Below are 57,671 nucleotides of genomic sequence, written 5' to 3' on the forward strand. Positions count from 1 at the left end.
AGGAGAACTTATTGAGTACAGGGATACCATCACCATGTTCACCAATCCCAGAGAAAAAACAACCGAAGAATATATAACCGGCAGATTCGGATAATTTCATCTTATCAGGAGACAGAATATGACACATTTGACACAGGAACTGGACAGGCTGAATATGAAGGTCATGCAGATGGTGGTCCAGACGGAGCAGGCACTGAGCAAGACCGTGAACGCTTTCTCCCGCATGGATGCGGATCTGGCCCAGGAAGTGGTGGATCATGACAAGCAGATCAATGAACTGGAAGTGCTCATTGACCAGCTTTGCCTGCGCCTCCTGGCCCTGGAGCAGCCCGTGGCCAGGGACCTGCGCTTTATCCTGGGGGCCATGCGCCTGAGCAAGGATCTGGAACGTATAGGGGACGAATCTGCCAACATATCCGATGCAACAATATTTTTAAGCCTGCATCCTCCCCTGGATTTTTACGACCAGATCCAGATCATGGGCCAGAAAGCCTATGACATGCTCCAGGAAGCCATAATCGCCTTTTCCTCTCCGGATACAGAAAGGGCCATAAATGTCTGCCGCATGGATTTCGAGGTGGATGAAATAAACTCAAAAGTCCTCAAGCTAAGCATCGAACATATGAGTCAAAACAGCCAGGCGGTTGAGCAGTGCGTACAGAGCATAAATATCGCCAGGCGCTTTGAACGGGTGGCGGACCTGGCCACCAACATAGCCGAAACCACCATGTTCATCGTTCAGGGCACCAGCATCAAGCATTCCTGCCTGTTTGACGACCGGGTTTAGTCAAAGCTACTAGTCCCCTGCTTTCCTTAAAAGCGCTGACAGATACGTTGGATGAAAGCTGACTATGTGAGCAGATCATTGGCTTGACAGGTATATTGTTAAAATATACAGATTAATTATGTATTACATGCTTGAAAAGGTAACAGGTTTTGACTGGGATGAAGGAAATTTTGACAAAAATCTCATCAAGCATGATGTTCAGAACTGGGAATGTGAGCAGGTTTTCTTTAATAAGCCTCTGATTATCCTTGATGACCACAGGCACTCACTGGTTGAAAAGCGACTGGCGGCTTTTGGAAAAACAGATGGCGGACGTCTCTTAACAATGATATTCACAATAAGGAAAAGCCTGATCAGGGTGATCTCAGCCAGGGACATGAATAAAAAGGAGAGGATATACTATCATGAAAAAGCACAATAGAATTCCACACTTTGAAAACGAAGACCAGGAAAGGGAATTCTGGGCTCATGAATCGCCTCTTGACTACTTTGATCCCAACGAGTTTAAAAAAATTTCCTTCCCTGACCTTAAGCCCTCCCTTAAGTCCATATCCTTAAGGCTTCCCGAGGCAATGATTGCTGAACTCAAGCTCCTGGCCAACAAAAAAGACATGCCCTACCAGAGCCTGGTGAAAATATTTCTGGCCAGGCAGATAAACGTGGAGCGCGGTTCACTCGCAAAAGATTTAGAGAATACCACAGATTATTTTGAAGGAGGCTGATGCCTTTCCTAAGAGCGATTCAATGAAAACCAGACAATGCATCCATTGTCACTGCCCGGTACCGGGCTTTCCACCCAGATGCGGCCTCCGAACGTCTTGATAATGTTTTTGCAGATGGCCAGCCCAAGTCCGGTACCTTTGACCTTACCCGGCTTCTTTTCAGGATAAAGAGGGGAGTCTGCACCGCGGTTCAGATTTACTGAAGGGGCGGACTTCTGGAATGTATATAAGGAAGGGATTTCATACAACCACCCCCGGCCCCTCCTTGGCTAAGGAGGGGAGCTACACCGTGGCCTGGATTTACTTGGGGGGTGAAAGCTTAATTAAGCTCCAGTCGGAGTATTTATACAGATGCATGCGACAGAGTGTTGCCACGCCTCGATCTGCTCCCCTCCTTGGCTAAGGAGGGGTTGGGGGTGGTTCGATATTTAACTCCCTTCCTTACCAGGCTTCTTTACAGGCTAAGGAGGGGAGCTACACCGTGGCCTGGATTTACTTGGGGGGTGGAAGCTTAGGCAACTCCCGGAAAATAGAATTATAAACCTCGGTGGGTGGCGACCTTTTAATTTTCTGCATGTTGCCCAGAACTCCCCACCCTAAAACTGTTACGTTATTTTCAGAAAGTTGCCTTAGTCAAATCCACCGTCTGTTGCCTGCCTGAAGCCGCTTGTTCACTATTCATGTCAGGCGGCATTGATTCTTTTTTCTATCGGGATTATAGTATTTTGTATGGATAACGAATGGATAAAACTGGATGTCCCAAAATTTATCACCTCTTATGAAAGAGGTTCCCAATGAATATTTGCCATTTTTGTGGAAACAGCAATTTTAAAGACACCGTCTGTGAGTATACCTACAAACGCGATGGCAGGATGTTGTTCGTGGAAAATGTGCCTTGCCGCAAATGCGGGTTTTGCGGTGAAACATATTTTCTGTCTGAAAATCTGAGAAAAATCGAAGCAGAGTTCGAAGCCATTCATTATCACGGCAAAAAGGCCACTGGTGAAATCGTAGTTCCGACTCAACATTTTGCAGATATCACCTCTGTTACTTAAAGATGGTAATCGTAACTTGCCAGGCGATTTGTTGCCTGATAACTTTATTGCAGTCATACCTAAGAGCGATTCAATGAAAACCAGACAATGCATCCACTGTCACTGCCCGGTACCGGGCTTTCCACCCAGATGCGGCCTCCGAACGCCTTGATAATGTTTTTGCAGATGGCCAGCCCAAGTCCGGTACCTTTGACCTTTTTCTTGTCCTTTTTGACCCTGTAAAATCTTTCGAATATCCTCTGCTGTTCTGCAGCCGGGATGCCGGGACCATTGTCCTGCACACCAACCCAGACCTGATTGCCCTCTTGCCTCACCAGCACCTGAATAAATCCCTCCCCGGGAACAAACTTAATGCTGTTTTCAAACAGATTCTGAAAGACCTGCCCCAGATATTCAGCTTCGCCACGAACCAGAAGCTGCCCTTCTTGCTCCAGTTCGCTTTCAAAAACTATGTTTTTGCCCTCGGTATAGTGACTGCAGTTATTCCAGGACTTGAATATGACCGCCGCCAGATCAACATCATCCAGTGCCACCTGGTCCTGAGTGGATTCAATGCGGGAAAGCTGCAAGATATCATCCAGAAGCCGAATCATGTTATCTGTATTCTTAATGACCACCTGGAGCAGTTCAGTACCTTTTTCCTGCATAATATCGGGATGTTGCAGCATAGTCTCGGTATAACCCTTGATGGAGGTCAAAGGAGTGCGCAGCTCGTGCGAGGCATTGGCCACAAAATCCTTGCGGATGCTTTCCAGATTCTTGAGGTCCGTGATGTCGTGCAGGAGTATAATTGCCCCGATATTCTGCTGGTCTGACGGAGATACCACATGCACATCATAAAATTTCTCTTTGATTTCCAGTTCCATGGTCCGGGTCTGCTTCATGGAATTTCCCAGAACCTCCTCACAGGCCGCCTGCAGGCTGTTGTTGAAGAAAATCTCCACCGGCTTTTTTCCGTTTATGGTGTCCAGATGCTGGAAAATTTTCTTGAATGACTGATTGCAGCTGATGATTCTGCCTTGATTGTCTAAGGCAGCCAGACCGTCCTTGATGCCGTTTACTATTGTCTCCAGATCGGATTTCTGTGAAGAAACCAGCTCCATGCTCTTTTCAACATCTTCAGCCATGCGGTTGATGGCCTCCACCAGAGGATCAAACTCCCTGCCGGGAGAGTCCTGTATGCGCTGCTGAAAGTTGCCCTGGCCGATGGACTGGGCCATTTTGATCATGGGTTTGAGCCGGAAAGTCAGGTAGGTGACCATGAGATAGACAACTATGCAGCTTAAGAAAAGTGAAAGCAGAACAAACTTCCACAGATTTGCGCTTACATGTTGAAAATAAGGATGCAGGCCGGAAAAAGGGGTAACCAGCCTCAGATATCCGGTATCCTCCTGTTCTGAAGAAAGATCTATCCTGGTGGCCATATAGAGCCTCCTGTCATCCTCCCAGGGATCGGAAGCCGTGTGATAGCCGGTTTCATGCCTGGCCTGCACAACCTCAGGATAATCAATATAGCTGGACATGCCCTCGAATTCCTCCCGGTGCTGGCGGGAATCGGCAATGATCATACCCTGGGCGTCCAGGACGGAAACCCGGGCATCATCAAGAAAATCCAGGGATTTTAGAATACTGTCCAGCTTTTCAGGCTTTTTTTCTTCCTCCTGTGCAATTATCCACTGAACGATCTCCATTCTTTCCTGGACATATTGCAGGTGCTGGCTGTCCACCTTTTGCTCCACAGACTGGATGAAGTAATTGGAAGGCACAGCCAGCGAGAATACAAGTACCAGCCAGAAGGATACAATGAGCTTGACTTTGAGGGAAAATTCTCTTTGCATGCTTTTTTCAGAGCCCGCAATGTTGTTTTATGCTTACTGCAGTTTTTCTGTACTGAATTTATATCCCAGCCCCCTGGCGGTCTGAATCAAATCTGAGTAGGGTTCAAGCTTGGCCCGCAGTCTGCGTACGTGGGTATCAACCGTACGGGCGTACCCCTCAAACTCGTAGCCCCAGACATTGTTTAAAAGACGTTCCCTGGTGAGCACCCTGCCCTCGTTTTGAACCATTTCCTGGAGCAGCTTCATCTCCGTAGCGGTGAGGCTTACATTAATACCGTCCACCTTGAACTCCATAGCCTCAAAGTCAAACTCCAGGCCTTTATGTTTCCAGATCCTTTCCACACCGGAATCAGACCTGTACTCCCGGCGCAGCACCGCCTTGATGCGCAGAAGAAGCTCACGGATGCTGAACGGCTTGACCACGTAATCGTCAGCGCCCAGCTCAAAACCCACCACCCGGTCCATCTCTTCGCTCTTGGCCGTGACCATGATGACTATGATGTCCTTGAGTTTGTCATCCTTTTTCAGGCGGCGACAGACCTCCAGGCCGTCCATGTGCGGCAGCATCAGGTCCAGGATGATCAGTTCAGGCTGCTCTTCTCTGGCGATTTTAAGCCCGTCATAGCCGTTGTCTGTGAGAAACACCCTGTACCCTGCTGCTTCCAGATTTATGTGCAGCAGGTTCTGGATATCCTCTTCATCCTCTATGACCAGGATCTTGCTTTTTTTCATGCTGCTTACCTTTTTTGCAATGGTTTTAAAGGCTGTTAATTCAACCTTGATGCCATAATATGAAGTCTGCGTTACAGTTTGATGACAACCGGCCAAAAATGTTGGTAAGCATTCTGGGGGTGCCGGAATCACGCCTCTAGCGTGACCAGGGGACAGTCCCGCACTTATTTTTTTCTGATAAACATTCAGATGTGAGCTTTATAAAAATAAGTGCGGGACTGTCCCCAGGCCTGGTGCCAGGGACTAAAACTGAGTACCCCCTGAATGCTTACAAATGTTGGAACCGGCAACTTCATAAAAACAGACTGGAGCATGATTATCAAGTCAGGAAAGCAGGAGCAGGCGCATGTGCAGAATATTCCTGCTGCTAAAAAAGATTCAGGCTGGACTTAATATAAGGTGGGCATTAATTAACAGGCATCAGTCCACCCTCGATAACATCCCAAAATAATGAACAGGGTGCAATCAGGAATTTTCATTTACATATTGTTGCAGCCTGTCCATGCCTTTCTCTATGTTTTCCAGGGAGTTGGCGTAGGAAAACCTGATATGGCCTTCAGCGCAGTCGCCGAAATCAATTCCCGGGGTAACGCCCACTCCGGCCTTTTCCAGGATATCAAAGGCCAGCCGGTAGGAATTCATAGACAAAAAACCGGCATCGGCAAGTATATAAAAGGCCCCGGTGGGTTCAGCTCCAATGCCGAAACCCATACCCTTCAGTCTTTCCAGCATGTACTTTCGTCTCTGATTGTAGACCTCTTTCATATGACTGACATCCGCCCGGGCCTTTTCCAGTGCTGCCACAGCTGCCCATTGGGCCACGGAATTGGCGGAGATAAAAAAGTTCTGATGCAGGGTCTGCAAAGTCCTGACAAAAGGCTCCGGGGCAATGAGATAGCCCAGACGCCACCCGGTCATGGCATAAAGCTTGGAAAAACCGTTCAGGACAAAGGCCCTGTCGGTAAATTCCAGGATGCTTCTCTCCCTGCCTTCGTAGACCAGGCCGTGATATATCTCGTCCGAGACCATCCAGGGACCAAGTTCTGCCAGTTCCTGCAGGACCTGATCCGTCAGGAGATTGCCCGTGGGGTTTGAGGGTGAATTTATAAATATGGCTTTGACATCCCGGCTCAGATGTTTTCTGACCTTATCCGGATGCAGTTGAAACCCGTCTTCCCGGCTGGTGGGAATTTTTATCTGCCTGCCCCCTGCAAAACAGATAAAGCTTGGATAGCAGGCATAGTGGGGATCCGGCAGGATGACTCCGTCCCCTGGATGCAGCAGGGTAGAAAAAAGCAGCAGCATGGCCGGGGATGTCCCTGAAGTAACCAGGATTCTGTCGGGATCCACCTGCACCGAGTAATTGTTCTGGTAATGCCTGCTGATGGCCTGCCTGAGTTCCGGGATGCCCAGGCTGTGGGTGTAATGAGTGCAGCCTTTGTGCATGGCCTCATGTGCTGCCTCTTTGACACATTCCGGGGTATCGAAGTCAGGCTCTCCAATCTCCAGGTGAATTATATCCCTGCCGCCCTTTTCCATCTCCTTGGCCCGCTCCAGGATTTCCATGACGTAAAACGGCTTTATCCCGGAACAGCGCTCTGCAATGCTTGCTTCAGACATGATGATTACAGGTTTACCTGCAGCCCCTTCTGCTGCAGATACTTTTTGACTTCGGTGATGCTCAGGGTGCGGTAATGAAATACTGAGGCCGCCAGCAGGATCTGCGCCCCGCCATCAACAACGCCCTGGTAAAAATGTTCCAGCTCCCCGGCTCCCCCGGAGGCCACCACAGGCAGATCAACAGCATCAGATATGGCCCGGGTAAACTCCAGGTCATAACCGTTTTTTGTGCCGTCTCCGTCCATACTGGTGGGCAGAAGGCATCCTGCACCGCGGTCCTGGCATTCCCGGGCCCAGGCCACTGCGTCCCTGCCTACGGGTCTGGTGCCTCCGGATACTACCAGTTCAAAACCGGAGGGCATCTGCGGGTTGCGCCGGCCATCCAGGGCCACGGTGACCCGGTGAGATCCGCATTCTCCGGCCGCCTGATCTATAAGTTCAGGGTTTTTGACCGCGGCGCTGCTCATGGAAACCTTGTCCGCCCCGGCATCCAGGACCATCTTGATATCGTCCAGGGAGGATATGCCTCCTCCCACGGTAAGGGGAATGCTTATCACCGAGGATACGCTGCGTACCCACTCCAGCCGGGTCTTTCTGTTTTCCTGGGTGGCGGAAATATCCAGGATGGCCAGTTCATCCGCCCCCTGACGCTGGTAAAAGGCCGCATGCTCCATGGGATCTCCGGCATCGGTTATGTTTACGAAGTTTACTCCCTTGACTACCCGGCCTTCCTTCATATCCAGGCAGGGCATAATCTTGACTGTTTTCATGTATTATTTCCTTATGGTGTTTGGATTGCCACTAAAGCGAAACTTATTATTGACCTTCGGGGACTGTCCTGCACTTAATTTACTGAACACAGTCGGAGCTGCGAATAACTGAAGGTAATTGAGCATTTAGAACGAACCACCCCCGACCCCTCCTTAACCAAGGAGGGGAGTAGACCGTGCTGAAAACTTAATTTTGATGCATAGAAACCACGAACCACGAACCAGGAACTGGGAACTGGGAACCAAAAAAAGGTCAATGAGCATTTAGAACGAACCACCCCCGACCCCTCCTTAACCAAGGAGGGGAGTAGACCGTGCTGAAAACTTAATTTTGATGCATAGAAACCACGAGCCACTAACCAGGAACTGGGAACCAGGACACACAAACCAGGAACCAGGAACTGGGAACTGGGAACCAGGACACACAAACCAGGAACCAGGAACTATGAACCAGGAACCAAAAAAGTAGTTACTTGTAAGTTTCGCTGCTGTGATATCGTGATGTTTCAAACATCGGTAATGGTAAACTGTCCGTCCCGGTAAATGGTCAGGACCTCTCCACTCTTGAGGTATGCATGCACCTCTTTGGGTTCGGTGCTGACAAGATCCCAGTGCAGGGCGGAGTCGTTGAAACCCATTTCCTCCTTGAGTTCAGGCGTCAGCTGTGATGAATCTTCGGCAAAGGTGTCTGCATAGGAGGCGCCCAGGGCAATATGGCAATTGCCGTTGTCTCCGCCGAAATTTTCATCAAAAAGGGTGTGGGCCATAAAACTGCTGATGCGGGAGAAACGCTTATCCGTCAATGAAAATTCCCCCACCATGGACGCTCCTTCATCCATTCTGACCTGCTTTTTTAGGAATTCTTCACCCTCTTCAGCGCTGATTTCCTGCAGTCTGCCGTCCTTGAACTCAAGCCTTACCCCGCGCACCAGGTTGCCGCTGCGGTAGGACGGCTGGTCTGAAAAGAATACGCCCTGGGTTTTCCTGTAGTCAGGAGAAAGAAAAAGCTCGAAGCTGGGGATATTATGCCCTGAAAGGCCAACCCACCTGCGTTTTTCCCCGGGGTACACCTTCAGGTCCGTATTTTTTGACAAAACATGAAAGTATTCCACATCCATACTGTCTAACCATTCTTTTATCCGCTTAGATTGCTCGAATATATCCTCCCAGATAAAAACCGGATCATCCTTGTCCAGGTAAACCGCCTGCACAATCTGATTTTTGTACTCCTCCAGGGTAAGTCCGGCTTTTGCAGCCAGCTCATCTGTGGGATAAAGACAAAGGCTCCAGCCGAAGCTGCCTTGGGATTCCCGCCGTTCCAGGATATCGCGCAGATATTTCTTGGCCACTGCAAACCTGCCGATCCTGGAAGGATCTATATCCCTTAGATGCGTAAGGGACTGCGGGCCAAGCAGGGATATCATCCCGTTGAGGCTGGAATAAAGTTCCCTGTCCCCGGGCAGCTGAAAATCGAGATGAGAGTCATGGGCCATGGTAAAGAATGTCTTTTCAATTTCCTCCGGAGGTATAAGACGCAGAACAGGATGATACTGTTGCTGCAGAAACATGCGGAAAAGTTCGTGAGCCAGTGGAATGCAGCTCAAATCCGAGCGGATAAGAACAATATCCCCGGGAGCAAAGGGATGCTTCCTGGCCTTGCGCATGCCCCAGAACATTACCTGTGCATATTTTTCAAGTTCTTGCTGGGTAAACAACTGGCTTCTCCTTAAAGTTTAACATTTAGTTTGCGGGCAAGATCTTTTTTTTGATTTTCTTCAAAAACAAAATCCAGGGCCGGTGACAGGCCCTGCTCCCGGCGATATTCCTGGTTCAGTTCATGATAGTTGAGGGCGGTTTTTTCATGAGAATCCAGGCCCAGTTCAATGGCTGTGCCGTGAAAACTTTCCTGTGGTCCTTCCAGCTCCACAAAGCTGCCGAAAGGAAGGATATCCAGGCAGATCATGGTCTCCCCAAGGCTGCAGATCCTGCGGAACTTTTCATATCTAAGACAGGGTCTGAAACCCAGGTGAGAGAGTATTATCCGGATCTCATCAGGATTATCCACTCCGCTCTCAAACTCCTGTCTCTGCTTGCAGCTGGAATCTGCTCCGTCAACAGGCAGTTTCAAAGTAATTTTGCCGCCCTGCCCTTTCCTGATTCGCAGCAGTTCATCCCTGCTGCGTAACCGGCCGTCACCGGTGTCCAGCACCAGGTTCTCTTCAAAATACCAGTGGGTGCAGGACAATCCAAGACGTTCCATGCGCTCCAGAATCGGTGCAAAGTCCGAAACAAAATATTTCAGTTCTGTTTCCAGAGTCATCTTATAAATACCCGGGGGCTCGAAACTCCAGGTCCATTTCCTTCATTTAAAAAAACAGCTTAACATCTTTACAGGGCCGGGGAGGCTTATGTTGACAGATCAACAAACACGCCCTTCAGTACCTTTATAATACCTAAAAATCAATATTTTACATGCTCCCCTTCCTGAAAGAGGCTCAAAAAATAAAAAATCCAGTTGTTTTCCACCAGGGAAAAATTTTCACCCGGATCATAAAACTGTCCTGGAAAATGTTTTCATCTTTACCTCTGGACAAAAGCTTTGGATTGTTGCACATTATCACATTATGAATCGCAGAGAAAAAACCATGCTACCTGTTAAGCGCTTTGAATGAGGCATGGAAACTGACTCTCCCCTGCTTTCCTTAAAGGCGCTGAACAGATACAACCATGCAGACAAGGACATGATCCGGGAATGTAGATGGTTTTCAGGGTGTTGAGATTGCATCTGCCAATTGTCAATTTTACTTTGTTAATGGCAAAATTTCAGCTTGGCAATGGACGGACTTAGTGCTAAAAAGCACAAGCAGTAAGCAAGAAACTAAACAAAAATCGTAGGAGGTAGTTTATGTCAGTACTTGTATTTGGACACAAGAACCCGGATACCGATTCCATATGCGCAGCCATTGCGGTGGCTGACTTGAAAAGCAAGCTGGGGCTGGACTGCAAGCCTGTCACCCAGGGAGAACTGACCCCTGAAAGCAAGTTTGTCTTAGACAAATTCGGACTGAGCGCTCCGGAAACAGTGACCTCTGTAGCCGGCCAGAAAGTCATTCTTGTTGACCATTCCGACCTGGCCCAGAGCCCGGACGACCTCAAGGAAGCCGAGATCCTGGGGATTATAGACCACCACAAGCTTGGTGACGTGACCACCCCCAATCCTCTGGAGTGCTGGATCTGGCCCGTGGGCTGCACATGCACCGTGATCAAAGCCATGTACGACTTCTACGGAGTGGAACTCCCCAAAAACATTGCCGGAGCAATGCTCTGCGCTATCCTCAGCGATACGGTAATTTTCAAGTCCGCCACCTGCACCGAAGACGACAAAAAGGCCTGCGAAGCCCTGGCCGGCATTGCCGGAGTAAGCGATATCACCTCCCTGGGCATGGAAATGTTCAAGGTCAAATCCGCAGTGGACAAAGATACTCCCAGGGACCTTATCTTCCGGGATTACAAGGACTTCAGCATGGGCGGCAGCAAAGTCGGCATCGGACAGCTGGAAGTGGTGGATCTTTCCATTGTCGAACCAGTTAAGGACGCCCTGTACGAAGAAATGAAAAAGGTCAAGGAAGAAGGAGGACGCAACGCTGTATACCTGATGCTCACTGACATCATGAAGGAAGGCACCGAACTTCTGGTTCTGGCCGATGACCCTGAACCGGTGAAAAAGGCCTTCGGAAAACCCGTAGAAGGCACATCTGTATGGCTGGACGGCGTAATGAGCCGTAAAAAACAGGTTGTTCCCAATTTTGAAAAAGCTTACGGTTAAGACAAACCTATAGATGACAGATCAGCAAAAACCCGGCTCCGGCCGGGTTTTTTTATTGACGATGGGACTGTTGACTTCTGGAAAAAAAATTAATATATGATTCTCTTATCATTCATTCGGGCCAATAGCTCAGTTGGCAGAGCCACCGGCTCATAACCGGAAGGTCCCAGGTTCAAATCCTGGTTGGCCCACCATTTTAAACAAAACAAGACTGGAGAAGCGGCTGGCGGAAAAAAAATTCTGCACATAGCCCTGTAAAAGCAGCTTCCCCCAGGTTCTTTTTTGTGGATTATAAAAGAAAGGATCAGCATTGTACAGCGGCAAACGCAAGCTTCCAATACTGCCCGGTACAGGGCCTGAAAGCGCATTCCAAAAGGTGCTTCCTGCGGATAAAAACAGGAAAGCACCTTTTTTTATTCCCAAATGATCTAAAGCAAGTGTTTTTTAATGAAATCATAAGGATAAGCCTGAATGCAGCTGGATGAATTTATCAGCACCATAGAAAAAGACGCTCCACCCGGCCAGGCACTGGAGTGGGACAACTCCGGGATGCAGGTGGCCACTTCCAGGTCTCATATCAAAACAGTGGGAATGTGCCTGGACCCCCTGCCGGAAAACATCAGCCAGGCCCTGGAAAAAAACTGCGATTTTATACTCTGTCATCACCCTCTGAGCATTAAACCCCGGCTGCCGGACAAAGTCGACACCTTCCACCACGTGCTAAGCCTTCTTTTCCAGGCAGATACAGCTCTTTACAGCGCCCATACCTCCCTGGATGTCAACTCCAGCGGTCCCGTCTCCTGGCTTTTGCGTGAAATGGACCTGGAAAATCCCCGCATAATCATGCCCACCGGCAGGGTGCACCATGAACAACTCCGATTCCATCCACCTGTTGAGCTTTCCGGAAGAAAAAAAGCCCTTCTCCATGACGTAGAGCAGATATATGAAGAAAATGGACACATCTCCCGGGTTCTGGTGCGAAGTGAGCTTGCAGACCGCTTCCTGCAACGCCTGGAGGCGGATGCCGGTCCGGTTGATTGCCAGCGCAGATACTCTCCCGGGGACGACATGATTTTCGGCCTGGGCCTTATGGGCTCATGGAAAGAAAAAGTATCCTTTTTCAGTTTCATGGACAGACTACAGAGTGTACTCGGTATGGAGAACTTTGTGTGCATGGGCCAAAGACCGGCATATGTCCAGAAGGTGGCATACTGCCCAGGTTCCGGGGGTGACCTGGCTTCCAGGGCCTTTGCCATGGGTGCTGACGTTTTTCTCACCGGAGACGTCAAGTATCATCAGGCTCTGGACATCCAGGGCACAGGATTCGTCCTGGATGTGGGGCATTTCATACTGGAGGAAAAGATGATGTACTCCTGGTATCAGAGCCTTGAGCGTACTGTGCCGGGTATAAATTTTCACTATATCAAAGGAAAAACACCCATGCACATATCGGGTGTTCATGCCTTGAAATCAGTTTAAGGGGAGGATCAAATTGAGCAAATACATAGAGCAGATTAAAAAGTTGGTCAGCCTGCAGGAGATCGACACCGAGCTCATCCAGTTGAAAAATAGAATGGAAGAAGCTCCCAGGCACCTGGAAAACCTGCAGAACGAACTGAAAAACCTGGAAGAACAGAAGTACCACATTGAAGAAAGGGTCAAACTCTTATCCGAGCAGAAAAAAAAGCTGCAAAGCGATATTGACCAGGATGGGGACAAGATAAAGAAAAGCAAAAACAAGCTCATGATGGTCAGCAACACCAAGGAATACCACGCCATGATGCGGGAAATGGACAACCTGGAAAAGCTGAACCGGTTCCGGGAAGAGGAACTGAACAACCTTCTTGAAGATCTACAGGCTCAGCAGGCCAAAAAAGAAGAACTAAACAATCAATTCCAATCACTGCAGGATGAACTGGCCACCACCCAGGCCACCCTCGACAGCGAGCTCCAGCAGATTCAGGAGCGTATCCAGGAACTGGAAAATGACCGGGAAAAAGCCTGCGCCGATGTTCCGGTGCCTATACTGTCCCGCTACAATTTCATTAAAGACAGGCTGCACAACCCGGTGATCGTCTCTGTCAGGCAGAGTGTCTGTACCGGCTGTTTCATCAGCATCCCCCCGCAGTCCTTCGTGGAAATCCAGAAAGGAGAACAGATACTCAGCTGTCCCAACTGTCAGAGGCTCATTTACTGGGAGGAACATTATTCCGGAAATCCGCAATAAATAAGTTTCTGGAATTGCTCTTCTTGCTTTAATTAAGTTAAGTAATTATATTTTTCGTGGGAGTTGGACAGGCCATCGCCCCCGCACTTACTTTTCTATGGGTAGATTTTTCCTGGATAAAAGTAAGTGCGGGGGAGGAAAGTCCGGGCTCCACAGGGCAGGACGCTGGGTAACGCCCAGCGGGGGCGACCCCGGGAAAGTGCCACAGAAAACAGACCGCCCCGCACTTACTTTTATTTACGCCCCGCACTTACTTTTTTAAGACTCTAAGGCTCATAGCTGATCTGCAGGGACATAATTCCTTAATAATCAGCCAGAAGCCCTTTGGAAAAGTAAGTGCTGGGCGTTGATAAAAGTAAGTGCGGGGTAAGGGTGAAACGGTGGGGTAAGAGCCCACCAGCTGTCGCGGCGACGCGGCAGGCTTGGCAAACCCCGTCCGGAGCAAGGCCAAATAGGAAGGCGCTTGAGGCCGGCCCGGCCGAAGCCTTCGGGTAGGCTGCTGGAGGCCTGGAGCAATCCCGGTCCCAGATGAATGATGGCCCGTTTTCCAGCGGAAAACCGACAGAACCCGGCTTATCGTCCAACTCCCCTTTTTTAAGGAAATTGAGCATGAATATATGGGCTGTACTACTCGCTGCCGGCAAAAGCTCCAGACTTCAGAATCAGGGACAGGTGCAAAAAAAGCAGTTTCTAAAGTACCATGGCCTGCCTCTTTTCTGGCACAGCGTTCAGACATTCGCCCGCAACCCGCAAATAAAAGGTCTTGTAGCAGCATTCCCCGCAAAAGACCTGCAACAAAGCCAGAGTGAAGTCCGGGACCTGCAGAAAAAAAGGGATCCGGGCATTGCCCTTGTCTGCGTCGGCGGCGGCGCTCTTCGCCAGAACTCTGTATTCAACGCCATGCAGGCTCTGCCTCCCGAGTGTACACATGTCCTGGTACACGACGCAGCCAGGCCCTTTTTTTCCCCCCGACTCATCACATCCCTGATCCGGGAATTTTCTCCAGGACTCGGCGGCGTCATCCCGGGCATCGAATGCAAAGACACCATCAAGGAGCTTGACGGCGACCAGGTCCTGAAAACCCTGCCCAGGGACAGACTTACAGCAGTACAGACCCCTCAGTTCTTCAGCATGCAGGCACTGCGGGATGCTCACCAGCAGGCCCTCAAACAGGACTTTACAGCAACTGACGACGCATCTATGCTGGAAGAATGCGGTTACCGGGTCAAAGTAATTCCCGGCGAAGAAAAAAACATCAAGATAACCACATCCGAGGATCTGCAAGTGCTGGCAAGCCAGGAAAAAAGCGCCCTGCCCTGCACCGGGCTGGGCTACGACGTACACCGCTACGGTGGAGACCGGCCCATGATCCTCGGCGGACAGCCCATTCCCGGAGCACCGGGTATTCATGCTCACTCAGACGGGGATGTACTGGTACACGCCTTAGTGGATGCCATACTGGGCTGTCTGGGCAAGGGAGACATCGGAGATTTATTTCCCGACACAGATCCGGCCAATGAAAATTTAAGCAGCATGGTCTTTCTAAGCGAAGTCCTGGCCATGGCCCAGGCTGAAAAACTGGAACTGGTGCATATTGATATAACCATCATCGCCCAGAAACCGAAGCTCGGGCCACATAAAAGCTCCATCAGGTCCAACCTGGCAGGAATCACCGGCATTGACCCCGGCCGGATAAATATCAAGGCCACCACCGAAGAGGGGCTGGGCTTCACCGGATCAGGACAGGGAATCAAGGCGATGGCCTTGGTCAGCGCCCTCAGGCATAAACAGGAATCCGCCCATTAAAATGCATGTCATGAACAGACCGCATCTGTTTACTCCAGCAGAAAACTACACCAAAAGCAAACACACAGAAATATCAGGAAAATAATAATGCTCATCTACAATACCCTGCACCGCGCAAAAGAAAAGTTTGTCCCCCTGGAGCCAGGCAAGGTAAGAATGTATGTCTGCGGCATCACCGCTTATGATTACTGCCATATCGGGCATGCCAGGTCCTGCGTGGTCTTTGATGTACTGGTGCGCTACCTGCGTTACCTGGGATACCATGTCAGCTTTGTCCGCAACTTTACCGATGTGGACGACAAAATCATAAAAAGGGCAGAAGAAGAAGGCCTGGATTCGGACCAGGTGGCCGAGAAATATATTGAAGCCTTTTATCTGGACATGGATGAACTAAACGTCCTCAAGGCGGATGTGGAGCCAAGAGCCACCCGGCACATAGAGGAAATGATCCAGGTTACAAAATCTCTTCTGGACAAGGGCTTCGCCTACATTACTTCCGGCAAAGACATCTACTTCCGTGTGCGCAGAATGCCCCGTTACGGACAACTTTCCGGCAGAAACATTGAAGAACTCCAATCCGGATCAAGGATAGCCCCGGATGAAGAAAAAGAGGACCCGCTGGACTTCGCCCTGTGGAAGACGGCCAAACCCGGTGAACCGTCCTGGGACAGCCCCTGGGGAGCCGGCCGGCCGGGGTGGCACCTGGAATGTACCGCCATGAGTGAGAAATATCTGGGCATACCCTTTGACATTCATGGCGGGGGCCAGGATCTGGCCTTTCCCCACCATGAAAATGAGAAAGCCCAGAGCGAGGCGGCTTTCGACAGGGAATTCGTAAAATACTGGGTACACAACGGGTTTGTCCGGGTTGATTCAGAAAAGATGTCCAAGTCCCTGGGCAATTTCATAACCATCAGGGACATAATGAAAGATTTCCACGGGGAAGTACTGCGCTTTTTCCTGCTGACAAAACACTACCGCAGTCCCCTGGACTATTCCGACGGTTCCCTGGAAGAGACGGAAAAGGCCTTAAAAAGGGTGTACTGGGCCAAGACAGGTTTACAGAAGGAACTGCAAAAGGAAAAATGGAGCAAAGGACAGGGCTTTCCGGAAGCTTCCCAGGAATTGCAGGATCTGGCCAGCAAATGGGACCAGGCCATGCAGGACGACCTGAATACAGCCGAGGCCGTGGGTTATGTATTCGGTCTGGTGCGCCTGGCCAACCGCATGCTGGAAGACAAGACTTTCCGCAAAAGCGAGGCTGGCAAGGAGATTATACAGCAAATGCTGGGCATGCTTGAAGGCTGGGGTGACGCCCTGGGAGTTTTCCAACGCTCCGGGGAAGAATTCCTGGAACAATTGAAGCTTATGCGCTGCAACCGGCTGGATATTGATCCCCAGACTGTACAGGAAATGGTTTTGAAACGACAGCAGGCCAGAAAAGACAAAGACTTTGAAACCGCCGACAATATCCGGGAAGAACTCACCGCCAAAGGCATCGAGGTCATGGATACCCCGGAAGGACCCAGGTGGGACTTTGCCTGATACTGTTTTGAAAAGGGCTTTATTTCCCCTGTCATTGCCCTGACAGCCGGAAAATCATTAAACTCCATCGCCGAACATGGAACCTTCTTCTACCCAGCCCCGGATTGCTCTTGGCTCCCAGCTCATCAGCTGTCCGGATGTTCTTACCCTGGGGGTGCTTCCCAACCTCGAGGATTATCCGGCATGGAAGCTGGACATGATTCTCCAGGCCGAAAAAATATATTTTCCCACTTCCCTTTATGCTGATCTGTTTCAGGTCATGGGTAAAAAAATGTTTCCCAGCGTGAATACCTACCGTTTCCTGGGGGACAAGATCAAACAGACCCTTCTTTTTCAGCTTCAGAATCTGCCTGCTCCCAGGACCAGGTTTTACTTCGGCCCAAGGCAGCAACAGTTCATTACCAGAGACTTCTCTTTTCCCTTCATAGCCAAAAAAGCCAGGGCATCCTCCATGGGTGACGGGGTCTGGCTTATTCATGACCAGAATGAACTGGACAGCTACCTCTCGCAGAATCAGCCGGCCTACATCCAGGAGTTTCTGGACGTGGACGACGATTACAGGGTTGTGGTTGTGGGCGATGAAGTCGCTCACGCCTACCGCAGGATACCGGCCAGGGGAAGCTTCAAGGCCAATATTTCCCAGGGAGGTACAGTGTGCCTGGAAAATATCCCCGGAGATGTGCTTGAGCTTGGACTCAGGGCCGCCCAGGCCTGCGGCTTCGACCTGGCCGGCATTGATATCTGCCAAAGCAGGGAAAAGCTTTATATACTGGAGGCCAACATGAAATTCGGCACCAGGGGATTTCATTGTGCAGGCCTCAGTTACCGGGCCATACTCAACAAAAAGGTTTCAGAGGGCAGAGTCTGATATTTTCACAAATAAAAGTTGATTCCGGAAGCCGAAAAATATATTTTCCGTATCCACAGCATACTCAAACACACACCCCCAGGCAGTAAAAACACATGTCAGCAGAACTGAACAAAGCCAGAAAAAACCTGACCAACATCCCGTCTCTCATGAAACAGGACAAGCTCCTGGCCGCAGTAACCGCCCTGCAGGAAGGACTTACCACCTTTCTCAAGGGCAACCTGATGCAGAGCGAAAAAAAGGAATTCCTGGAAATGATCGACCGCTCCCTGCACGCCCTGAATTCCAACCAGGCTCTTCGCCAGGTCTACCCGGTTCTGCTGAAACTTGAACCGGGCAAGGAAAAGGAGCTGCTGCAGAACGTGAGGGAACTGCAAAGCGCCCTGCAGGAGGAAATGACTTCAGAAGCCAAAGAGTCGCTGGCGGAAATGGAAAAAAGAAAAACAGACACCCTGGAAAAAGCCCGCAGCCTGCTCAAGGAGGGGCAACAGGACAAAGCGGATGCCTCTTTGCGCAAACTGGTCCGCGAGTTCACAGACGATTTTGATCTGAAGATAAACATAGCTGATATTCTCATAAGCGCCGAAGCTTATGAAAAGGCCCTGGACTATCTGAAGATGGCCTACAGGGACAACCCCAGGTCAGTTCACATTTACAACCGCCTGGGAATGGCCCTGCGCAAACTGGGCAGGTTTGAAGACTCTGAAAAAGCATATAGTCAGGCCCTGAAAATAACTCCCCAGGATGAATATCTGCACTTCAACATGGGCCGGCTTTACATGGATATGCAGCAATGGAACAAGGCCCTGCACTCCGCTTATAAGGCACTTGAGATAAACCCTGATTTTGAACAGGCCCGCAAAATGCTCCACTATTCCCAGAAAAAAATTTAGTTTACACTTCTAAGGCGGGCTTTGCCCGCAACCCAATAAATGAAAGAGTTTTTTGACAGGATTAACAGGATTAAGAGATTGATGAAGAGAAAATCATCTTTGTCCTGGCTCCCAGTTTAATGCCCTTCGGGCTTGCTCTGCGAGCAATTAAACGGGACAGGCGGAAGCCAGGCCAAAAGGTTATCACTCCAGCACTCACTTTTTTTCCGGCTCTCATGAATCCCAGAAGAAAGTGAGTGCTGGATGGTTAATGCAATCTGCGGCTTCCGGCCGCAGATTGCTTATCCTGTCCATCTATGCCTGCCACGCGTCTTTGGCGTGGTTAATCCTGTCCAAGTTTCTTGTTTTTTATGACAAGATTTCAGCAGTAAGCCACATAGGCGTCTGGCACAAATTTGAACCAGACAGGCTGGTAACTTCTTCGGACGCTCCGCGTCCAAAATAACCGCAGGAGCGGTTGAAAAACGTTCCTACGCAGAGCGTGGGAACGATAAGATAAGTATGGGGGTATGGGGGTATCCATGTGTGGGTGTAATGATATTTTAACTCCCATACGCCCATACGCCCATACTCCCATACTTCTTAAGTCCGTGGGTGGTTGTTTGAGATCCCTTCCATAAAACTCCCCTCCTTAGCCAAGGAGGGGCCGTGGGTGGTTGTTTGAGATCCCTTCCATAAAACTCCCCTCCTTAGCCAAGGAGGGGCCGGGGGTGGTTGTTTGAGATCCCTTCCTTCGCCATACCTCCACATCACCAGTCAGACCCCTTGATAAAAAACCGGATTCCAGCCAGGCTTGAATTGTTGGTGGTTTATAATTATAGTCCGTATCCGGCTTGCCTGAAAGATCCCCGGGGATAAACCGTTTTGCGGGACATATTGAACTGACATGTTATCCTCAGGCCCAAATCAAGGCATGCCGCAATAAACTTCAAAAAAACCAAGCCCGGAATCAGGTGAATCCCTATGGCTAACTCAAGACAGTACCTTATTGAAGACCTTTCATACACCAATTCATGGCGTCTTTTTAAAATCATGGCCGAATTCGTTGACGCCTTTGAAAAAATGAATGACCTGGGGCCTGCGGTGTCCATTTTCGGTTCAGCCAGGCTGAATCCGGATGACGAATATTACCGCATGGCATACGATATATCCAACAGCCTTTCCCGTTCCGGCTTCAACATCATTACCGGAGGAGGTCCGGGCATAATGGAAGCGGGCAACAAGGGAGCCTATGATGCCCAGGGCAACTCTGTGGGTCTGCATATAAAGCTGCCCTTTGAACAGAAAGCCAATGATTATATAAATCTCAGATGTGATTTCAGGTACTTTTTTGTCCGCAAGGTCATGTTTATAAAGTACGCCAAGGCATATGTAGTCATGCCCGGCGGACTGGGTACCATGGACGAACTCCTGGAGACCCTGGTCCTGATGCAGACCCGAAGGATCAAACCTTTTCCGGTTATCCTTGTGGGCAGGGACTTCTGGGACGGCCTTTTAAACTGGATGACTGAACAGATGGTCTCCAGAGGCTACATGAAGAAAAGCGATTTTTCCCTCTTCTGCATGGCGGACACTGCCGATGAAGTTGTGGACCTGATTAAAAACAAGGTGGACCTGCACTCTTTTCAGAAAAACGGCGTTGCATGTCAGAAGACGGACACTTCCCAGGAAGAGCCTGTATAAATGATATTTTTTGCTTAGACATGATTTAATGAAATCTTTAAAAGAGCTTAAGAAAATAAAGATCTCTTCCAGGAAGAAGGAAAAAAACCCAGAACCACCCGCTCCTCCTGAAAAGAAGAAAGATAAGAGTGAAGAGAATCTCTTTCAGACGGCCATGTCCGGGGTCAAACCCCTCAAGGGCAAGGGACGGGACATTCCCCTGGAGACAGAGCCTGCAGCAGAAGGCGCGCCTCTGCAGGAAGAAAGCGATCTGGATACCCTGTACAGACTTGTCAGGGGTGATGTAGAGTTTGATGTTCAATTCTCGGACGAATACATTCAGGGCTATGTCAAGAGCATCAATACCAGGACGTTTCGCCGGTTCAAAAACGGAGAACTGAGCATTGAAGCCCACCTGGACCTGCATGGCCTGAACAGCGACCAGGCCCGGCAGGAACTGCTGCACTTCATGCGCGAGCAGTACCATCAGGGCAAGACCTGTGTACTGCTGATCCCCGGACGCGGCAAAAACTCTCCCTTAGGCGAGGGCGTGCTTCGAAACGAAATCCAGTCATGGCTGACCGTGGAGCCGCTCAAGAGAATTGTTCTGGCGTTTTGCTCCGCCCTGCCCAGACACGGCGGAACCGGCGCACTTTACGTGCTCATGCGCAGCAAAAAGAAGACAAAGGGTAAAATCCACTGGGATAAATACCTCATTGATCTGTACTGACTCGGACCATGTCCGCAACCTATTTTTCCCCACGAAAAGGCGAAGAAAATGACAAAGAAAATAATTTATCTTTACGCGGGGCGTGGCAAAGTTCAACCGGGCCTGCTGCTCAGAATTGCGAGCACGGCGTAAACTCCCCTCCTTAGCCAAGGAGGGGCCGGGGGTGGTTGTTTGAGATCCCTTCCTTATAAAAATCTGAACTGGAGGAACTGAACTTGGGTTTTTTCAGCAAAATCAAAAATCTGTGGAAAAGCGATGCTCAAGAAACCACAGAAAAACCGGAAATCAAGGATAAGCCTTCACCAGCAACTCCAGACGCACAGGAGCAGGAGTGGCAGGCAGCTCTTAAGCAGTCCCTGGCTGCAGCAGAGCCCAGGCTGAGTGTATGGCTGGATCATCTGCTGCAGGGGGTTGATTCCAAGGGGGAACTGTTGTGGCAAAGGCTTTATTTTTTCTTTGATGCCTTGGAAATTCCCCGAGAGGAAGCAGAAGACTTTGTCGCCCGGTTTTCCAAATGGCTTGACGACATGGGTTATACCGACCTGGAAGAGTTCAGGTCGGAACTTCAGTACAGGCTGGCCCTGGCCCTGGACCTGGAAGACGAGGAAGACGAAAAAAGTCGTCTTTTTATCAAGCTCTCCCATGGACTGAGCAAGACCAAGGCCCAGCTTTCCAGGCAGATCGACCAGCTTCTGAGCTCCAGCACCAGTTTTGACGAGGCCTTCTGGGAAGAACTGGAAGAGATCCTGATCATGTCCGATGTGGGACACAAGGCTGCAACCGAGCTTGTACAAAAGCTGAGGACGGAAGTCTCCGGGCAGAGCGTAGATGATCCCCAGGAATTCAAGCAGCTTTTGGGCAAAGAACTTGCCGCTTTCTTTCCCAGACCTCAGAAAAGAATAAAGCCCGACCCCCCGGAAGTAATCCTGATGATAGGGGTAAACGGCGTGGGCAAAACCACAACCATTGCCAAGCTGGCGCACAGGGACCGCATGAAGGGACGCCGGGTGATGATTGCAGCCGGGGACACCTTCCGGGCCGCAGCCATAGAACAGCTGGGCATCTGGGCCGAACGCGCGGATGCAGAGTTTTACGCCAAGAGCCACGGGGCGGACCCGGCTTCTGTGGCTTATGAGGCCCTGGACAAGGCGGTTGCCGAGGGAACGGATGTACTGTATGTGGATACTGCCGGCAGGCTGCACACCAAATCCGATTTGATGCAGGAACTGAAAAAAATGAAAAGCGTGATGCAGAAAAAACGTCCAGGCAGCCCGCACCGCACAATACTGGTTCTGGATGCAACAACAGGCCAGAACGCAATGTCCCAGACCGAGCTTTTCGCAAGGGAAATAAACATTGACGAGATTATTCTGACCAAACTGGATGGAACAGCCAAGGGCGGAGTTATGGTGGCCATTGCCCTGCAGCACCAGATCCCCATTACCTTTATCGGTCTGGGTGAAAAAATGGAAGACCTCCGGCCTTTTGAGCCGGAGAGTTTCGCCAGGGCTTTGCTGGGTTGACACTCAAAACAGGTTTTTCACTGATACCACAAAGAAAGAATAAAAATCCTTGACATTGCTGATTTAAGATTTCAAATAAAGGTGCTGTCAGCAAACCAGAAACCAACAGGATGAATACCATGGCTAAAAACAAGAAGCACAAGATTCTAAGTACTGCTACCCAACTCTTCGCAAATCAGGGTTTTGACAACACCACAACCTTGCAGATAGCCAAGGAGGCAGGAGTTACCGAGCCCCTGCTCTACTATCACTTCAAGGGCAAGGAAGAAATATTCACCGAAATCATCCGGTCCATCTTTCAGGATTACGAAAAAATGCTGGAAGAACTTCCCAGGGAGACCGAAACTGAGTTCGAGAAGATTAATAATCTGATCAGGCTACATATCCACATGGCTGAAAACAGACCCAACGAAGGGCGTCTCATCCTGGCCAACTGCCCCAGCAAGCTTAAAAACGAAAGTCATACCTGTCAGAAAATTGTCGACCGGCAGCAGGAAATCATAGTCGATTATTTGAGGGAATGCCTGGAAAAAGGCAATGCCAGCGGAGAATTCGACGCCCAGCCCGTGGATCACCTGGTGGTGGTAATGCTCTGCCTGATTAACGGCATACTTCGCAAGAAGCTTCTGGGTAAAAAGGAAAAAATATCTTACGAATACACGGCAATAGACTTCTGCCGCAAGGCAATCGTCAAGCACTCTTAAATTTCTCCACAAACCCCAGTCACAAAAAAGGCACCACGCTGATAAGTATGGATCAAGGCAGGGCTTCGACTTCTGGCACCAGCACCTTTTCAGTGTGGGAATAAGCGTTTTTTATTCCGGGCCTCGAGCATGACCCGGTATAATCTTCAAGCAAACCTAGTATAGCCTGGGCAGACACGTATCTGTTTAGCGCTGTTAAGGAAAGCAGGGGACAGGCACTCCGGGACCCACTTGAGCCTCATTTTGTGCTAAAATGACTCGATTTCTGGGACAAGTGGGTCCCGGAAGAGCCAGTCCCCATGCCACATGCAAAGCGCTAAACAGATACGCAGACACAATGTCTGCCCTTTAAAAAACCAAACCGTCCGGTGGCCTCGACCTAAAGTCCAAGCTTTTTCATAAACTCCTCAGGGCTTTCATTGTTGTCGCTGTCACTGGATGAAGACTCCTCACCCTGGCTGGAGACAGATACGTTGTCTGGTGCCTTATAAATAAACTCCACCTTTTCCAGGGTAATCTCCAGGTAGAAGAACTTCTGCCCTTCTGTCTTGAATTCCACCCTGCGATACTGCGGCCTTTCAAGATCAGCCTCCAGGGTGAGCTTCATGGCCTGGTTCAGGGCCACCATCTTGGGTTGGGTCTGGTTAACCCCTACCCCCACATTGGCCTTGAGCATCTGCCGGAACTTGCCCACGCACTGATTCATAAGCTCGCCCATGGCATCGGCCACCTCATTGGAGGTGTGATGCTTGGCCAGGTCTTCCTCGGGCATGCCCATATTCAGATTGTACTTTGTATAGATCTCCAGGGCGGCATCAGCAGAAAAATTCATGGCCACCAGCCCGGCAAAACCGCCTTCAAACAGCACAAAGCAGCCTATTTCCGGCCGCAGACAGGTCTTGTTGGTCCTTATGAAGGTTGAGGAATAGTGCAGGGAAGTACCAGTGGTTGCATCCAGGGTGGATTTGATGGCTTCACATAGAATGGTCAGAATCTCGTCCGTACTTTTTACCTGTTGCTTGGGCATAACATGACTCCGTTCATGATTTGAAAAGGATTGATTATGTGTGTCTTTCCCCGGCCCGGGGATAATTATCTGGAAAAACCAGAAGTTATTATAGCATCAGGTGTCCGGAGATGCAAAAAATAAAAAGCCCAAAGATCAGCTGGTTACAACAGTCAGGCTAAATATTTTATACTTCCTGCCTGTCCCGCCCCAGCAAGTGCGGGATAGCCAGGTCTTTCGATTTTTTGCAGTCTCGTCATGAATGGAAAGCCCGCAATCCGCACAAGGGGTTTTTATGTTCACTCATCGACTTTTAAATGCTCGTCAAAGATGATACCTGATAAAGGAAATCTGGTGAATTGCTCGTGAATTGCTCGTAAACCGTAAGCAGATTTTTTTTGCTGTCATCTTAGCCAAGGACGATTTCATGCCATCCGGGAACACTTTTCAGATAAACGGTCAAGACCTGCCTTTTCAGGAGGGCATGACCATATTGGATGCTGCCCGGATGCACAATATATTTATTCCCACCATGTGCCACCTGCCCGGGGCACCGCCCACCGGTGCCTGTCGACTGTGCGTAGTAGAGGTCCAGGGGGCGCGCAACCTGGCTGCATCCTGTGTTACCCCGGCCCAGAGGGATATGCAGATCAACACCGAATCCCCCAGGGTGGTCAACTCCAGGCGGCTTAACCTGCAGCTGCTCCTGGCCATGGGTGAGCACGACTGCCTGCTCTGTCCCTCTTCCGGTCAGTGCGTTCTGCAGGACCTGGCTTACCGCTATCAGATAAATCCCAAGAGATTTACCCCGCGGGGAGTCCTGCACCGCACTGAAGCGGTCAACCCCTTTATACTCAGAGACTTCAGCAAATGTGTTCTTTGCGGGCGCTGTGTGCAGGCCTGCTGCGACATTCAGGTCAACAACGCCATCAGCCATGCCTACCGGGGAATAAAGAGCAAGATAGCAGCAGCCGGAGACAGGCCCCTCAAGGAATCCGACTGCGTGTTCTGCGGAGAGTGCATGCAGGCCTGTCCTGTGGGCTCCATAATTCCTGTAGATTCCCGGCAGAGTCCCAGGATCTGGGAGACGCACAAGGTTAAAACCACCTGCGGCTATTGCGGTGTGGGGTGCCAGATGTACCTGCATCACAGAGACGGCGTACTGTACCGGGTGGAGGGAGACATCCAGAGCCCGCCCAACTACGGCAGTCTGTGCGTCAAAGGCAGGTTCGGGTTCGGCTTTGTCAATTCCAGCAGCCGCCTGCAGACGCCTCTGATCCGGGAAAACGGAAATCTTCGCCCGACCGGATGGGAGGAAGCCCTGGACCTGGTACATGAGCGCCTGGAAAATATCCGTATGTCTCATGGACCGGATGCACTGGGACTGTTCGCCTCGGCCCGCACCACCAACGAAGACAGCTACGTGGCCCAGAAATTCGCCCGGGCCGTCCTGGGCACCAACAATATAGATCATTGTGCGCGGCTCTGACACTCACCCACTGTGGCCGGTCTGGCCAGGGTATTCGGCAGCGGGGCCATGACCAACAGCATAAACGATATAGAACAGGCCGGTGTCCTGCTGGTTACCGGATCCAACACCACCGAGACTCACCCTGTCCTGGCCGCGGCCATAAAGCGGGCTGTAAAGCACCGCGGTGCAAAGCTCATAGTGGCTGACCCCAGGCGCATCAGGCTTACGCAGTTTGCTCACATCTGGCTCAGGCAGAATCCCGGCACCGACACAGCCTGGATAAACAGTATGCTGCACGCAATCATAAACGAAGACCTTCTGGACCATGAATTCGTGGACAACCACACCAGCGGACTTGACCGGCTCCGGGAACACGTGAGCAAATACACACCGGAGTATGCAGCCGGGATTACCGGCATCCCTCCGGAGGACCTGATAAAGGCCGCCAGGATGTATGCCCGGGCCCCGGCAGCGTCCATACTTTACACCATGGGCATTACCCAGCATACAAGCGGTACCGGCAATGTAATGGCCCTGGCTGATCTGGCCATGCTCTGCGGCAACCTGGGCATCCCTGGAGGCGGCGTAAATCCCCTGCGGGGGCAGAATAATGTTCAGGGAGCCTGTGACATGGGAGCCCTGCCCGACGTCTACAGCGGCTATCAGAAAGTGGAGGTCCCGGAAAACCGTGAAAAAATGGCCCGGGCCTGGAATGTTAAAAGCCTGCCGGATAAACCCGGGATGAAACTGACCGGAATGCTTGCAGGTTCAGGGGAAAATGCCGTAAAGGCCCTGTACGTCATCGGAGAAAACCCTGCTCTATCCGATCCTGATGCCCAGCACACCCGAAAGGCCCTGCAAGACCTTGAATTCCTGGTGGTGCAGGATATTTTTCTTACCGAGACCGCTTCCATGGCCGACGTGGTTCTGCCGGCATGTTCCTTTGCCGAAAAAGACGGTACTTTTACCAATACCGAAAGAAGGGTACAGCGCGTCAGAAAGGCCATAGAGCCTGTGGGGCATTCCAGGCCGGACTGGATGATAATCCAGGATCTAGCTTCCAGGTTCGGCTTTTTTATGCACTACCAGTCACCACAGGATATCATGCAGGAAATTGCCTCGGTTACGCCTTCTTATGCCGGAATCAACTACTCAAGGCTGGAAAAAAAAGGGCTGCAATGGCCCTGTCCCCATCAGGATCACCCCGGTACTCCCATCCTGCACAGCCAGGGATTCGCCGCAGGCAGGGCCGGATTTCAGTGCGTGGAATATACACCGCCCGAGGAGACAATTGATGAGGCTTTTCCCTTGTGGCTAACTACCGGGCGCAGCCTTTATCATTATCATACCGGCAGCATGACCCGCAAAATCCGCGGCCTGAACGCCCTGGAGCGGGAATGCTGTCTGGAAGTATCCCCGCAGGATGCACATAAGGCCGGACTTAAAGACCATGACCGGGTCTCGGTGCGCTCCCGCAGGGGGGAGATCACCACCAGGGTGCGCATATCCAGCGCGGCGGTGCCAGGTGCTGTGTTTATTCCCTTTCATTTCGCCGAAGCCGCGGCCAACGTGCTGACCAACCCCGCCCTGGACCCCGTGGCCGGGGTGCCGGAATACAAGGTCTGTGCAGTACGCATTGGAATTGTGGATTGATGAATAAGTAAGGAAGTGGTCATTTAGAACGAACCACCCCCGACCCCTCCTTAACCAAGGAGGGGAGTAGTCCGTGCTGAAAACTTAATTTTGATGCATAGAAACCACGAACCAGGAAATGGGAACCAGGAACCAAAAAAAGGTAAATGAGCATTTAGAACGAACCACCCCCGACCCCTCCTTAGCCAAGGAGGGGAGTAGTCCGTGCCGTTGCTCATGTTTTTTTCAAACTGGCACAAATATTGTCTCAGCTATCAGAATTCATGGATTGAGGTGTCAATCCAAGGAGTCTTAAATAACAGAGCTGAAATTGTAGATATAAAAAAATTAAGAACTGACACATGGGGACTGTGAATACTGTTAGTATTACCAGCACGGTGCAGCTCCCCTCCTTAACCAAGGATGGGCCGGGGGTAACCATTCAGGGGGCAGATGCCGGCCAGGGGACAGTCCCCGCGACACTTTAACTGCACAACTGAAAAGTACAGACGCGAAATTTTATGAAGCTGCATAATCATTACTTAGCGGGGACAGTCCCCCGGCCTTGTGCCATCAGCCACCACCGAGGTCCCTCTGAATGGTTACGGCCGGGGGTGGTTGTATGAGATCCCTTCATTAAAAAAAGGATACAGGCTGAAAGATATGCAGGAATATATTACACACACTGACAGTTCAGATTATTTCAGGCCGATGCACAGTGATATCACTCCCGATATGTGGCAGGACATTGACCGGATAATCCAGGAGAGCTTAGACATACCCGGGGCGGTGACCCAGGTCCTGCGCCGGTGCCAGGACCTGGTGGGCTACCTGCCTGTGGAACTTCTGGATTACATCGCACGCGGCATGAATATTCCAGCCAGTGAAGTCTTCGGGGTGGCCTCTTTTTATTCCCTTTTTTCCCTGAAGCCCAGGGGCAGAAATATAATCCGGGTATGCACAGGTACCGCCTGCCACGTCAAGGGAGCGGACCTGGTCATGCGCAGGCTCAAGCAGACCTATCACCTGGATGACGGCTCCACCACCCCGGACCGCAGATTCACCCTGGAATCGGTGCGCTGCATGGGTGCCTGCGGACTGGCCCCGGCCATGACCATAAACCAGACCGCCCACGGCCACATCACTCCGGACCAGGCCCTGAAACTGCTGCAGGAGTATTACTGATTATGCCGGGGATCAACCTGCAGGACCTGCAGAACATCAGGGAGGCCAACCGTCACAGGGTGGAATTTACCCGCAAGACGTGCCTCATGCTCTGCGGGGGCACCGGATGCCGGTCTACAGGCAGTCTGGAAATCAAGGAAGCCCTGCTGGAAGAACTCAACACCCGGGGATTACAGGACACTGTGGATGTTGTGGAGACTGGCTGCAACGGCTTCTGTGCCCGGGGCCCCATTCTGGTTGTCCAGCCGCATGACATATTCTACCAAATGCTTACCCTGCAGGACATCCCGGAGCTTGTCCAGGAGCAGCTGGTAAACAACACCCCCCTGCAGCGCCTGCAGTACAAAGATCCGGACTCAAAACAAATCCTGCCCCGCCAGCAGGACATCCCCTTCTTCGCGCACCAGCTTCCCTGGGTGCTACGCAACAAGGGAATAATCGACCCTGAATCCATTGACCAGTATATTGCCAGGGACGGATACTTTGCTGCTGCCAGGGCTTTAACGGAAATGGCTCCAGAGGACATTCTGCAGGAGATGCAGAAATCCGGCCTGCGGGGCCGGGGTGGAGCCGGATTTCCGGTGCACTTGAAGTGGAAGTTCGCCTATAGAGAGACAAGCGGGGTTAAGTATGTCCTCTGCAATGCCGACGAAGGCGATCCCGGGGCCTTCATGGACCGCAGCATCCTGGAAGCCAACCCCCACTCGGTACTGGAAGGCATGCTCATCGCCGCCCGGACCATAAATGCAGATCAGGGTTTTATCTATTGCCGCACCGAGTACCCTCTGGCCCTGGAACGGGTTCAGATCGCCATAGACCGCGCCCGGGAATACGGGCTTCTGGGGTCTGACATTCTGGGCAGCGGATTCGGGTTTGACCTGGAAATATACCAGGGTGCCGGGGCCTTTGTCTGCGGTGAGGAAACGGCCCTCATGCGCTCCATTGAGGGCGGCCGGGGCATGCCCCGCCCCAGACCCCCCTTTCCGGCCCAGAAGGGCCTATGGGACCGGCCAACAGTGCTCAACAATGTGGAGACCCTGGCCAATGTGCCGCTGATAATCCAGGCCGGCGGCGACTGGTATGCCGGGGTGGGTACCAGGCACAGCAAGGGCACCAAAGTGTTCGCCCTGTCCGGGGACGTGCGCAATATCGGGCTGGTGGAAGTGCCTATGGGCACTTCCCTGCGAAGCATAATATACGACATCGGGGGCGGCATTCCGGGCAAGCGGGAGTTCAAGGCGGTGCAGCTGGGAGGGCCGTCAGGGGGGTGCGTGCCTGCGGAGTACCTGGATCTTCCCGTGGATTACGAGGCCATCAGCCGGGCCGGGGCCATCATGGGGTCCGGGGGCATGATAGTCATGGATCAGCGTACCTGCATGGTGGATATGGCCAGGTTCTTCATGGACTTCGTACAGGAGGAGTCCTGCGGCAAATGCACCCCCTGCCGGGAAGGCACCATGCGCATCTTGGAGATACTGGACCGCATCCGCGCCGGGGAAGGAGTCATTCAGGATCTGTGGGAACTCGAAGACCTTTCGGCCACCATCCGGGACAGTTCGCTTTGCGGTCTGGGCCAGACCGCACCCAACCCGGTGCTCTCCACCCTGAAATACTTCCCCAAGGAATACGAAGACCACATCAGGAACAAGAAATGCCCGGCCAGAAAATGCATAGCTCTGGTAAAATTCAGGGTAAATCCCGACAAGTGTACTTCCTGCGGACTATGCCATAAAAACTGTCCTTCCGGAGCGGTACGATGGAAAAAGAAACAGCCCGCAGAAATAGATCCTCAAAAATGTATCAAATGCATGCTCTGCCTGGACAAATGCATGTTCGACGCCATCGATTGAATGGACAGGGGTAATGAAAGGATCTTGATATCTAACCACCCCCAACCCCTCCTTATCCAAGGAGGGGAGTAGACCGTGCTCTGCTCAAATATATTGCAGGCTTACAGAGCAATAAAATTTAAAATCTATTCCACGAAGTTTTTTATCGCTCCCACGCTCTGCGTGGGAGCGTAGCCCGACCGCTCCTGCGGTCATCGTGGACGCTGAGCGTCCAGGGAATGTTCCCACGCAGAGCGTGGGAACAATAAGACAAATATAACACTTATATCGTGACAGATCCTTAATCTGTACTCCTGATTAAATTACAGGCACGGTGCAGCTCCCCTCCTTGTCAAGGAGGGGCCGGGGGTGGTTGTGCAAAATAACTTCATTTACGTACATAGCTGCCTGGTACCTGTTTGTTCCAGCATGGAACAGTCACCGTAAGTCATACATATGAACAGGTGAGCACAGCTAAAAATACCCCATGCTGCGCAGCATATCCAGGTTTTCCTCCTTTTCCCTGTCCCGCCCGGAACGTTCATTCATATGCGTGCCCTTGACCGTACAAGGCTTGCAGCCCAGGGACCTGTATCCAGCATCGTATAAAGAGCAGTAAGGCAGTCCTTTGAGCATGATATAGGACCAGATATCCATTTCCGTCCAGTGTGCTATAGGATTAACCTGATAATAATCCAGATCATTTTTTTCCTGCACATCCGGTGTATTTTCCCGGGAGGGATGCTCATCCCTGCGGATGCCGGTCAACAAAACTCTGACTCCGTGCTCTCTGACTGCTTCCTGCAGGGGACTGACCTTGAGCCTACGGCAGCACTCCACTTTTGACAGTTCCTGCAAATCCTGCATGGCACTGGAATCCGGACCCGCCACCGTTAACTCCAGGCCCCATTCCCAGGCCATTTCGTCTCTGAATTCCAGAACCTCAGGAAATTTATACCCTGTATCCAGGTTCAAAGCCCGCACCTGCACCCCAGGACCCCTTTCCTGCAAAAAAATCATCCATTGATGCAGCATCACTGTGGAATCCTTGCCCCCAGTCCAGGCGGCAAAAATATTTCCAGCAGGGCTTAAACCAAGTGCCTGCTCAAAAATCTTTCTTGTCAAACTTATCTTTTCTTGTAAATTCATGACTCAACTAATGCTGTTAAAATTTAAAACGGGAGGATCATGAAAGGAACCTTTCTGTTCATACTCATTTTGTGCCTGGCGGCGACCATTATCGCATTCAAGAAAGATCCGCAACTGGTCAATGACGGATTCGTCCAGGGAATGAAAATGCTGGCCAAAATCCTGCCCATACTCTTGGTGGCCTTTATCCTGGCCGGTATGGTGGAACAGATCCTGCCCAAAGATCTCCTTGCAGACATCCTGGGACCAGAGTCCGGGTTCAGGGGACTGGCCCTGGGGACCCTGGCCGGGGCAGTAATGCCTGGAGGACCGTTCATCCTTTTTCCGCTGATGGCGGTGCTGCTCAAAGCCGGGGCAGGAGTGGGGCCACTGGTGGCCTTTCTCACTTCCTGGGCCCTGCTGGGTTTTCATCGCCTGCTCATTTACGAAGCTCCTATTATGGGCTGGAAGTTCGCCCTGTGCCGCATGGCGGCCAGCCTGATTTTCCCTATAGTCATAGGCTACTTCGCAGACTGGGCCTGGAAGGCCTGGTCCAGGGGATAAATGTTCCCGCCTGCGTTAAACCTGGCATTAATATTGAATAACTCATGTCTGACACCATATTTTTCAGGCAGGGTTATCCTTATGAAACAACTCCTTCTGATGATTTTAATTATGATACCAACCATGACCGGCTGTGCCTGGGTTGAAGAAAACTTTGAACAGACAATAGACCCCCGTCTGGACCATGTTACAATCTACCAGCGCCCTACCCTGGACAAGGCCCGGCAGGATGTTCCAGTCTACCCTGTAAGTTTTGCCCAACAGGACCTCACGGCGGTATTTTTCCCGTTTTATGTACATGAACGGTCCGGTGGATCCACGGATACAGGGCGTAAAATCGGACACCTGTTCTGGAGAAGCTGGGTGGGGGAGGAAGTTTTTCCCAGCATAAGCTACAGGGATATGCAGGATGCTCCGGGAAAAACCGCCGCCAGGAGAATGGCAGGTGAAAAAGAGGCTGACCTGTATGTCCTGGGCCAGGTCAACCATTATCTTTACGGAGGCTCTCAGGGAAGTACCAGCATAGCCCTGACCATCAATATCTACTGTGTGCAGACTGATGAGCTTGTCTGGTCCATGGCCCATTCAGGCCGCATAGACAACGCCAGAGACAGGGATTTTGTCCTGGTTACCCGCCGGACCTGGATGCCCCAGTCCCCGGAATACGTCATAGTCAAAAACCTGGCACACGACATGGGACAGCCCGTCAAAGCCTGGACCCGGGGGACACAGGGCAGCATACCCTCTGCTGGACCCGCTTATTGATAAACAGCAGCGGATCAATCCGAAAAGCTGCGGTCTCCCTCTATCTCCATCCTGGCTGAGAGATACCCCATAATGTCCTTGAGGGAGATCATTCCCATCAGAATACCGTTATCCACAACCATCATCCTGCTCTGCCCTTCCTGGTTCATCCTGTTCAGGGCATACAGTATGTCTGTGTTGGGATGAATAGTATTGTTGTCCGAGCAGGGAATGTACACATGGCGTACCAGTGTGTCCCCCCACTGATGCCGGTCGATGCTCCCGATCTGTCTGGTGGTGATGCACCCCAGCAGTTTTCCCTGGTCCACCACTGGAAACATCTTGAAATGAAACTGGTAGATATACTCTTCAACCAGTCTGGCAAGAGTTATATCCGGGGAAACGTAGACCGGCCGCTTCATGAGTGATCTTACCCTGGCGCCGGCCACAGCGCTTTTAATCATCATCTGCCTGTAAGCATTCTGGGCCACGTAGCGGATAAATATTCCGATGACAAAATACCACAGCCCTCCTACCACGTTTCCGGTAAGCATGTTCAGGATTCCAATACCTATGAGCACCAGGCCGAACATGGAACCCATATTGGCTGCAATCCGGGTGGCCCAGCGCTGGTCCCCCTTCCATTTCCAGAGAACAGCCCTTAAAATCCTCCCTCCGTCCATGGGGAATGCGGGGATCAGATTGAAAACAGCCAGGATGGTGTTGATAAGGGCCAGATACATGAATAAAATGATGCCCGCCGCTCCCAATTCCATAAACTGGGCCGCATTATACAGGACAAAGAATACCAGGGCCAGAAATATGCTGGCCAGAGGTCCTGCAATGGCTATCCAGAATTCACTCTTGGGACTCTGGGGATCATCCTCCATCTCGGCCACGCCGCCAAAAATGAACAGGGTGATGCCCCGGATGGGAACCCCGTAATTGCGGGCAACCCAGGAATGCCAGAACTCGTGAAACAAAATGGAGAAAAAAAGCCCCAGGGCCCCGATCACGCCCAGTATCCAGTAACCCATGGGGCTTAAGTCTTCAATGAAGTGAGGAAAAAATCCCACTGCCAGGGACCAGGTTACCAGTACGGCGATTATCAGCCAGCTGACATCCACCTTGATCTGAAAGCCGAATATCTTGAACAGGTTGAGGCTTTTGCCGAACATTATTTTTCCTTGTCGCCCCATGCAGGAAAAAGTCTTTCCAGGAGGGCTGATTAGATTTGAAAATGGCTGCTGTTTTTACTAAAATTGAATAAATTTTCTAATTCTTATTTCCCAAGGTGTAAACTAAAAAAGGAGAACCGCCATGAAAAGCTACCGTCAGGAACTGTGGATGAACATTCCGGCCCGCATGGATTTTGAAAACATCACCCCCCGGGTTCAGGACGCGGTAAACAAAAGCGGGGTCAGCGAAGGCCTGGTCCTGGTCAATGCCATGCACATCACAGCCAGCGTCTTCATAAATGATGACGAATCCGGCCTGCACCACGACTACAAAATCTGGCTGGAAAAACTTGCTCCCCACGAACCTGTATCCAGCTATCGGCACAACGTTGGCGAAGACAATGCCGACGCACACATGAAAAGGCAGGTCATGGGCAGGGAAGTGGTGGTAGCCATCACTGAGGGCAGACTTGACCTGGGTCCGTGGGAGCAGGTTTTCTACGGAGAATTCGACGGAAGAAGAAAAAAAAGGGTGCTTATAAAGGTGATTGGCGAGTAGCCGTCACAGGCGGCACAACCTGATGCTTTATTTGACATCGCCTGCCTTATAGCATAATAATAATCTGTTTGTGCTTGAAATTATTTTGGACGAGAAACACTCTTCAAGTGAGGCCGGTTTTAAAAATGGACCTTCCGAGTAGTAGGTACAACATATTTTGCCAACCAGACCGAAAAAGAGGCCTGAGCCTCTATTACGCCATTATCCCGCCTTCCGGGACGGTATTAAAGACGGATACATTTCTGACCTGCCCTGACTGATCCGCCTTATGCCGTCCCCCCATGGAGGCGGCCAATATCAGGAGGTGGATCATGGACAACAAAATCCTCATAGAAGCCAAGGACTTTCTGGATGCAGCCCTGGACAGCGACGATCAGGGCCGCCAGGAGTTGATTTCCAGGCTGGAATCCCTGCTGGAGGCCGGAGACCATGACTCCATCAGGGATTTTTTCTATTCCCTGCACCCCGCAGACGGGGCCCAGGCCCTGGAACTGTTCTCCCCGGAAAAGGCCTGTGCCTTCATAACCCTGCTCAACAACGAAACCCAGGCACAGATTTTCAATTATCTGCCACCGCATTTTGAAACCCGCATGGCTTCATGCCTGGGTCGCGCTCAGCTGGCCCGGATAATCGGAGCCATGTCTCACGATGAACGCGCCGACCTGTACAACCGGCTGACTTCAGAACAGCAGGAAGAGGTTCTGCCAGCCCTGGCCCACGCCGAACGCGAAGACATCCGCAGGCTGGCATCTTATTCCGAAGGTACTGCAGGCGCAGTCATGACCTCCGACTATGCAGCACTGTCGCCCGACATTACCGCCAGGGAAGCCCTGGAAAAGCTCCGCAGGGAGGCACCGGACAAGGAAACCATATATCAATGCTACGTCATAGACGAGAACCGCAGGCTGGTAGGAGTTATCTCACTGCGCGAACTCCTGGTGGCCTCTCCAAGATCCCTGGTTTCGGAAGTTATGAACCAGCAGCCAATTTTCGCTCATGCCCGGGACAACGCTGAAGAAGTGGCTTCCACCATAGCCAAGTACGACCTCATGGCCATGCCCATCATCAACGGTGACGACAAGCTCGTGGGCATCGTCACCTTTGATGATGTGCATGACATCCTGGAAGAAGAAGCCACTGAGGACTTTCACCGTATGGGCTCCATATCCGGACACGGGGAAAGCCTGGTGGGGGTCAATTTCAGGGAGGCCAGCCCCTGGCTGATAATTCAGAAACGCCTGCCCTGGCTTCTGGCCCTGGTCTTTGTCAATCTTCTCTCAGGTGCCGGCATAGCTTTTTTTGAAAGCACCATCGAAGCTGTAGTGGCCCTGGTCTTTTTTCTGCCCCTGTTGATCGCCAGCGCCGGCAATGCCGGTTCCCAGTCCTCTACTCTAATGGTCAGGGCCCTGGCTACAGGGGACGTAAAAGCTTCGGACTGGCTTTACCTGCTGGGCAAGGAAGTAGGCATAGCCCTGACCCTGGGCCTGGGCATGGCCCTGGCCGTGTCCATGGTGGGCATTTTCAGGGGAGGACCGGAAGTGGCCATCGTGGTGGGGCTGACAATGACTGTTGTCGTTCTTTTCGGCAGTCTGGTGGGATGCCTGCTGCCCTTTCTGCTGGCCAGAATGAAAGTAGATCCGGCAACAGCCAGCGTACCTCTTATAACCTCCATAGCCGATATAGGCGGAATCCTCATCTACTTCAGCATAGCCACGTGGCTCCTGGAAGTTCCGGCGGCGCACTGAAGCAGATATCATCCGGCGCAACCTATTCAGGGAATGCCGCAATCGGCCAGCAATCAACACCGAGGACCCCCTGAATGGTACCCTCCGGCCATGGAAATAGTCAGGCGAAAATACTTCCGGCATATTGACATGGCCTCCTGATCTGGAGCATAAGGAGACTTGGGTTTAGTATATTTTTTTATCATCTTAATCTGTCAGGAGGTATGCATTATGTTCGGAAAGAGGATTTTCATTGCTGTTGCAGCGGTGCTGGCTCTGGCCCTGTCAGCCCCCCAGGCCAAGGCCAAACAGGACATCCTGTTTGGAGGAGCCTCCATTGTAGGCGTCTACTACCAGGTAGCCCTGCAGATCAGCAACATCATGAACAACGAAATCGGAGACAAGTACAACTACATAGGCCGGCCCACCGGCGGTTCCGTGTTCAACATCAACGCCCTGGAACGCGGTGCTTTTGACTTCGGCGTGGCCCAGTCAGACCGCAACTGGCAGGCCTACAACGGCGCCGCCGAATGGGAAGGAAGTCCTATCAAGAGCCTGCGCAGCCTGTTCAGCATGCACCCTGAGACAGTCATGCTGGTAACCCGCCAGGATACCGACATTCACTCCGTGGAAGACATCAAGGGACACAGGATAAACATCGGCAACCCCGGTTCAGGACAGAGGGGCAACGCCATGGACGTTCTGGAAATTTACGGCATAGACCCCCAGAATGACTTCCGGGCCGAGGGACTGGAACATCACGAGGCCGCCCGCGCCCTGGTGGACCGCAACATCGACGCATTCTTCTATACCATAGGCAACCCCAGCGCAGCCATCGAAGAGCCTGCAACATCCGTGGACATCCGCATGATCCCCATCAATGCCCAGGGAATCAAGGACATGGTCGAGGAAAAGCCTTATTACATCATGACCACCATCCCGGGCGGAACTTACCGTGGCGTGGATGAAGACATCGAGACCTACGCTGTTACCGCCACGGTTGTCAGCGATGAAAAAGTTGATGAAGACGTGGTTTACGACATGGTCAAAACCGTATTTGAAAATCTTGACGCTTTGAGGGAATCCCACGCCTCTTTCCGGCATCTGGAAGTCGAGGAAATGCTGCAGGGTCTGTCCGCTCCCCTGCATCCCGGCGCCAAGAGATATTACGAGGAACAGGGCTGGATGTAGCCCTGGCTCTGTACGTAACGGGGCCATAGTCACCTGCCGGTTATACATGATCACACAGCATTAAAGGTCATTTCCTCCCAGGCTCTGTCCGGCGGTACTTTATAAGTGTCAATTAATCCTGGTCCCGTTACGTAATCATTTTTTGGCCGGGAGGTGTCCGCCCCCCTGCGACACTGGAACCATATCCGTTTTTTCCCGGGTCTTCATGACCCGCCGGCCCCATGGCGGGCAGCCTGCAGCTTTAAATTCCCGTATGAGACAACATCCTGATTAATCTCTGCCGCAATCCGGCACAAAGACCTACTCTTCCCGAATGGATAACCGCCAAAAGAACAGGTAAACCACATGAGCGAACAAGCCGGAAAAAACAACACTCTTGAGGAAAACCAGAAGACCACGGAAAATCAGGACGGACAGGACAAAGCACCACCCACGACCAAAGAAGCCAGAGACCTGGTGGTCATGGTGGAGGCCGGGGTCAGGGATCCCAAAAGCATTGTTGCCAGATGGATTATTGTTCTGCTTTGCCTGGCCTGGTCCATTTTTCAGCTGTCAATAGCTCATGACCCCATAAATTCGCATATTGCCAGGATCTGGCACCTGGCTTTCGCCATAGGACTGACCTTTCTGGTTTATCCGGCTTACAAACAGCACTCTACGCCATTCTGGGTCAGTCTGACGCAAAAGATCATTCCTTCTTTCGCCAGCAAATCCATCCGTAAAACCATTCCCGTATACGACTGGATATTTGCTGCTCTGGGCATGGCTTCTGCTCTTTACTTATGGTGGGATTTCGACAACCTTATTTTCCGCCAGGGCATGCCCAACCAGACCGATATTGTCATGGGCTTTATCCTGATTGTCCTTTTGCTGGAAGCTGCCCGCCGGGCCCTTGGACCGGCCCTGTCCATTCTGGCCGCCATCTTTCTGGCCTATAACTTCATTGGCCCTTATCTCCCGGAAATACTCAGACACAGGGGCATTCCCCTGGACTTCATGATCAGCGACATGTACCTGACCACCACCGGGATTTTCGGGGTGCCCCTGGGGGTTTCCGTATCCTTCGTGTTTCTCTTTGTACTCTTCGGAGCACTGCTGGACCGGGCCGGCGGGGGAAAGTATTTCATTGACGTGGCCTTTTCCGCCCTGGGGACCTTCAGGGGAGGACCAGCCAAGGCAGCGGTACTGGCCTCGGGCATGACTGGCATGATCTCCGGTTCTTCCATTGCCAATACAGTCACCACCGGGACCTTTACCATTCCCCTGATGAAAAAAGTAGGGTTCCCGGGACACAAGGCCGGGGCGGTAGAGGTGGCCGCCTCCACCAACGGCCAGATCATGCCTCCCATCATGGGGGCCGCGGCCTTCATTATGGCTGAGATCATCGGCATACCCTACTTAGACGTGGTCCGGGCCGCCCTGTTTCCAGCCCTTATAGCCTACCTGGCCCTTTTGTACGTGGTCCACCTGGAATCGCTTAAAATGGGCATCAAGCCCTTGCCGCGCAAGGAACTGCCCAAATTCTGGAAAACCGTACTGAGGGGATGCCATTTTATAATCCCCCTGGCCATTCTGATTATCTACCTGGTTGTACTGAGGCGCTCTCCTGTTGCTTCCGCCCTGCACGCCATCCAGGGCCTCATGGTTATCATGCTGGTGCAGCGGCCCATTATCGCCTTTCTCTCCCTGGGATATCACCGCAAAGCCGGCACCCTGGACCCGGACCTGGACCTCAAGCGCTACATCAGCGGGGCTTTTGTGGACGGCCTGCGTGACCTGTGGGACGGCCTGATCATGGGAGCCAGAAACATGATCTCCGTGGGCATAGCCACAGCCACGGCGGGCATAATCGTGGGCGTGGTCTCCATAACCGGTCTTGTGGGCCGATTCGTAAATATCATTGATGTGCTCTCCATGGGCAACATGGCCCTGATGCTTGTTCTGACCGCCATGACCAGCCTTATCCTGGGCATGGGCATGCCTACAACCGCCAATTATATAATAATGGCCACCCTCACCGCGCCGGTCATTCTACACCTGGGCGCGGACATGGGCATAATTTTTCCCATCATAGCCATTCACCTGTTTGTATTCTATTTCGGAATCCTGGCGGACGTCACCCCGCCGGTGGGCCTGGCCTCCTACGCCGGAGCGGCTATAGCCAGGTCCGATCCCATCAAGACAGGGGTGCAGGCCTTCTATTACAGTCTTAGAACAGTTATTCTGCCTTTTATATTTCTGTTCAATACGGAACTGCTAATGATTGCCGGGGTGACCGCAGCCGGAGGAGTAATATGGCTGGATGATCCTGTGCGCCTGGCCTGGATATTCTTTTCCGGACTTATCGCCATGTTCGCCTTTGCCTCTGCCCTTCAGGGCTGGCTGGTGATAAAATGCAGGTGGTACGAAAGGCTGTTTCTGCTTCTGGCCTGCGCCACCGCCTTCAGGCCGGGCGTATTTGAGGTCTACCTGCCCTTTGACCGCCTGGGAATGCAGATCCTGGGGGTATGCATGTTTTTCGCCGTATATATATTCCAGAAAATCAAGGTCCGGAGATTTCAGAAATTCATGGCCTCCAGGGCCCAGGAAAAAGGAGAATAAATCATGTACCAGCGCATTCTTGTTCCGGTTGACCTGCAGGAAGAAGACGAGCGCCTGCGCAACCTTGCTCTGCAGAATGCAGTGGAACTCTGCAGGTTTTATAATGCCCGCCTTTATGTGCTTACTGTTGTTCCGGACCTGGGCATGCCCGTAGTGGGCAACTATTTTCCCCAGGACGTGAGCAGCCAGATTGTACGCGAGGCTGAAAACCTTCTTCATGAACATGTGACCAGTCACTTGCCCCAGGATCTGGATATCCAGCATATAGTGGCCCAGGGAACTGTTTATCGCCGCATCCTGAAAACCGCCAGGCAAGTCAATGCCGACCTTATAGTCATCCCGGCTCACCGCCCGACCCTGACAGAGTATTTTATCGGATCCAACACCTCCAGGGTGGTGCGCTACGCCGGATGTTCGGTGCTTGTTGTCCGCTCCGAACTGGACCAGAACATCATTTGCGTGCGATAAAGGCAGACTTGGCATCCGTTATGAACAGCGCTCAAAAAATTAACGAAAACGGCACAAACCTGTCACCTCTGAATGCTTTACTCCCTGAAAGCTGTCTAACGCGGGCTTTGCCCACAACCCAGATAAGAAAAGAGTTTTTGGCCCACAGATCACACAGATTGACACAGATAAAAGAGATTGAAGAAGCATGTTTTTTCCTTGCGGGAATAAGAACCCGCAAGGAAAAGGCATCAGCCGCTTGCGCGGGGGAAGATTACTCCCCGGTATCTACCGCGGATGCGGTGGAGACCATGTGCATACCAGGTTCTTCATTCCTGGTATGCACATAAAAAACCTCTCTTATCTGTGTGATCTGTGGGCAGTAGTCTTTTTCTTAAAAAAATAAGTGAGGCACAGTCCCAGTGCCAAGCGATGAACCCCGTCATGGCTCAAATTTTTCTTGTTTTTTGTGACAGGGTTTCAGGAGTAAGTCTAAAGGAGCTGTCAAATGTCTGAAAAAAAGAACATTCTTTTTCTGTGTACCGGCAATTCCTGCCGCAGCCAGATGGCCCAGGGGTGGACCAATGCACTGCAGAGTGAAAATTTCCAGGCCTTTTCCGCTGGAGTTAAAAAAAGTTCGGTGGACCCCATGGCTGTAGAAGTAATGGGGGAAGCAGGCATAGACCTTTCAGGGCACTATTCCAAGCTCATTGAAGAACTGCCCGGGGTCAAGTTTGATTATGTGGTGACTCTTTGTGATCATGCCCGGGAAAGCTGCCCGGTTTTTTTCTCCGATGCCCAGAAAATTCACCACGGGTTTGACGACCCGCCTTACCTGGCCCGGGATGCCGCCTCACGGGATGAAGCCCTGGGATATTACCGCCGGGTGAGAGATGAAATAAAAGACTTTGTCCAGTCTTTTCCCCAGAGTCTGAAAACAGATTGACCCTTGTGCCTTCACTGAATTATGCATAAGAGTGATCTGGTTTTTGGTAACTGTAAGCCATGGTAACATTACAGTGAAACTTATTTATTGACCTCCGGGGACTGGCTCTTTTGCTGCCGAATTTTCGAAGAATTGCAAGTTTGCAACCGGCAAAAGTGCCTGTCCCCAGTTTAGACAGGTTGAAAAATTTTTATAAGTTTCGCTGTAGTGGTAACGGTTTTGCAGAAATCAGAGCAGACACAAAGAATAATGAGTAGACATTGAAATTTTTAACCAGGGAGAAGCATGAGCAAGGGAAAAAAGTTCTCTCAAAGTCTGAGCCTGGAGGAGGCTTCAAATTTCCTGGCAGAACTGTCCGCAGCACTGGAAAACAGGGAGGTAGTGCTGCAGGGCGAAAAAATCGCTTGGGACAGCATGCGCAAACTGAAATGCTCGTTTTATCCAAGAGGTGACAACCTGACCCTCAAGGTCAGTGTGGAGCAAACCAAGCCCGAAAATGAATCAAATGGCCTGCCTAAAAAAAAGAAAGGCAGAAAAAACGCACTGAAGCAGCTCAAGGCCGGGGCAAAGCTTAAACGATCAGAACTTAAAAAGAGGGTCAGGACCGCCTTCCGGGGTATTATGGACACCAGTGTTAAAGACGAAACACAAGCTGATGAGGCTGGTGCAGCACCTGTCCAGCCCCCCGGCACTGCAGGACCTTCCAGGAGCAAGACCGGCTACAAGACCTTGAAGAAAAGAATGAAAAAAACATTTGCCAGTATCCTGCGAAACGCGGCCAATTACCAGTTGCCCACGCAGAAGGAAATGGACTCGTTTATAAACGATTCCCAGGCCATGGTTGAATTCCCCGGGTATGGAGACGAGTATTACCAGGAATACATGGACAGAGTAAGGCAGATGCAGGAGGCCTTCAGGCAAAATGATCCCCGGGAATTAATGCACAAGGCTCAGGAAGTGAACCAGCTGCAAAAAGACTGCCACAAGCGATACAAGTAGACAGCCCATGAAAACCGATATGGAACAAACACATTACGAGGGGGATGAACTCAAGCAGGATCCAGGGACTGCGGTGCCGGACATCACGGAAATGGATCAGAGAATCCTGTCCGAGATTGTCTGCGTCCAGATAACTCCTGAAGAGATGCACAAAATCATCATGCCCGTCAAGCAGCAGCCCCATCAGAAGACGGTCCTGGCTGTGCACTGGCACCCGGAATATATCCCCATGGAGCTCATCAAAAAAAGAATTGAGAACACCTTCCCCAACAAGGAACAGGAACTCATCATCCCCACCCAGCACAACGAGCTTCTGACTTACGACGACCAATACCATGGTGCGGAGATTGACTGCTATTCCAGGGGATTTCAGCGCAAGGTGCAGCTTCTGCTGCACTGCAGGCTTGAAGACCCTGACAGGGCGGGCGTTCTGAGATCAATGCTCAACCATACGTATGAATACCGCTCCAGCCAGCTTTTTGAACTTCTGGACACTTTCATGGATCCCAAGTGGGAAGACTATCTGCAGCTGGCCGCCGAAGGCACCGGAGTCGGGGAAGAAGTGGTCCATTTTGCCAGGGTTCAGACCTACAAACTATACCGTCTGCTTCAGGAACATAAGAACTCCATCTCCAGGGATTTTTTGAAAAACAAGCTGCTGCGGGACTTTATTGACGGCCAGAGACACCTTTACCCCGACCAGTTCATCAACAGGGTCCAGGTGTTCGTCAAATCCGTAAAAAAAATCGTCAAGGCCAACTTCAGCCTGGAATACTTCTACCGCACCTCTGAAGTCATCGAAGAGGCCAGAAGCCTGGGATGCGGTATAGTTGTGCCCCACCCTGAACAGTTCTGGCCCATACTGCTTTGTGACTACGACATAGACGGTTACGAAGTGTGGAACCCCCAGTCCAGGGAATATACCGAGTTCCTGGTCAATGTCATCAACCGCCAGAACAAATCCAGGAGCAGGTCCCAGAGACCCCTTCTGGTATTTATGGGCGATGACGCCCACATGGGGGAAAAAATAAAGGACCCCACTAAAATAGAGGCCGCCAAGTACTACCGGGAAATCGGGGTTCAGCCGGCATGGGATGATCTGACCATTAAAAAGTCGCTGATCATAGGCAACTTTGACCGCCGGAAAGTAATGAATGAGTATAAGACCAGGCTGGATGGATAATGACTGAAGAGAAGAAATTTTTCCTGGAGTCGCTTCAGGACAAAGAAACCATCTGCAAATACCTGGATGCCCTGAAGGAGGGCTTTCAGCAGGGAAGCATCCATCTTTCAAGCAATGAACAGACCCTGGATATTGAACCCTCCGGACTTATCAAGTTTACCATCAAGGGCAAAAAGAAAGATGGCGAAATTAAGCTAAACCTGCGCTTCAGGTGGACAGATGAGGATGACCTTCCAGAGCTGGACGACTCCTGGAACCATAGTGAAAAAGATTCAAGGGACGGATAGATGCCTTATTTCAGTGACCTGGAAGAAAAAATCCATTTTATGGTCCTGGAAGTAAACAGGCAGCTCGACGACACCCTGAAAATCATCCAGGATCCTGATCCCAGACTGGTGGACAAGGTCAAATCCCGGGACGACCGCATAGATAATTACAAGGTCATCATTGAAAACCTGTGTTTTTCCAGGATTCACGGAGAGGAAAACCTGAGCAAAAAACAGGTGGACTTTATCCGGGCCACCAACATCATCAGCAACAACCTGGAAAAAATCAGCGACTTCTCGGTTTACATAGTCGATCAATTGAACTACCTGTCCAGCGTTGAATACCTGCACAACTACAATTACCAGCCTTTTTTCCAGCATCTGAGCAGTTCACTGGACATGGTGGTCCAGGGACTGTTTACACGGGACCTGAACCATGCCCTGAACATCTGTAGAACCGAATTTGTTATAGACAAGCTCTTCAAGCGTGTTTTTGATCAGATTATCGAGGAACTCGACACCGCCCCCAATAAACAGAATATCATAACCTGCCTGTTTATATTCCGCTACCTGGAAAGAATGGGGGATGCCCTGCTCAACATCGGAGAAGCCATTATTTTCTCCGTATTCGGCGAAAAGCTGAAAATTCATCAGTATCAGGCCCTGGTGGAAAACCTGGACTCCATAAACAACGATATTTCCATCCAGGACGTGGGATTTGAGTCCATCTGGGAATCCAGATCAGGCTGCCGCATTGGTAAAATCATGGATTCTTCCCGCAGCGGCAGCCAGGGTGTCCTTTTCAAGGAAGGCAAGGCCGAAAAAATATCCAGGGAAAAAGAAAACATAGAGAGCTGGAAAAAGATATTTCCCAGTCTGGTTCCCAAAATATTCAGTTATACCCAGAGCAGAAAAAACGCGTCCATGCTGCTGGAATTTCTCCCCGGGTGCTCCCTGCAGGAGACAGTTCTGACCCAGGACCGGGACACCCTGGAAAACGCTTTGTTCATCCTCAAGGAAACCCTGTCAATCACATGGAAAGATACCCTCAAGAACAAGCAGGTAAGTTCCGGATTTATGAAGCAGCTTGCCCAGCGAATCGACGACGTGCTCATGATTCACCCGGAATTCAATTTTTCCGAAGCCAGTATCGGATCCCTGACCACCCCTTCTCTGGAGGACGTTATCAGGATCCTTAGCGAAGTGGAGGCCGAACTTAATGCTCCATTCTGCATATTTATCCACGGTGACTTTAACACCAACAACATAATCTACAATCAGAAAGAACAGCAGATCTACTTTATTGATCTGCACAGATCCTGCTACGGAGATTATGTCCAGGATGTATCTGTATTTCTGGTATCCAACTATCGCAAACCCGTTTTTGATGCCGGGATACGCAGGCTCATCAACCGGCTGAACCAGGATTTTTTCAATTTTTCCAGGCGATTTGCAGCGGAAAATGCAGATGAAACCTTTGATGCCAGGCTGGCCATGGGACTGATCCGCTCTTTTTTCACTTCCACACGCTTTGAACTCAACCAGGAATTCGCTCTTGGCATGTACCAGCGGGCCCTGTACCTGGCTGAAAAAATCATCGCCCACAGGGGAAGGCCCTGGAGAGAGTTTTCCTTGCCGCCGGATGTGTTTAAATATGCAAGCTTCTGATGTGCCGGGCAATTAGAGCCCAAAATGGCCAGGTCTTTGAAAATGCTCAATAATAAGAAGAAACATGCTAACCCGGGCTTTGCCCGCAACCCAATAAAGAAAAGAGCTATTTGACAGGATTAACAGGATTAAGAGATGGATAAAGAAAAAAATCATTTTGTCCTGGCCGGAAGCCAGGCCAAAAGGTTATCACTCCAGCACTCACTTTTTTCCGGCTCTCATGAATCCCAGAAGAAAGTGAGTGCTGGATGGTTAATGCAATCTGCGGCTTCCGGCCGCTGATTGCTTATCCTGTCATCCTGTTAATCCTGTCTAAGGCCTGCCACGCGCTTCGCGTGGTTATTGTTTTTTATGACAGGATATCTAGAGTAAGCCTAAAAAGGTCCGTATAAAAAACTCACTACAAGACCATGAATGCTTCAAAAAAAGACAGAAAAATAGCCGTGATAGGCAACCCCGGCAGCTGGTCCACTGAAAAACTGGCGGACGCCCTGGAAAATAAAACCGGGTTTCGCTGTGTTGTGGACATATCTTCGGTGATTTTCGATATAAACCACAAGACCCTGTTTTACGGTGACCTGGACCTGGCTACCCTGGACGGACTGGCTATCAAAAAAATCGGCCCCGTGTATTCCCCGGATATGTACAACAGGCTGGAAATGCTTCGCTTTTTCTGCAGCATGGAAATACCGGTATTCTCCAGGCCGGAAATGATCATGCAGGCCGTGAACAGGCTCAGCTGCACTGTGAACCTGCAGATAGGCAACATTCCCATGCCGCCGACAGTGGTTACCGAGGACATGGAACTGGCCTGCGATACAGTGCGCAGATTCAAAAAGGCGGTGTTCAAGCCTCTTTTTTCTTCCAAGGCCCGGGGAATGCTGGTAGTGGAGGAAGGGTATCACTGCCGCTCAGCCATTGCCGAATTTCAGGCGTCAGGCAACAGGACCATGTACATCCAGAAAATGGTTTCCATTCCCGGCCGCGACCTGGGCGTGGCCTTCATGGGCGGTGAATATATCGGCACTTATGCCCGGCGCAAGGGCGACTCCTGGAACACCTGCACATCCAGCGGAGGAAAATACGAGCGCTGTGAACCGGACCCGGAAATAATCAGCCTGGCCCACAGTGCCCAAGCTCTGTTCAACCTGGATTTCACCTGTGTGGACGTGGTGGAAACCGATCAGGGCGCAATGGTCTTCGAAGTTTCGGCCTTTGGGGGCTTCAGGGGACTTTACCAAGCCTGGGGCATGGACGCTGCAGATATGTATGCCGGCTATATCCTGGACAACCTTAAATATCGCTCCTGAAACCTGCATGCCTTCAGAATCTGCACATAAAATTCATATATGCCGGACAGTATCTCTGCCTGATCCAGTAAAACTCACCAGGTATCTCAAGGTTCCTGAATTCGGCCCCAGAATACTTTTTTTCAGCGGCGGCACTGCTCTGAACCCCCTCAGTCGGGCCCTGGTGCGCTACACCCACAATTCCATCCATCTGGTAACCCCTTTTGACTCCGGAGGAAGTTCGGCCAAACTGCGCAACACATTCAAAATGCCGGCAGTGGGTGATATGCGCAGCCGCCTCATGGCTCTGGCCGACCAGAGCGTCAAGGGCAATCCTGAAATCTACAACCTGTTTGCCTACCGTCTGCCCAAGGATGAAGACAGGGAAAAGCTTAAATCCATCCTGATGCGCATGGCTGACGGACATCATCCCCTGGTGCGCAGCATCCACGATCCCATGCGCAAAATAGTCTGCAGTTACATTACCGCCTTTGCCAGAAAAATGCCCGAAGACTTCGATTTAAGAGGGGCCAGCATGGGCAACCTCATTCTGGCTGCCGGGTATTTCAGCCACAATCGTCATATAGACCCGGTAATCTTTCTTTTTTCCAAGCTGGCTGAAGTACGTGGCATGGTCAGACCCATAATGAACAAGTATCTGCACCTGGTATCCAGGCTGGAAAACGGGGAAATCCTCCTGGGGCAGCACGAACTTACCGGCAAGGAAACCCCGGCCATAGAATCGCCGGTGCAGGAAATATATCTGAGCAGCAGCCTGAAAAAACCGGCACCAATATACCCGCGTCTCAAGGAAAAGGTCAGACGGCTGATACAGGATGCGGAACTTATCTGTTATCCCATGGGCAGCTTTTATTCCAGCCTCATGGCCAACCTGCTGCCCCGGGACGCAGGTTCAGCCATTGCCCGGAACGAATGCCCCAAGATCTACATCCCCAATACCGGACACGATCCCGAAGAAAAGGGCACCAATCTCAGGCAGAGAGTTGAGATTCTTCTTTATTATCTGCACCAGAGCGCCGGAAAAAAACACAAGGACAGTCAGCTGCTCAATTTTGTCTTGCTGGACAAGGATCATGAATTGTATAAGGGGGGTGTAGACGTATCAGGAATAGAGAGACTGGGTGTAAAGGTGATAGAAGCCCCTCTGGTGGACCCTGAAAACCGGCCGTTTCTCAATGCGGATTTTCTCCTTGAGAGGCTTCTTTCCATGGTCTGAAACAATCGAGTGTATTATCACTACAGCGAAACTTATTTATTGACCTCCGGGGACTGTCCCGCACCTACTTGGGAATGATTTCATGAAATCGCTGGAACTTGCTGAGAAATCAAGTAGGTGCGGGACTGTCCCCAGTTTAGACAGGTTGAAAATTTTTATAAGTTTCGCTGTAGTGTTATTCTATCATCAAAAAACAAACGGAGGACGAATATGAGCAAGAATGAACTTAAGTACAAGGCTGTTTTGGGTAAGGACCAGGTCATTGAACACCTGGAGAGTCTTATGCACGCAGTCAAGGAAGGACGTCTCAATGTGCAGCATGAAGACCAGTCTCTGTGCCTTGCCCCGGGAGAAAACCTCAAGCTGGAAATCAAGGCCGGAGCCAAGGAAAACAAGGAAAAAATCGAGTTTGAACTGAGCTGGAGCGAAAACATGGAGCTGACTGACCAGGTCGGCCAGTTGAACATTTCCAGCACTGAGCCGGAAGTGGAATCCTTTTCTGAAAACCCCTTGCAGGAAGGGGATGCTTCCAGCAGGTCACCGGCCTCTTCCGGACCGGCCATAGTGGCCGGAGATGAAAGCAGTGGGGAAAAGGACAAAAGCTGAATTTTAAAACTCCCGGGCAGGGCACTGCCCTGACCGGGACCATGAAAAAGGAACATATCATGCCCAGAACCATTATATACGGCAAAAGCACATGACCCTTTACCAATAAGGCCCGTGAGGCTTATAAAGATCACGACTACGTGGATGTTGTGGAAAAACCGGAGGAACTGCAGAAAATGCTGGAACTGTCAGGAGGCAAGCGCAAGGTTCCGGTAATTGTTCAGGGCGAAAATGTAACCATTGGCCATAACGGCTCCTGAGGCGTGTAGTCTACCGGCAGGATGCCGGTTTGCAGGCGCAGAGGACAGGGATCAGAGGTCAGGGGTCAGGGGTCAGAGACTTTAGCGACTTAAGCGACTTTAGCGAAGAGGTCGGAGGGCAGAGGACGTCGCTTAAGTCGCTAACAGAGATCAGAGGTCTTTGCAGCCTGTGCTGAACTTTTTTCCCACAAAGTCCGTACCTCCCCGGATGAACCTGCCAGGATGTCTCTGACCCGGAAGGGCACCAGCCAGTCTATGCTTTTTCCAGCCAGCCATCTGGAGCGGATCATGGATGAACTGATCTCCAGCCTGGGAACGCTGTAAAAACTGATCCTTTTGCCGTTTTCCAACTCCCAGCATTTCTCATTCTCCTGCTCTACTTTCCAGAATCTGGATGCAAAAACGCCTACCTGGAAGTGCTCGCCCTGCCTGCCTATTACCAGCAGATTGCTCAGACGGGCAAGTTCCTGTCCACGATGCCACTTGGGCAATGTAAACAGATCCGTATCCCCCAGGATAAAATTGAGTTCATACTCTGGATATTCACTCCTGTATGCTTTCAGGGTATCCACGGTGTAGGAAGGCCCCGGCCTGTCCTGCTCCAGGGGGTTTACTTCCAGTCCGGCAACACCGTCTATGCTTTCCTGCAGCATGCGCAGCCTCATAGCAAAGGGAAGTATACCGGCCGGATCCTTGTGCGGAGGAATGTATGCCGGCACCAGTTCCACCCGGTCCAGGCCGGCCTGCTCCAGCATCTCCAGGCACAGACGCAAATGCCCGATGTGTACAGGATTGAAGCTGCCTCCCAGCAGGCCGATACGTGGAGTTTTATTGCTCATACAATCTAATGGGGCCATGCCCGCGACCTGTTGTCAGTTAGCTGTTATCAGTGGCTTACTGCTGAAACCTTGTCATAAAAAACAATAACCACGCTAACCACGCTATGAAGCGTGGCAGGACGCGTGGCAGGCCTTAGACAGGATTAACTACGCCAAAGACGCGTGGCAGGCATAGATTGCATTAACCATCCAGCACTCACTTTCTTCTGGGATTCATGAGAGCCGGAAAAAAGTGAGTGCTGGAGTGATAACCTTTTGGCCTGGCTTCCGGCCAGGACAAAGATGATTTTCTCTTCATCAATCTCTTAATCCTGTTAATCCTGTCAAAAAAGTTCTTTTCTTTATTGGGTTGCGGGCAAAGCCCGCTTTAGTTAATTGGGATAATGCAGTTAATTCAGGGTGTTGTTCAGTAACAATTAACAATTAACTGATAACTGTTAACTTCCAAGCTAAACCATCAAAGCATTTTTCAGGTCCTGAATGCGGTCCCTGACCCGGGCCGCTTCCTCAAATTCCAGGTCCTGGGCCAGCTTGCGCATTTTGCGCTCCAGACTCTTTATTTCCTTCTCCAGCTTTTGCGGATCAGCACCATACCGGGAAATCTCCTCAGCAGCCAGCCCCATCTGTTCAGGTTCAGGCTGGTTGTGCATCTCGTACAGGGTGTTGGGTCCGGCTTTGACAATGCTGGCCGGGACTATGCCGTGCTCCAGGTTGAATTCCTTCTGCTTGCTTCGCCTGCGCTCGGTCTCGTCCATGGCCCGCCGCATGGAGTCCGTAACCCTGTCCGCGTACATGATCACCCTGGCATCCACATTGCGCGCGGCCCGGCCGAAGGTCTGGATGAGGGACCTGGTGGAGCGCAGAAAGCCCTCCTTGTCCGCATCCAGGATGGACACCAGTGACACTTCCGGGATGTCCAGGCCTTCGCGCAGAAGGTTAATCCCCACCAGCACGTAAAACTCCCCTGCCCTGAGGGCCTGGATAATGGCCACCCTCTCCAGGGTATCTATGTCCGAATGCAGGTACTTGCTCCTGACACCCCGTTCCTGCAGATAGTCCGTAAGATCTTCGGCCATGCGCTTGGTCAGGGTGGTCACCAGCACCCTCTGGTCGTTTTCCTGCCGCTGCAGGCATTCATTGAGAAGATCATCCATCTGGCCATGGGTGGGACGCACCTCGATTTCGGGGTCCACCAGACCGGTGGGCCGGATGATCTGCTCCGCCAGAACCCCCTGAGATTTATCCATTTCCCAGGGGCCGGGAGTTGCGGATACGTACACTGTCTGTCCCATCCTCTCCTGGAACTCATCAAAACTCAAGGGCCGGTTGTCCAGGGCCGAAGGCAGCCTGAACCCGAAATCCACCAGGGTCTTCTTCCTGGACAGGTCTCCGTTGTACATGCCTCCGACCTGGGGAATGGTAATATGGGACTCATCAATGAACAAAAGGTAGTCATCCGGAAAATAATCCAGAAGGCAGGCCGGGGGCTGACCCTGCCTGCGTCCGTCCAGATGCCTGGAATAGTTTTCAATACCGTTGCAGTAGCCCATCTCCTGGATCATCTCCAGGTCCAGCTGGGTCCTCTGCTCCAGTCTCTGGGCCTCCACCAGCATGTTCTGCTCCTGAAACCAGTTCAGCCTGTGCCGCAGTTCATCCCGGATGTCGTTCATGGCCCGCTGCAGGTTGTCCTGGTCGGATACGTAGTGGCTGCCCGGATAAATAACCGTTTTCTTGAGCCTGGATTTTATCTCCCCGGTTAATGGATCGGTCTCAAACAGGGATTCCACGGTATCTCCGAAAAACTCAATTCGCAGGGCCTGTTCCATGCGATAGGCCGGGATTATTTCCAGGACGTCTCCGCGCACCCGGAAAGTACCCCGGTGAAAGTCGTAGTCGTTGCGCTCGTACTGCACCTCCACCAGCCTGGCCATGAGCTCGTCCATGTCCATGGTCTGCCCTTCTTCTAAGGGAATGATCATCTTGGAGTAGTATTCCGGAGAACCCAGGCCGTATATGCAGGACACCGAGGCTACAATGAGCACGTCCCTGCGGGTGAGCAGGGCATGGGTGGCGGCGTGCCTCAATTTGTCTATGTCGTCATTTATGGAGGAATCTTTTTCAATGTAGGTGTCGGTGCGGGGCAGATAGGCCTCGGGCTGGTAATAGTCATAGTAGCTGACAAAATACTCCACTGCGTTTTCCGGGAAAAGCAGCCGGAATTCGTTGTAGAGCTGGGCCGCCAGGGTCTTGTTGGGGGCCATGACCAGGGCCGGACGGTTGCTCCTGGCAATGACATTGGCCATGGTAAAGGTCTTGCCTGAACCGGTCACGCCCAGAAGTACCTGGTGATCCAGGCCCTGATCCAGGTTCTGCACCAGATGTTCAATGGCCTCAACCTGGTCACCCTGGGGAGTATATTCAGATACGAGATTAAATGCTGTCATGTGTTAAATGTAGTGGCTTACTCCTCAGACCCTGCCACAAAAAACAAGAAACTTAGACAGGATTAACAGGATTGACAGGATAAGCAATCAGCGGCCGGAAGCCGCAGATTGCATTAGCCATCCAGCACTCACTTTCTTCTGGGATTCATGAGAGCCGGAAAAAAGTGAGTGCTGGAGTGATAACCTTTTGGCCTGGCTTCCGGCCAGGACAAAATGATTCTTTTCTTTATCCATCTCTTAATCCTGTTAATCCTGTCAAATAGCTCTTTTCTTTATTGGGTTGCGGGCATGGCCCGCTTTAGTTTACCGCTTACCCATCCACTGCCTGTACAGCCTGAATTCGTCTTCAAAGTTGTCACTCAGAGTCCCATTACCCAGATTTTCTTCAATCTCTTCTGTTTTCCAGAATTTCACAGCGTCAATTTCTTCCGGGTTGAATTCCACCTGTCCATCATACCGGCAGGTATAAGTATAGACCAGTTCAGACTCAAAGTCATTGGAATGGATATACTTGTAGGCAAACTGCACATCCCTGGGCCGGATCCCCAGTTCTTCCTGCATTTCCCGGTACATGGCCGTCTCAATGGACTCACCGCAATCCACGTGTCCGCCCACTGAGGTATCCCACCGACCCGGGGCCACCCTCTTATTCAGAGAACGCTTCTGCAGAAGAAGCCTGTCCTGGTCATCAAAGACCAGTACATGCACCACCCTGTGCAGCAGACTGTTGTTTCCGTGCACGCGTTTCCTGGGTGCCGCCCCCAGCACGCATCCCTCCCGGTCAACCACTTCCAGTATTTCCTGTTCCTGTACCAGGTAATGGCAGATGGCCCGGGCGGCATCTCCATAACCCTGATGCTCAGGTATATGCTGTGCATGGGAATCCTCTGCCGCAGGCAGATCAATACGCAGGTCCGCCTGGTGCAGGTATTTTCCGAGCATATCAGCATATTCTTTTAAAAACGGCTCATTGGAAAATAAGCCTTTATAAACTTCAGTCCAGAAATAATCCTCCACAAGGACAGAGGCAATCCCGGCCTTGCCGGCTGCAGCTATGGCCAGGGGCGAAGTATCGCTTATAGCCAGGCAGCATCCAGCCTCTGAAAGCAGCTGTGAATATTCCCCTACCTGCTCCTGCCCGAAGGACAGGCACCTCTGCAGAAACTCTGCTTTTTCTTCCGGATTATCCTGCCGCGGTCGGTCATGCACAAGCGCCGTCCCGGGATATCGGTTGTGACAGGCATGCGCAGCCTGGAGATGATTTTTCAAGACATCTTCCCGGACTCCTGAAAAAACCTCGAAATGCACAAAGGGCCATTGCGCATGGATGGAGTTCATAAGGCAGGCCGCCCGCCTGACATGCCCGGGGTCCTGCACTGGTAAAAAATACGCCAGAGAAAGTTTGTGCTGCATCAATCTCCTCCCACCCGGCTCTTAATCTGTCCATCAATCACTGTAATCTCCAGAACGTCGCCGGGGCTTACGTCATGTACGCTGCGCAGGAATTTCCCGCTTTTGGCCACAGTAACCAGGCTGTAACCCCGCCTGATGGGTGCGTAAGGATCCAGGGACTCCAGCTTTTCCGCAGCAAAGGACACTTTATTCTCCCTGTCTTCCAGGAAATTAACCGCCCGGGCCTTCAGTGTCTGTTGCAGATAATCCAGCTGCTGATGCCTGACTTCCCAGTAGTCCGGGCTGAATTTACCCCGGAGCCTGGATTCAAGCTCCTGGACCATACGCATGTACATATCCAGAAAATTCCCGCCCTCCCTCTTCAAAGCCTGCTCCAGGGAGTCAAGCTGTTCTTCCCTGCGCTGCATCTGCCTGGCCGGGCTGAGCCACCCCAGTCCCCTGGACATATTCTGCAGCTGTTCTTCCCTGGTCTTTAAAAATCTCTTATAGGCCTGCACCAGGAGCATCTCCTGCTCATCCAGCCGCACCCAGAGATCCTTTCTCTGAAGCCACAGATGCTGGGGAACATGGCTGGGAGTGGCCGCCCGCAGATCAGCGGCCAGGTCAGCAATGGTGGTATCCACCTCGTGTCCCACCCCGGTGATGACTGGAATATGCGAACCGGCTATGGCCCGGGCCACCTCTTCACTGTTGAAGGCCCACAGATCCTCCAGGGAACCGCCCCCGCGCATGAGCACCAGGACCTGCACTCTGTCCTCCCGGCAGGCCCGGTTTATCGCCCGGACAATATCCGCCGGGGCCTTGTCCCCCTGTACCAGGCTGGGATAGACAATTATCTCTGAGCCATGCCCCATATCATCGGCCACACGCATGAAGTCCTGCAGGGCAGCGCCCGTAGGGGCGGTAATTATGCCCACCCGCTCCGGGTTGAAGGGAATCTTCATCTTGCGCTCCGCTTCAAAGAGCCCTTCCTGCTGCAGCCTGGCCTTGAGGGCCTCAAAGGCCAGAAACAGATCCCCCAGGCCCTGCTCCTGGACCAGTTCGGCGATGAGCTGGTAGGTGCCCCTGGGGGGATATACGCCTATACGCCCGGCACAGATGACTTCCTGACCGTTGTCCAGGCTTGCCGCAGGATCACTGTTCTGCTTGCGGCTGGCGGCCTGGGTGTTTTTGAACCACACCACCTGCAGGGCGGCCTGCTCATCCTTGAGGGTGAAATAGATATGACCGGAACCCGGACGGCTGACATTGGTGGCCTGCCCCCGCACCCAGACAAAGGGGAAGTGCATCTCCACCACTTCGCGGATGGCTGCGGTAAGCTCGGATACATTGAATATATGAGCCATGCACAAACGCTACCCGGCATCAAGCCCGAAATGCTCTCTGACCTTGCGGCGCACCTCCTGAAAATGCCGCCCGAAGTCCTCCAGAGGCAGTTCATGCCTGTGGCCGGAATGGCGCTCCTTGACCTCCAGCACCCCGTTCTTGATGCCCTTGGCTCCCACAATCACCTGCAGGGGAGAGCCCACCAGGTCGCAGTCCTTGAACTTGAATCCCGGACGTTCGTCTCGGTCATCCAGGAGAACATCCACGTTCTGGCTGCAAAGCTCATTATACAGGGACTCGGAGTGGTTACGGACCATTTCATCCTTGGGATTCAGGGCGATAATGGTCACCTCGAAGGGCGCAATGGCCGGGGTGAATATGATGCCGTTTTCATCATGATTCTGCTCGATGCAGGCCGCCAGAACCCGGCCTACGCCTATGCCGTAGCAACCCATGATCAAGGGTTTTTCAGCACCATGCTCGTCAAGGTAGGCAGCATTCATGGACTGGCTGTACTTGGCACCCAGCATGAAAATATGTCCCACCTCAATGCCCTTGGTCATGCGGATGCCGCCCTGACACCTGGGGCAGGGATCTTCCCGGGTGATGCTTCGCAGGTCGTGATAAGCATTTACCTGGGCATCACGCCGCAGATCCACGTGCCTGAGATGGGCATCATCTGCATTGGCCCCGGTTATCCAGTCGGTTTCCAGGCGAAGCTCCAGGTCGGCCACGATTTTATCCACCTTGAGGCCCACAGGTCCGGCAAAACCCATGCCTGCTCCGGTCCACTTTTCCACCTGCTCTTGGCCGGCCAGCTGCAGATGCTTAGCCCCGAGGAGATTTCCGAGCTTGACTTCGTTTAGCTCGCGATCGCCGCGCACCAGGGCCGCAACCGCCATGCCGTCGGCATCATACAAAAGGGTCTTGAGCACCTTCCTTTCCGGTACATTCAAATACTCTGCCACCTGGGGAACGGTATGCATGCCCGGGGTCATCACCTTTTCCGGGGGAAGGGAGCATTCCGGACAGTCCTCACTGGCGCATGTGACCTCGGCCTTTTCCAGGTTGGCCGCAAAATCGCAGTGGGTACAGGTGGCTATAACGTCTTCCCCGGTATCCGCCAGGACCATGAATTCCTGGGAAACACTGCCTCCTATGGCCCCGCTGTCAGCTTCCACTCCCCTGAACTGCAGACCCAGCTTCTCAAATATGCTCACGTATGCCTGACGCATCCATTCGTAGCTCTGGGCGGCCCCGGCCTCGTCCTTGTCAAAGGAATAAGCATCCTTCATTATGAATTCGCGTCCACGCATGAGCCCGAACCTGGGGCGGATCTCATCCCTGAACTTGGTCTGAATCTGGTACAGGTTCAGTGGAAGCTGGCGGTAGGAACTCACTTCCCTGCGTATCAGGTCGGTAATGACCTCTTCGTGGGTGGGACCGATGCAGTAGTCCCGGTCATGGCGGTCGCGGAAGCGCAAAAGCTCCTTGCCGTAGGCCTCCCAGCGCCCGGTTTCCTTCCACAGATCCCCGGGCTGCACCGCCGGCATGAGCAGCTCAATGGCGTAAAAACGGTTCATTTCCCCGCGTATCACCTCGGATATCTTTTGCAGCGCCCTCCATCCAGCAGGCAGATAAGTGTAGATACCTGCTGTAAGTTTGCGGATCATACCGGCCCTGAGCATCAGCTTATGGCTCACCACCTCGGCTTCAGCCGGTTCCTCCTTCAATGTGGGCATGAAATACCTGCTCCAGCGCATGTAAAACTCCTGTTGCTGTATAAATTGTATTTTCGGAAAAATAGCAAAGCTCCCAACCCTTGGAACCAGGAAACCTTACTTGTGATCACCTCAGGAAATCAAGAAAAAACCAGGGGGATTTTTGCGCCTGACAAGTGCAGTTCAGGCACGATAACTTCCTGAATCCCCCCCTGATGGGTTACGCGGGGACTGTCCCCTGGCCTTTGAAAACTTTTCAGAAAATATATTGACAGTAAAAAAATAGTAATTATTATTGTGTGCAAGTAAGGATTTAATCAGGTTTTTATCAACTGCCTCTGCCTGATGGGGCGCACAACCATTTAAGGAGACTTGATATGTCTATCGATTCCGCCAGAGAGTTTGTTAACAGGGTATGCTCCGACAACGATTTTGCAAAGAATCTTTCCGACTACAAGGATGTTGAAGAGTTCTGCAATTCCCCCAAGGCTAAGGATGCGGGATTTTCTTTTTCAACAGATGACCTCAATGTTGTTAAAAGAGAATTGACTGAAGAACAGAAAGCCAACCTGCGCTGCCAGGATGAAAACTGCAACTGGCTGGGCGGCTGATCCGTAAAATACAGAAATTTTCAGTAGATCACCTGCTTAATCCAGTTATCTGTCTGAAACCATCATTTGATACCCTTGATGATTTGGCCACCGGGAAGATACCTCTTGCCGGTGGCTTTTTTATTCATGGCTGCAAAACGTTCCTGAATAAGCAGCAAAGTGAACTCTGACAGCATGGCTTATCAATGGTTATCCTGCCAAGAGATTCCTTGGCAAAAAAGACTGTCCTGGTTATTCTCCAGGTATGCATGACTTGATGGATACAGAACAAGGCTTTTATTTCAAATGGCATGATT

The 57,671-nt window shown here is 51.5% G+C and carries 53 protein-coding genes, 1 tRNA gene and 1 other RNA gene (2 of these 55 cut by a window edge); 40 read left to right on the top strand and 15 right to left on the bottom strand.

Features of this window, described 5'->3' with window-relative positions; all coding sequences use genetic code 11:
- The 4 genes from pstB to DTHIO_RS03550 form a co-directional block, all read left to right on the top strand.
- A protein-coding gene (pstB, locus tag DTHIO_RS03535) for a phosphate ABC transporter ATP-binding protein PstB (protein ID WP_244156328.1) crosses the window boundary here: on the top strand, positions 1-94 show its 3' portion. It extends 695 nt beyond the left edge of the window; the window shows 94 of its 789 coding nt (coding positions 696-789); the start codon falls outside the window, past its left edge; the stop codon is at positions 92-94.
- A gap of 24 nt (positions 95-118) precedes the next feature.
- Positions 119-787 carry a phosphate signaling complex protein PhoU gene (phoU, locus tag DTHIO_RS03540; protein WP_008868977.1) on the top strand — a complete coding sequence of 223 codons (669 nt, stop codon included), beginning with the start codon at positions 119-121 and terminating at the stop codon, positions 785-787.
- Positions 788-905: 118 nt separating this feature from the next.
- Positions 906-1,208, top strand: a complete 303-nt coding sequence (locus tag DTHIO_RS03545) for a BrnT family toxin (RefSeq protein ID WP_008868978.1) — start codon at positions 906-908, stop codon at positions 1,206-1,208.
- On the top strand, positions 1,192-1,509 hold the full coding sequence (locus tag DTHIO_RS03550; protein ID WP_008868979.1) for a BrnA antitoxin family protein: 318 nt from the start codon (positions 1,192-1,194) through the stop codon (positions 1,507-1,509). Before DTHIO_RS03545 ends, DTHIO_RS03550 begins: the two co-directional genes overlap by 17 nt.
- Positions 1,510-1,517: 8 nt before the next feature.
- Here the strand turns inward: DTHIO_RS03550 and DTHIO_RS03555 are convergent, their stop codons facing one another.
- Positions 1,518-1,757: an ATP-binding protein gene (locus DTHIO_RS03555; RefSeq protein ID WP_040417480.1), complete on the bottom strand. Its 240-nt coding sequence runs from the start codon at positions 1,755-1,757 to the stop codon at positions 1,518-1,520.
- Positions 1,758-2,303: 546 nt separating this feature from the next.
- On the opposite strand from DTHIO_RS03555, the gene DTHIO_RS03560 reads away from it, so the two are divergent.
- On the top strand, positions 2,304-2,564 hold the full coding sequence (locus DTHIO_RS03560; RefSeq protein ID WP_008868980.1) for a YgiT-type zinc finger protein: 261 nt from the start codon (positions 2,304-2,306) through the stop codon (positions 2,562-2,564).
- 59 nt (positions 2,565-2,623) lie between these two features.
- On the opposite strand, the gene DTHIO_RS03565 is transcribed toward DTHIO_RS03560, so the two are convergent.
- A complete protein-coding gene (locus tag DTHIO_RS03565; protein ID WP_008868981.1) occupies positions 2,624-4,402 on the bottom strand; it encodes a sensor histidine kinase in 1,779 nt (592 codons plus the stop codon).
- 33 nt (positions 4,403-4,435) lie between these two features.
- A complete protein-coding gene (locus DTHIO_RS03570) occupies positions 4,436-5,134 on the bottom strand; it encodes a response regulator transcription factor (protein ID WP_008868982.1) in 699 nt (232 codons plus the stop codon).
- Positions 5,135-5,398: 264 nt separating this feature from the next.
- Between DTHIO_RS03570 and DTHIO_RS22625 the strand changes: the two genes are divergently transcribed.
- Positions 5,399-5,527, top strand: coding sequence for a hypothetical protein (locus DTHIO_RS22625; RefSeq protein WP_279614609.1), 129 nt, complete (start codon positions 5,399-5,401; stop codon positions 5,525-5,527).
- 72 nt (positions 5,528-5,599) lie between these two features.
- Here the strand turns inward: DTHIO_RS22625 and DTHIO_RS03575 are convergent, their stop codons facing one another.
- The 4 genes from DTHIO_RS03575 to DTHIO_RS03590 form a co-directional block, all read right to left on the bottom strand.
- Positions 5,600-6,754, bottom strand: coding sequence for a pyridoxal phosphate-dependent aminotransferase (locus DTHIO_RS03575; RefSeq protein ID WP_008868984.1), 1,155 nt, complete (start codon positions 6,752-6,754; stop codon positions 5,600-5,602).
- A gap of 5 nt (positions 6,755-6,759) precedes the next feature.
- Positions 6,760-7,524, bottom strand: coding sequence for an imidazole glycerol phosphate synthase subunit HisF (gene hisF / locus DTHIO_RS03580; protein WP_008868985.1), 765 nt, complete (start codon positions 7,522-7,524; stop codon positions 6,760-6,762).
- Positions 7,525-8,030: 506 nt separating this feature from the next.
- On the bottom strand, positions 8,031-9,239 hold the full coding sequence (locus DTHIO_RS03585) for an aminopeptidase (protein WP_008868986.1): 1,209 nt from the start codon (positions 9,237-9,239) through the stop codon (positions 8,031-8,033).
- 11 nt (positions 9,240-9,250) lie between these two features.
- The gene (locus DTHIO_RS03590) at positions 9,251-9,844 is read right to left on the bottom strand and encodes a class IV adenylate cyclase (protein WP_008868987.1); all 594 of its coding nucleotides are present in this window, start codon (positions 9,842-9,844) and stop codon (positions 9,251-9,253) included.
- A gap of 585 nt (positions 9,845-10,429) precedes the next feature.
- Between DTHIO_RS03590 and DTHIO_RS03595 the strand changes: the two genes are divergently transcribed.
- The 13 genes from DTHIO_RS03595 to DTHIO_RS19480 all read left to right on the top strand — a co-directional run bounded on the left by DTHIO_RS03595 (position 10,430) and on the right by DTHIO_RS19480 (position 23,308).
- A complete protein-coding gene (locus tag DTHIO_RS03595; RefSeq protein WP_008868988.1) occupies positions 10,430-11,350 on the top strand; it encodes a manganese-dependent inorganic pyrophosphatase in 921 nt (306 codons plus the stop codon).
- 118 nt (positions 11,351-11,468) lie between these two features.
- Positions 11,469-11,544 (top strand) — tRNA-Ile (locus DTHIO_RS03600).
- 277 nt (positions 11,545-11,821) lie between these two features.
- Entirely contained in the window at positions 11,822-12,829 is a 1,008-nt protein-coding gene (locus DTHIO_RS03605; protein ID WP_008868989.1) for a Nif3-like dinuclear metal center hexameric protein, read from the top strand.
- 13 nt (positions 12,830-12,842) lie between these two features.
- The gene (locus tag DTHIO_RS03610; protein ID WP_008868990.1) at positions 12,843-13,577 is read left to right on the top strand and encodes a zinc ribbon domain-containing protein; all 735 of its coding nucleotides are present in this window, start codon (positions 12,843-12,845) and stop codon (positions 13,575-13,577) included.
- A 59-nt stretch (positions 13,578-13,636) separates the two neighbouring features.
- Positions 13,637-14,169: RNase P RNA component class A (rnpB, locus tag DTHIO_RS21950), an RNA gene on the top strand.
- 17 nt (positions 14,170-14,186) lie between these two features.
- Positions 14,187-15,383, top strand: coding sequence for a 2-C-methyl-D-erythritol 4-phosphate cytidylyltransferase (gene ispD / locus DTHIO_RS03615; protein WP_008868991.1), 1,197 nt, complete (start codon positions 14,187-14,189; stop codon positions 15,381-15,383).
- Between the two features lie 87 nt (positions 15,384-15,470).
- The gene (gene cysS / locus DTHIO_RS03620; protein ID WP_008868992.1) at positions 15,471-16,928 is read left to right on the top strand and encodes a cysteine--tRNA ligase; all 1,458 of its coding nucleotides are present in this window, start codon (positions 15,471-15,473) and stop codon (positions 16,926-16,928) included.
- Between the two features lie 76 nt (positions 16,929-17,004).
- Positions 17,005-17,796: an ATP-grasp domain-containing protein gene (locus tag DTHIO_RS03625; RefSeq protein WP_008868993.1), complete on the top strand. Its 792-nt coding sequence runs from the start codon at positions 17,005-17,007 to the stop codon at positions 17,794-17,796.
- 95 nt (positions 17,797-17,891) lie between these two features.
- Entirely contained in the window at positions 17,892-18,689 is a 798-nt protein-coding gene (locus DTHIO_RS03630; RefSeq protein ID WP_008868994.1) for a tetratricopeptide repeat protein, read from the top strand.
- 963 nt (positions 18,690-19,652) lie between these two features.
- Positions 19,653-20,372, top strand: coding sequence for an LOG family protein (locus DTHIO_RS03640; protein WP_008868996.1), 720 nt, complete (start codon positions 19,653-19,655; stop codon positions 20,370-20,372).
- A 28-nt stretch (positions 20,373-20,400) separates the two neighbouring features.
- Entirely contained in the window at positions 20,401-21,081 is a 681-nt protein-coding gene (locus tag DTHIO_RS03645; RefSeq protein WP_008868997.1) for a Smr/MutS family protein, read from the top strand.
- Between the two features lie 215 nt (positions 21,082-21,296).
- A complete protein-coding gene (ftsY, locus tag DTHIO_RS03650; protein WP_008868998.1) occupies positions 21,297-22,604 on the top strand; it encodes a signal recognition particle-docking protein FtsY in 1,308 nt (435 codons plus the stop codon).
- 119 nt (positions 22,605-22,723) lie between these two features.
- Entirely contained in the window at positions 22,724-23,308 is a 585-nt protein-coding gene (locus tag DTHIO_RS19480; RefSeq protein ID WP_008868999.1) for a TetR/AcrR family transcriptional regulator, read from the top strand.
- A gap of 379 nt (positions 23,309-23,687) precedes the next feature.
- Here DTHIO_RS19480 and DTHIO_RS03660 read toward each other — a convergent pair whose 3' ends face one another.
- Positions 23,688-24,335 (bottom strand): DUF3334 family protein, encoded by a 648-nt coding sequence (locus tag DTHIO_RS03660; protein WP_008869000.1) that lies wholly within the window; start codon positions 24,333-24,335, stop codon positions 23,688-23,690.
- Between the two features lie 406 nt (positions 24,336-24,741).
- On the opposite strand from DTHIO_RS03660, the gene fdhF reads away from it, so the two are divergent.
- The 3 genes from fdhF (at position 24,742) to DTHIO_RS03680 (ending at position 30,452) form a co-directional block, all read left to right on the top strand.
- Positions 24,742-27,438, top strand: coding sequence for a formate dehydrogenase subunit alpha (gene fdhF, locus DTHIO_RS22265; protein WP_083803942.1), 2,697 nt, complete (start codon positions 24,742-24,744; stop codon positions 27,436-27,438).
- Between the two features lie 642 nt (positions 27,439-28,080).
- On the top strand, positions 28,081-28,602 hold the full coding sequence (locus tag DTHIO_RS03675) for an NADH-quinone oxidoreductase subunit NuoE family protein (RefSeq protein WP_008869003.1): 522 nt from the start codon (positions 28,081-28,083) through the stop codon (positions 28,600-28,602).
- 2 nt (positions 28,603-28,604) lie between these two features.
- On the top strand, positions 28,605-30,452 hold the full coding sequence (locus DTHIO_RS03680) for an NADH-quinone oxidoreductase subunit NuoF (RefSeq protein WP_008869004.1): 1,848 nt from the start codon (positions 28,605-28,607) through the stop codon (positions 30,450-30,452).
- Positions 30,453-30,905: 453 nt separating this feature from the next.
- On the opposite strand, the gene DTHIO_RS03685 is transcribed toward DTHIO_RS03680, so the two are convergent.
- Positions 30,906-31,580, bottom strand: a complete 675-nt coding sequence (locus DTHIO_RS03685) for a phosphoadenosine phosphosulfate reductase family protein (RefSeq protein WP_008869005.1) — start codon at positions 31,578-31,580, stop codon at positions 30,906-30,908.
- A gap of 39 nt (positions 31,581-31,619) precedes the next feature.
- Between DTHIO_RS03685 and DTHIO_RS03690 the strand changes: the two genes are divergently transcribed.
- Both DTHIO_RS03690 and DTHIO_RS03695 read left to right on the top strand, forming a co-directional pair.
- Complete coding sequence (locus DTHIO_RS03690; protein ID WP_008869006.1) at positions 31,620-32,123, top strand: permease; 504 nt, start codon at positions 31,620-31,622, stop codon at positions 32,121-32,123.
- Positions 32,124-32,234: 111 nt separating this feature from the next.
- Positions 32,235-32,888: a hypothetical protein gene (locus DTHIO_RS03695; protein WP_144311432.1), complete on the top strand. Its 654-nt coding sequence runs from the start codon at positions 32,235-32,237 to the stop codon at positions 32,886-32,888.
- 14 nt (positions 32,889-32,902) lie between these two features.
- On the opposite strand, the gene DTHIO_RS03700 is transcribed toward DTHIO_RS03695, so the two are convergent.
- A complete protein-coding gene (locus DTHIO_RS03700; RefSeq protein ID WP_008869008.1) occupies positions 32,903-34,045 on the bottom strand; it encodes a site-2 protease family protein in 1,143 nt (380 codons plus the stop codon).
- 142 nt (positions 34,046-34,187) lie between these two features.
- Here DTHIO_RS03700 and DTHIO_RS03705 point away from each other — a divergent pair, with 142 nt between their 5' ends.
- From DTHIO_RS03705 to uxx1, 14 genes are all read left to right on the top strand, one after another.
- On the top strand, positions 34,188-34,604 hold the full coding sequence (locus DTHIO_RS03705; protein ID WP_008869009.1) for a secondary thiamine-phosphate synthase enzyme YjbQ: 417 nt from the start codon (positions 34,188-34,190) through the stop codon (positions 34,602-34,604).
- Positions 34,605-34,915: 311 nt separating this feature from the next.
- Positions 34,916-36,349, top strand: a complete 1,434-nt coding sequence (gene mgtE, locus DTHIO_RS03710; RefSeq protein ID WP_008869010.1) for a magnesium transporter — start codon at positions 34,916-34,918, stop codon at positions 36,347-36,349.
- Positions 36,350-36,559: 210 nt separating this feature from the next.
- The gene (locus DTHIO_RS03715; RefSeq protein ID WP_008869011.1) at positions 36,560-37,519 is read left to right on the top strand and encodes a TAXI family TRAP transporter solute-binding subunit; all 960 of its coding nucleotides are present in this window, start codon (positions 36,560-36,562) and stop codon (positions 37,517-37,519) included.
- Between the two features lie 345 nt (positions 37,520-37,864).
- Complete coding sequence (locus DTHIO_RS03720; RefSeq protein WP_008869012.1) at positions 37,865-40,120, top strand: TRAP transporter permease; 2,256 nt, start codon at positions 37,865-37,867, stop codon at positions 40,118-40,120.
- Positions 40,121-40,123: 3 nt separating this feature from the next.
- On the top strand, positions 40,124-40,588 hold the full coding sequence (locus DTHIO_RS03725; protein WP_008869013.1) for a universal stress protein: 465 nt from the start codon (positions 40,124-40,126) through the stop codon (positions 40,586-40,588).
- Positions 40,589-41,075: 487 nt separating this feature from the next.
- Positions 41,076-41,513, top strand: coding sequence for an arsenate reductase ArsC (locus DTHIO_RS03735; protein ID WP_008869014.1), 438 nt, complete (start codon positions 41,076-41,078; stop codon positions 41,511-41,513).
- 285 nt (positions 41,514-41,798) lie between these two features.
- The gene (locus tag DTHIO_RS03740) at positions 41,799-42,512 is read left to right on the top strand and encodes a GAK system XXXCH domain-containing protein (RefSeq protein WP_008869015.1); all 714 of its coding nucleotides are present in this window, start codon (positions 41,799-41,801) and stop codon (positions 42,510-42,512) included.
- A gap of 19 nt (positions 42,513-42,531) precedes the next feature.
- Positions 42,532-43,695 carry a hypothetical protein gene (locus tag DTHIO_RS03745; RefSeq protein ID WP_040417920.1) on the top strand — a complete coding sequence of 388 codons (1,164 nt, stop codon included), beginning with the start codon at positions 42,532-42,534 and terminating at the stop codon, positions 43,693-43,695.
- The gene (locus DTHIO_RS03750) at positions 43,695-43,982 is read left to right on the top strand and encodes an amphi-Trp domain-containing protein (RefSeq protein ID WP_008869017.1); all 288 of its coding nucleotides are present in this window, start codon (positions 43,695-43,697) and stop codon (positions 43,980-43,982) included. Before DTHIO_RS03745 ends, DTHIO_RS03750 begins: the two co-directional genes overlap by 1 nt.
- Positions 43,983-45,629, top strand: a complete 1,647-nt coding sequence (locus DTHIO_RS03755) for a PhoU domain-containing protein (protein ID WP_008869018.1) — start codon at positions 43,983-43,985, stop codon at positions 45,627-45,629.
- 410 nt (positions 45,630-46,039) lie between these two features.
- On the top strand, positions 46,040-46,939 hold the full coding sequence (locus tag DTHIO_RS03760) for a GAK system ATP-grasp enzyme (protein WP_008869020.1): 900 nt from the start codon (positions 46,040-46,042) through the stop codon (positions 46,937-46,939).
- Positions 46,940-46,946: 7 nt separating this feature from the next.
- Positions 46,947-48,155: a GAK system CofD-like protein gene (locus DTHIO_RS03765; RefSeq protein ID WP_008869021.1), complete on the top strand. Its 1,209-nt coding sequence runs from the start codon at positions 46,947-46,949 to the stop codon at positions 48,153-48,155.
- Positions 48,156-48,365: 210 nt separating this feature from the next.
- Positions 48,366-48,761, top strand: coding sequence for an amphi-Trp domain-containing protein (locus DTHIO_RS03770; protein WP_008869022.1), 396 nt, complete (start codon positions 48,366-48,368; stop codon positions 48,759-48,761).
- Between the two features lie 59 nt (positions 48,762-48,820).
- A complete protein-coding gene (uxx1, locus tag DTHIO_RS03775) occupies positions 48,821-49,021 on the top strand; it encodes a UXX-star selenoprotein family 1 (protein WP_435050722.1) in 201 nt (66 codons plus the stop codon).
- A 140-nt stretch (positions 49,022-49,161) separates the two neighbouring features.
- Here uxx1 and nadD read toward each other — a convergent pair whose 3' ends face one another.
- The 5 genes from nadD to DTHIO_RS03800 all read right to left on the bottom strand — a co-directional run bounded on the left by nadD (position 49,162) and on the right by DTHIO_RS03800 (position 56,806).
- On the bottom strand, positions 49,162-49,860 hold the full coding sequence (gene nadD / locus DTHIO_RS03780; protein WP_050775125.1) for a nicotinate (nicotinamide) nucleotide adenylyltransferase: 699 nt from the start codon (positions 49,858-49,860) through the stop codon (positions 49,162-49,164).
- A 449-nt stretch (positions 49,861-50,309) separates the two neighbouring features.
- Entirely contained in the window at positions 50,310-52,304 is a 1,995-nt protein-coding gene (gene uvrB, locus DTHIO_RS03785; RefSeq protein ID WP_008869025.1) for an excinuclease ABC subunit UvrB, read from the bottom strand.
- A 303-nt stretch (positions 52,305-52,607) separates the two neighbouring features.
- Complete coding sequence (locus tag DTHIO_RS21965) at positions 52,608-53,717, bottom strand: NUDIX hydrolase (protein ID WP_008869026.1); 1,110 nt, start codon at positions 53,715-53,717, stop codon at positions 52,608-52,610.
- Entirely contained in the window at positions 53,717-55,063 is a 1,347-nt protein-coding gene (xseA, locus tag DTHIO_RS03795; RefSeq protein ID WP_008869027.1) for an exodeoxyribonuclease VII large subunit, read from the bottom strand. The genes DTHIO_RS21965 and xseA overlap by 1 nt, the downstream gene beginning before the upstream one ends.
- 9 nt (positions 55,064-55,072) lie before the next feature.
- The gene (locus DTHIO_RS03800; protein WP_008869028.1) at positions 55,073-56,806 is read right to left on the bottom strand and encodes a proline--tRNA ligase; all 1,734 of its coding nucleotides are present in this window, start codon (positions 56,804-56,806) and stop codon (positions 55,073-55,075) included.
- Positions 56,807-57,141: 335 nt separating this feature from the next.
- On the opposite strand from DTHIO_RS03800, the gene DTHIO_RS03805 reads away from it, so the two are divergent.
- Together DTHIO_RS03805 and DTHIO_RS03810 are read left to right on the top strand one after the other, a co-directional pair.
- Positions 57,142-57,375, top strand: a complete 234-nt coding sequence (locus DTHIO_RS03805; protein WP_008869029.1) for a Nif11-like leader peptide family RiPP precursor — start codon at positions 57,142-57,144, stop codon at positions 57,373-57,375.
- 244 nt (positions 57,376-57,619) lie between these two features.
- Positions 57,620-57,671, top strand: partial view of a GNAT family N-acetyltransferase gene (locus DTHIO_RS03810; protein ID WP_008869030.1) — the start only. 1,115 nt of this gene lie beyond the right edge of the window; 52 of the gene's 1,167 nt are visible here — the first part of the coding sequence; it begins with the start codon at positions 57,620-57,622; its stop codon lies off the right edge, out of view.

It is taken from the genome of Desulfonatronospira thiodismutans ASO3-1 (assembly GCF_000174435.1).
GTDB lineage: Bacteria > Desulfobacterota > Desulfovibrionia > Desulfovibrionales > Desulfonatronovibrionaceae > Desulfonatronospira > Desulfonatronospira thiodismutans.

Bases quoted from the DNA above. Each gene is read 5' to 3' on its own strand.
- phoU (WP_008868977.1), top strand. From the start codon at position 119: ATGACACATTTGACACAGGAACTGGACAGGCTGAATATGAAGGTCATG.
- DTHIO_RS03545 (WP_008868978.1), top strand. From the start codon at position 906: ATGTATTACATGCTTGAAAAGGTAACAGGTTTTGACTGGGATGAAGGA.
- DTHIO_RS03550 (WP_008868979.1), top strand. From the start codon at position 1,192: ATGAAAAAGCACAATAGAATTCCACACTTTGAAAACGAAGACCAGGAA.
- DTHIO_RS03560 (WP_008868980.1), top strand. From the start codon at position 2,304: ATGAATATTTGCCATTTTTGTGGAAACAGCAATTTTAAAGACACCGTC.
- DTHIO_RS03565 (WP_008868981.1), bottom strand. From the start codon at position 4,402: ATGCAAAGAGAATTTTCCCTCAAAGTCAAGCTCATTGTATCCTTCTGG.
- DTHIO_RS03570 (WP_008868982.1), bottom strand. From the start codon at position 5,134: ATGAAAAAAAGCAAGATCCTGGTCATAGAGGATGAAGAGGATATCCAG.
- DTHIO_RS22625 (WP_279614609.1), top strand. From the start codon at position 5,399: ATGCTTACAAATGTTGGAACCGGCAACTTCATAAAAACAGACTGGAGC.
- DTHIO_RS03575 (WP_008868984.1), bottom strand. From the start codon at position 6,754: ATGTCTGAAGCAAGCATTGCAGAGCGCTGTTCCGGGATAAAGCCGTTT.
- hisF (WP_008868985.1), bottom strand. From the start codon at position 7,524: ATGAAAACAGTCAAGATTATGCCCTGCCTGGATATGAAGGAAGGCCGG.
- DTHIO_RS03590 (WP_008868987.1), bottom strand. From the start codon at position 9,844: ATGACTCTGGAAACAGAACTGAAATATTTTGTTTCGGACTTTGCACCG.
- DTHIO_RS03595 (WP_008868988.1), top strand. From the start codon at position 10,430: ATGTCAGTACTTGTATTTGGACACAAGAACCCGGATACCGATTCCATA.
- DTHIO_RS03605 (WP_008868989.1), top strand. From the start codon at position 11,822: ATGCAGCTGGATGAATTTATCAGCACCATAGAAAAAGACGCTCCACCC.
- ispD (WP_008868991.1), top strand. From the start codon at position 14,187: ATGAATATATGGGCTGTACTACTCGCTGCCGGCAAAAGCTCCAGACTT.
- cysS (WP_008868992.1), top strand. From the start codon at position 15,471: ATGCTCATCTACAATACCCTGCACCGCGCAAAAGAAAAGTTTGTCCCC.
- DTHIO_RS03625 (WP_008868993.1), top strand. From the start codon at position 17,005: ATGGAACCTTCTTCTACCCAGCCCCGGATTGCTCTTGGCTCCCAGCTC.
- DTHIO_RS03630 (WP_008868994.1), top strand. From the start codon at position 17,892: ATGTCAGCAGAACTGAACAAAGCCAGAAAAAACCTGACCAACATCCCG.
- DTHIO_RS03640 (WP_008868996.1), top strand. From the start codon at position 19,653: ATGGCTAACTCAAGACAGTACCTTATTGAAGACCTTTCATACACCAAT.
- DTHIO_RS03645 (WP_008868997.1), top strand. From the start codon at position 20,401: ATGAAATCTTTAAAAGAGCTTAAGAAAATAAAGATCTCTTCCAGGAAG.
- DTHIO_RS19480 (WP_008868999.1), top strand. From the start codon at position 22,724: ATGGCTAAAAACAAGAAGCACAAGATTCTAAGTACTGCTACCCAACTC.
- DTHIO_RS03660 (WP_008869000.1), bottom strand. From the start codon at position 24,335: ATGCCCAAGCAACAGGTAAAAAGTACGGACGAGATTCTGACCATTCTA.
- DTHIO_RS03675 (WP_008869003.1), top strand. From the start codon at position 28,081: ATGCAGGAATATATTACACACACTGACAGTTCAGATTATTTCAGGCCG.
- DTHIO_RS03680 (WP_008869004.1), top strand. From the start codon at position 28,605: ATGCCGGGGATCAACCTGCAGGACCTGCAGAACATCAGGGAGGCCAAC.
- DTHIO_RS03685 (WP_008869005.1), bottom strand. From the start codon at position 31,580: ATGAATTTACAAGAAAAGATAAGTTTGACAAGAAAGATTTTTGAGCAG.
- DTHIO_RS03690 (WP_008869006.1), top strand. From the start codon at position 31,620: ATGAAAGGAACCTTTCTGTTCATACTCATTTTGTGCCTGGCGGCGACC.
- DTHIO_RS03695 (WP_144311432.1), top strand. From the start codon at position 32,235: ATGATACCAACCATGACCGGCTGTGCCTGGGTTGAAGAAAACTTTGAA.
- DTHIO_RS03700 (WP_008869008.1), bottom strand. From the start codon at position 34,045: ATGTTCGGCAAAAGCCTCAACCTGTTCAAGATATTCGGCTTTCAGATC.
- DTHIO_RS03705 (WP_008869009.1), top strand. From the start codon at position 34,188: ATGAAAAGCTACCGTCAGGAACTGTGGATGAACATTCCGGCCCGCATG.
- mgtE (WP_008869010.1), top strand. From the start codon at position 34,916: ATGGACAACAAAATCCTCATAGAAGCCAAGGACTTTCTGGATGCAGCC.
- DTHIO_RS03715 (WP_008869011.1), top strand. From the start codon at position 36,560: ATGTTCGGAAAGAGGATTTTCATTGCTGTTGCAGCGGTGCTGGCTCTG.
- DTHIO_RS03720 (WP_008869012.1), top strand. From the start codon at position 37,865: ATGAGCGAACAAGCCGGAAAAAACAACACTCTTGAGGAAAACCAGAAG.
- DTHIO_RS03725 (WP_008869013.1), top strand. From the start codon at position 40,124: ATGTACCAGCGCATTCTTGTTCCGGTTGACCTGCAGGAAGAAGACGAG.
- DTHIO_RS03735 (WP_008869014.1), top strand. From the start codon at position 41,076: ATGTCTGAAAAAAAGAACATTCTTTTTCTGTGTACCGGCAATTCCTGC.
- DTHIO_RS03740 (WP_008869015.1), top strand. From the start codon at position 41,799: ATGAGCAAGGGAAAAAAGTTCTCTCAAAGTCTGAGCCTGGAGGAGGCT.
- DTHIO_RS03745 (WP_040417920.1), top strand. From the start codon at position 42,532: ATGGAACAAACACATTACGAGGGGGATGAACTCAAGCAGGATCCAGGG.
- DTHIO_RS03750 (WP_008869017.1), top strand. From the start codon at position 43,695: ATGACTGAAGAGAAGAAATTTTTCCTGGAGTCGCTTCAGGACAAAGAA.
- DTHIO_RS03755 (WP_008869018.1), top strand. From the start codon at position 43,983: ATGCCTTATTTCAGTGACCTGGAAGAAAAAATCCATTTTATGGTCCTG.
- DTHIO_RS03760 (WP_008869020.1), top strand. From the start codon at position 46,040: ATGAATGCTTCAAAAAAAGACAGAAAAATAGCCGTGATAGGCAACCCC.
- DTHIO_RS03765 (WP_008869021.1), top strand. From the start codon at position 46,947: ATGCCTTCAGAATCTGCACATAAAATTCATATATGCCGGACAGTATCT.
- DTHIO_RS03770 (WP_008869022.1), top strand. From the start codon at position 48,366: ATGAGCAAGAATGAACTTAAGTACAAGGCTGTTTTGGGTAAGGACCAG.
- nadD (WP_050775125.1), bottom strand. From the start codon at position 49,860: ATGAGCAATAAAACTCCACGTATCGGCCTGCTGGGAGGCAGCTTCAAT.
- uvrB (WP_008869025.1), bottom strand. From the start codon at position 52,304: ATGACAGCATTTAATCTCGTATCTGAATATACTCCCCAGGGTGACCAG.
- DTHIO_RS21965 (WP_008869026.1), bottom strand. From the start codon at position 53,717: ATGCAGCACAAACTTTCTCTGGCGTATTTTTTACCAGTGCAGGACCCC.
- xseA (WP_008869027.1), bottom strand. From the start codon at position 55,063: ATGGCTCATATATTCAATGTATCCGAGCTTACCGCAGCCATCCGCGAA.
- DTHIO_RS03800 (WP_008869028.1), bottom strand. From the start codon at position 56,806: ATGCGCTGGAGCAGGTATTTCATGCCCACATTGAAGGAGGAACCGGCT.
- DTHIO_RS03805 (WP_008869029.1), top strand. From the start codon at position 57,142: ATGTCTATCGATTCCGCCAGAGAGTTTGTTAACAGGGTATGCTCCGAC.